General features: G+C 64.1%; 55 protein-coding genes and 1 pseudogene (1 of these 56 cut by a window edge). 30 read left to right on the top strand and 26 right to left on the bottom strand.

Annotation, left to right across the window (positions count from 1 at the left end; genetic code table 11):
* The 3 genes in view from mksF to mksB are tightly spaced (each overlapping or abutting the next) and all read right to left on the bottom strand, a layout consistent with a single transcriptional unit that may run on beyond the window.
* Positions 1–2300, bottom strand: partial view of an Mks condensin complex protein MksF gene (gene mksF / locus CRO75_RS29045; protein ID WP_007930131.1) — the 5' portion only. It extends 544 nt beyond the left edge of the window; the window shows 2300 of its 2844 coding nt (coding positions 1–2300); its start codon is at positions 2298–2300; its stop codon lies beyond the left edge, outside the window.
* Positions 2297–3001, bottom strand: a complete 705-nt coding sequence (gene mksE, locus CRO75_RS29040) for an Mks condensin complex protein MksE (RefSeq protein ID WP_007930132.1) — start codon at positions 2999–3001, stop codon at positions 2297–2299. Before mksE ends, mksF begins: the two co-directional genes overlap by 4 nt.
* A complete protein-coding gene (mksB, locus tag CRO75_RS29035) occupies positions 2991–4271 on the bottom strand; it encodes an Mks condensin complex protein MksB (protein WP_177409802.1) in 1281 nt (426 codons plus the stop codon). The genes mksE and mksB overlap by 11 nt, the downstream gene beginning before the upstream one ends.
* 180 nt (positions 4272–4451) lie before the next feature.
* Between mksB and CRO75_RS29030 the strand changes: the two genes are divergently transcribed.
* Together CRO75_RS29030 and rimI are read left to right on the top strand one after the other, a co-directional pair.
* Positions 4452–5237, top strand: a complete 786-nt coding sequence (locus tag CRO75_RS29030) for an energy transducer TonB (RefSeq protein WP_097139874.1) — start codon at positions 4452–4454, stop codon at positions 5235–5237.
* Positions 5230–5682 (top strand): ribosomal protein S18-alanine N-acetyltransferase, encoded by a 453-nt coding sequence (rimI, locus tag CRO75_RS29025; RefSeq protein WP_009045633.1) that lies wholly within the window; start codon positions 5230–5232, stop codon positions 5680–5682. Before CRO75_RS29030 ends, rimI begins: the two co-directional genes overlap by 8 nt.
* Positions 5683–5719: 37 nt before the next feature.
* Here rimI and CRO75_RS29020 read toward each other — a convergent pair whose 3' ends face one another.
* The gene (locus CRO75_RS29020; RefSeq protein ID WP_097139872.1) at positions 5720–6115 is read right to left on the bottom strand and encodes a serine kinase/phosphatase; all 396 of its coding nucleotides are present in this window, start codon (positions 6113–6115) and stop codon (positions 5720–5722) included.
* Positions 6116–6265: 150 nt separating this feature from the next.
* Between CRO75_RS29020 and can the strand changes: the two genes are divergently transcribed.
* Complete coding sequence (gene can / locus CRO75_RS29015) at positions 6266–6910, top strand: carbonate dehydratase (RefSeq protein WP_007930139.1); 645 nt, start codon at positions 6266–6268, stop codon at positions 6908–6910.
* Positions 6911–7014: 104 nt separating this feature from the next.
* Here can and CRO75_RS29010 read toward each other — a convergent pair whose 3' ends face one another.
* From CRO75_RS29010 to CRO75_RS29000, 3 genes are all read right to left on the bottom strand, one after another.
* On the bottom strand, positions 7015–8217 hold the full coding sequence (locus CRO75_RS29010; RefSeq protein ID WP_097139870.1) for a hypothetical protein: 1203 nt from the start codon (positions 8215–8217) through the stop codon (positions 7015–7017).
* Positions 8218–8350: 133 nt separating this feature from the next.
* Positions 8351–10051, bottom strand: a complete 1701-nt coding sequence (locus CRO75_RS29005) for an acid phosphatase (protein ID WP_097139868.1) — start codon at positions 10049–10051, stop codon at positions 8351–8353.
* A gap of 269 nt (positions 10052–10320) precedes the next feature.
* Positions 10321–11739 (bottom strand): TIGR00366 family protein, encoded by a 1419-nt coding sequence (locus tag CRO75_RS29000; RefSeq protein WP_007930148.1) that lies wholly within the window; start codon positions 11737–11739, stop codon positions 10321–10323.
* Positions 11740–11854: 115 nt separating this feature from the next.
* Between CRO75_RS29000 and CRO75_RS28995 the strand changes: the two genes are divergently transcribed.
* Together CRO75_RS28995 and CRO75_RS28990 are read left to right on the top strand one after the other, a co-directional pair.
* Positions 11855–12088 carry a Pathogenicity locus gene (locus CRO75_RS28995; protein WP_097139866.1) on the top strand — a complete coding sequence of 78 codons (234 nt, stop codon included), beginning with the start codon at positions 11855–11857 and terminating at the stop codon, positions 12086–12088.
* Positions 12089–12092: 4 nt separating this feature from the next.
* Positions 12093–13475, top strand: a complete 1383-nt coding sequence (locus CRO75_RS28990) for a PLP-dependent aminotransferase family protein (protein ID WP_097139864.1) — start codon at positions 12093–12095, stop codon at positions 13473–13475.
* On the opposite strand, the gene panB is transcribed toward CRO75_RS28990, so the two are convergent.
* Positions 13463–14278, bottom strand: coding sequence for a 3-methyl-2-oxobutanoate hydroxymethyltransferase (panB, locus tag CRO75_RS28985; protein ID WP_097139862.1), 816 nt, complete (start codon positions 14276–14278; stop codon positions 13463–13465). The genes CRO75_RS28990 and panB overlap by 13 nt on opposite strands.
* Positions 14279–14448: 170 nt before the next feature.
* Here panB and CRO75_RS28980 point away from each other — a divergent pair, with 170 nt between their 5' ends.
* The 4 genes from CRO75_RS28980 to CRO75_RS28965 all read left to right on the top strand — a co-directional run bounded on the left by CRO75_RS28980 (position 14449) and on the right by CRO75_RS28965 (position 18122).
* Positions 14449–15771 carry an MFS transporter gene (locus tag CRO75_RS28980; protein WP_009045625.1) on the top strand — a complete coding sequence of 441 codons (1323 nt, stop codon included), beginning with the start codon at positions 14449–14451 and terminating at the stop codon, positions 15769–15771.
* Between the two features lie 195 nt (positions 15772–15966).
* Positions 15967–16488, top strand: coding sequence for a hypothetical protein (locus CRO75_RS28975; RefSeq protein WP_239990671.1), 522 nt, complete (start codon positions 15967–15969; stop codon positions 16486–16488).
* A gap of 62 nt (positions 16489–16550) precedes the next feature.
* Positions 16551–17099 (top strand): UDP-4-amino-4,6-dideoxy-N-acetyl-beta-L-altrosamine N-acetyltransferase, encoded by a 549-nt coding sequence (gene pseH / locus CRO75_RS28970; RefSeq protein WP_007930162.1) that lies wholly within the window; start codon positions 16551–16553, stop codon positions 17097–17099.
* Between the two features lie 117 nt (positions 17100–17216).
* On the top strand, positions 17217–18122 hold the full coding sequence (locus tag CRO75_RS28965; protein WP_097139860.1) for a cation diffusion facilitator family transporter: 906 nt from the start codon (positions 17217–17219) through the stop codon (positions 18120–18122).
* Positions 18123–18560: 438 nt separating this feature from the next.
* Here CRO75_RS28965 and CRO75_RS28960 read toward each other — a convergent pair whose 3' ends face one another.
* Positions 18561–19235, bottom strand: coding sequence for a heavy metal response regulator transcription factor (locus tag CRO75_RS28960; RefSeq protein ID WP_007930804.1), 675 nt, complete (start codon positions 19233–19235; stop codon positions 18561–18563).
* 400 nt (positions 19236–19635) lie between these two features.
* Between CRO75_RS28960 and CRO75_RS28955 the strand changes: the two genes are divergently transcribed.
* The 5 genes from CRO75_RS28955 (at position 19636) to CRO75_RS28940 (ending at position 26626) form a co-directional block, all read left to right on the top strand.
* The gene (locus CRO75_RS28955) at positions 19636–20901 is read left to right on the top strand and encodes a TolC family protein (RefSeq protein WP_097139858.1); all 1266 of its coding nucleotides are present in this window, start codon (positions 19636–19638) and stop codon (positions 20899–20901) included.
* 8 nt (positions 20902–20909) lie between these two features.
* The gene (locus CRO75_RS33075) at positions 20910–21056 is read left to right on the top strand and encodes a hypothetical protein (RefSeq protein ID WP_177409801.1); all 147 of its coding nucleotides are present in this window, start codon (positions 20910–20912) and stop codon (positions 21054–21056) included.
* 51 nt (positions 21057–21107) lie between these two features.
* Positions 21108–22340, top strand: coding sequence for an efflux RND transporter periplasmic adaptor subunit (locus CRO75_RS28950; protein WP_097139856.1), 1233 nt, complete (start codon positions 21108–21110; stop codon positions 22338–22340).
* Between the two features lie 35 nt (positions 22341–22375).
* Positions 22376–25540 (top strand): CusA/CzcA family heavy metal efflux RND transporter, encoded by a 3165-nt coding sequence (locus CRO75_RS28945; protein WP_092417729.1) that lies wholly within the window; start codon positions 22376–22378, stop codon positions 25538–25540.
* Positions 25541–26167: 627 nt separating this feature from the next.
* Positions 26168–26626, top strand: coding sequence for a transposase (locus tag CRO75_RS28940; RefSeq protein ID WP_097139854.1), 459 nt, complete (start codon positions 26168–26170; stop codon positions 26624–26626).
* A 1184-nt stretch (positions 26627–27810) separates the two neighbouring features.
* Here the strand turns inward: CRO75_RS28940 and CRO75_RS28930 are convergent.
* Positions 27811–29139, bottom strand: coding sequence for an OprD family porin (locus tag CRO75_RS28930; protein WP_097139851.1), 1329 nt, complete (start codon positions 29137–29139; stop codon positions 27811–27813).
* 333 nt (positions 29140–29472) lie between these two features.
* On the opposite strand from CRO75_RS28930, the gene CRO75_RS28925 reads away from it, so the two are divergent.
* Positions 29473–29805: a DUF2790 domain-containing protein gene (locus tag CRO75_RS28925; RefSeq protein ID WP_097139849.1), complete on the top strand. Its 333-nt coding sequence runs from the start codon at positions 29473–29475 to the stop codon at positions 29803–29805.
* On the opposite strand, the gene CRO75_RS28920 is transcribed toward CRO75_RS28925, so the two are convergent.
* The gene (locus tag CRO75_RS28920) at positions 29802–30311 is read right to left on the bottom strand and encodes a RidA family protein (RefSeq protein WP_097139847.1); all 510 of its coding nucleotides are present in this window, start codon (positions 30309–30311) and stop codon (positions 29802–29804) included. The genes CRO75_RS28925 and CRO75_RS28920 overlap by 4 nt on opposite strands.
* A 214-nt stretch (positions 30312–30525) precedes the next feature.
* Between CRO75_RS28920 and CRO75_RS33580 the strand changes: the two genes are divergently transcribed.
* The gene (locus CRO75_RS33580; protein ID WP_097139846.1) at positions 30526–31842 is read left to right on the top strand and encodes a PAS domain-containing methyl-accepting chemotaxis protein; all 1317 of its coding nucleotides are present in this window, start codon (positions 30526–30528) and stop codon (positions 31840–31842) included.
* Between the two features lie 236 nt (positions 31843–32078).
* On the top strand, positions 32079–33395 hold the full coding sequence (locus tag CRO75_RS28910; RefSeq protein ID WP_097139844.1) for a PAS domain-containing methyl-accepting chemotaxis protein: 1317 nt from the start codon (positions 32079–32081) through the stop codon (positions 33393–33395).
* Positions 33396–33420: 25 nt separating this feature from the next.
* Here the strand turns inward: CRO75_RS28910 and CRO75_RS28905 are convergent, their stop codons facing one another.
* Both CRO75_RS28905 and CRO75_RS28900 read right to left on the bottom strand, forming a co-directional pair.
* Entirely contained in the window at positions 33421–34338 is a 918-nt protein-coding gene (locus CRO75_RS28905; RefSeq protein WP_097139843.1) for a LysR family transcriptional regulator, read from the bottom strand.
* A 178-nt stretch (positions 34339–34516) separates the two neighbouring features.
* The gene (locus tag CRO75_RS28900) at positions 34517–35290 is read right to left on the bottom strand and encodes an SDR family oxidoreductase (protein ID WP_009045612.1); all 774 of its coding nucleotides are present in this window, start codon (positions 35288–35290) and stop codon (positions 34517–34519) included.
* A 168-nt stretch (positions 35291–35458) separates the two neighbouring features.
* On the opposite strand from CRO75_RS28900, the gene CRO75_RS28895 reads away from it, so the two are divergent.
* Positions 35459–36058 (top strand): flavin reductase family protein, encoded by a 600-nt coding sequence (locus CRO75_RS28895; RefSeq protein ID WP_097139841.1) that lies wholly within the window; start codon positions 35459–35461, stop codon positions 36056–36058.
* Between the two features lie 6 nt (positions 36059–36064).
* Here CRO75_RS28895 and CRO75_RS28890 read toward each other — a convergent pair whose 3' ends face one another.
* On the bottom strand, positions 36065–37147 hold the full coding sequence (locus CRO75_RS28890) for an SDR family oxidoreductase (RefSeq protein WP_177409800.1): 1083 nt from the start codon (positions 37145–37147) through the stop codon (positions 36065–36067).
* Positions 37148–37244: 97 nt separating this feature from the next.
* Between CRO75_RS28890 and CRO75_RS28885 the strand changes: the two genes are divergently transcribed.
* On the top strand, positions 37245–38147 hold the full coding sequence (locus CRO75_RS28885) for a LysR family transcriptional regulator (protein WP_097139839.1): 903 nt from the start codon (positions 37245–37247) through the stop codon (positions 38145–38147).
* Positions 38148–38154: 7 nt separating this feature from the next.
* Here CRO75_RS28885 and CRO75_RS28880 read toward each other — a convergent pair whose 3' ends face one another.
* Entirely contained in the window at positions 38155–39039 is an 885-nt protein-coding gene (locus CRO75_RS28880; RefSeq protein WP_062824610.1) for a LysR family transcriptional regulator, read from the bottom strand.
* 113 nt (positions 39040–39152) lie between these two features.
* Here CRO75_RS28880 and CRO75_RS28875 point away from each other — a divergent pair, with 113 nt between their 5' ends.
* Positions 39153–40556, top strand: coding sequence for an MFS transporter (locus tag CRO75_RS28875; protein ID WP_097139837.1), 1404 nt, complete (start codon positions 39153–39155; stop codon positions 40554–40556).
* Between the two features lie 191 nt (positions 40557–40747).
* On the opposite strand, the gene CRO75_RS28870 is transcribed toward CRO75_RS28875, so the two are convergent.
* From CRO75_RS28870 to CRO75_RS28860, 3 genes are all read right to left on the bottom strand, one after another.
* Positions 40748–41137, bottom strand: coding sequence for a cupin domain-containing protein (locus CRO75_RS28870; protein WP_009045608.1), 390 nt, complete (start codon positions 41135–41137; stop codon positions 40748–40750).
* 88 nt (positions 41138–41225) lie between these two features.
* Complete coding sequence (locus CRO75_RS28865) at positions 41226–42035, bottom strand: AraC family transcriptional regulator (protein WP_097139835.1); 810 nt, start codon at positions 42033–42035, stop codon at positions 41226–41228.
* 67 nt (positions 42036–42102) lie between these two features.
* On the bottom strand, positions 42103–42444 hold the full coding sequence (locus CRO75_RS28860) for a DUF190 domain-containing protein (protein WP_062824613.1): 342 nt from the start codon (positions 42442–42444) through the stop codon (positions 42103–42105).
* Between the two features lie 154 nt (positions 42445–42598).
* On the opposite strand from CRO75_RS28860, the gene CRO75_RS28855 reads away from it, so the two are divergent.
* The 6 genes from CRO75_RS28855 to CRO75_RS28830 are packed head-to-tail and all read left to right on the top strand — an operon-like array spanning position 42599 to position 46098.
* Complete coding sequence (locus tag CRO75_RS28855; protein WP_053262637.1) at positions 42599–43156, top strand: DUF2975 domain-containing protein; 558 nt, start codon at positions 42599–42601, stop codon at positions 43154–43156.
* A 7-nt stretch (positions 43157–43163) separates the two neighbouring features.
* Positions 43164–43376 (top strand): helix-turn-helix transcriptional regulator, encoded by a 213-nt coding sequence (locus CRO75_RS28850; RefSeq protein ID WP_009050838.1) that lies wholly within the window; start codon positions 43164–43166, stop codon positions 43374–43376.
* Between the two features lie 41 nt (positions 43377–43417).
* A complete protein-coding gene (locus CRO75_RS28845; protein ID WP_097139833.1) occupies positions 43418–44059 on the top strand; it encodes a LysE family transporter in 642 nt (213 codons plus the stop codon).
* Between the two features lie 49 nt (positions 44060–44108).
* The gene (locus tag CRO75_RS28840) at positions 44109–44588 is read left to right on the top strand and encodes a GNAT family N-acetyltransferase (protein WP_097139831.1); all 480 of its coding nucleotides are present in this window, start codon (positions 44109–44111) and stop codon (positions 44586–44588) included.
* Between the two features lie 46 nt (positions 44589–44634).
* The gene (ddlA, locus tag CRO75_RS28835; RefSeq protein WP_097139829.1) at positions 44635–45729 is read left to right on the top strand and encodes a D-alanine--D-alanine ligase; all 1095 of its coding nucleotides are present in this window, start codon (positions 44635–44637) and stop codon (positions 45727–45729) included.
* Between the two features lie 15 nt (positions 45730–45744).
* A complete protein-coding gene (locus CRO75_RS28830; protein WP_097139827.1) occupies positions 45745–46098 on the top strand; it encodes a gamma-glutamylcyclotransferase family protein in 354 nt (117 codons plus the stop codon).
* 90 nt (positions 46099–46188) lie between these two features.
* On the opposite strand, the gene CRO75_RS28825 is transcribed toward CRO75_RS28830, so the two are convergent.
* The gene (locus tag CRO75_RS28825) at positions 46189–46905 is read right to left on the bottom strand and encodes a polyphenol oxidase family protein (protein WP_097139825.1); all 717 of its coding nucleotides are present in this window, start codon (positions 46903–46905) and stop codon (positions 46189–46191) included.
* A gap of 107 nt (positions 46906–47012) precedes the next feature.
* Positions 47013–47825 (bottom strand): GyrI-like domain-containing protein, encoded by an 813-nt coding sequence (locus CRO75_RS28820; RefSeq protein ID WP_097139823.1) that lies wholly within the window; start codon positions 47823–47825, stop codon positions 47013–47015.
* A 214-nt stretch (positions 47826–48039) separates the two neighbouring features.
* Between CRO75_RS28820 and CRO75_RS28815 the strand changes: the two genes are divergently transcribed.
* Positions 48040–48477 carry a hypothetical protein gene (locus CRO75_RS28815; RefSeq protein ID WP_097139821.1) on the top strand — a complete coding sequence of 146 codons (438 nt, stop codon included), beginning with the start codon at positions 48040–48042 and terminating at the stop codon, positions 48475–48477.
* Between the two features lie 52 nt (positions 48478–48529).
* On the opposite strand, the gene CRO75_RS28810 is transcribed toward CRO75_RS28815, so the two are convergent.
* Positions 48530–48901 carry a helix-turn-helix domain-containing protein gene (locus CRO75_RS28810; RefSeq protein ID WP_097139819.1) on the bottom strand — a complete coding sequence of 124 codons (372 nt, stop codon included), beginning with the start codon at positions 48899–48901 and terminating at the stop codon, positions 48530–48532.
* 5 nt (positions 48902–48906) lie between these two features.
* Entirely contained in the window at positions 48907–49209 is a 303-nt protein-coding gene (locus CRO75_RS28805; RefSeq protein WP_097139817.1) for a type II toxin-antitoxin system HigB family toxin, read from the bottom strand.
* Between the two features lie 619 nt (positions 49210–49828).
* On the opposite strand from CRO75_RS28805, the gene CRO75_RS28800 reads away from it, so the two are divergent.
* Positions 49829–50119 (top strand): DUF3077 domain-containing protein, encoded by a 291-nt coding sequence (locus CRO75_RS28800; RefSeq protein ID WP_009045596.1) that lies wholly within the window; start codon positions 49829–49831, stop codon positions 50117–50119.
* 1 nt (position 50120) lies between these two features.
* On the opposite strand, the pseudogene CRO75_RS28795 reads toward CRO75_RS28800, so the two are convergent.
* The 3 genes and pseudogenes from CRO75_RS28795 to CRO75_RS28785 all read right to left on the bottom strand — a co-directional run.
* Positions 50121–50567: pseudogene (locus CRO75_RS28795) on the bottom strand (GNAT family N-acetyltransferase); the annotation flags it as partial.
* 175 nt (positions 50568–50742) lie between these two features.
* Positions 50743–52581 carry a gamma-glutamyltransferase gene (ggt, locus tag CRO75_RS28790; RefSeq protein WP_097139815.1) on the bottom strand — a complete coding sequence of 613 codons (1839 nt, stop codon included), beginning with the start codon at positions 52579–52581 and terminating at the stop codon, positions 50743–50745.
* 213 nt (positions 52582–52794) lie between these two features.
* Complete coding sequence (locus tag CRO75_RS28785; protein WP_097139813.1) at positions 52795–53073, bottom strand: LysR substrate-binding domain-containing protein; 279 nt, start codon at positions 53071–53073, stop codon at positions 52795–52797.
* Positions 53074–53120: 47 nt separating this feature from the next.
* Here CRO75_RS28785 and CRO75_RS28780 point away from each other — a divergent pair, with 47 nt between their 5' ends.
* Together CRO75_RS28780 and CRO75_RS32720 are read left to right on the top strand one after the other, a co-directional pair.
* The gene (locus tag CRO75_RS28780; RefSeq protein ID WP_097139811.1) at positions 53121–53699 is read left to right on the top strand and encodes a hypothetical protein; all 579 of its coding nucleotides are present in this window, start codon (positions 53121–53123) and stop codon (positions 53697–53699) included.
* A gap of 269 nt (positions 53700–53968) precedes the next feature.
* Entirely contained in the window at positions 53969–54451 is a 483-nt protein-coding gene (locus tag CRO75_RS32720) for a hypothetical protein (RefSeq protein WP_146224978.1), read from the top strand.
* Positions 54452–55086: 635 nt separating this feature from the next.
* Here the strand turns inward: CRO75_RS32720 and CRO75_RS28770 are convergent.
* Positions 55087–55360 (bottom strand): transposase (locus CRO75_RS28770; protein WP_143504161.1); only part of this gene is annotated, 274 nt, incomplete at its 5' end.

The following is a 55360-nucleotide window of genomic DNA, read 5'->3' as shown; positions in this document are numbered from 1 at the left end:
GACAGGGTCTCGCCTTCTTCGTATTGGCCGGCGCTGTGGATGATCTGGTCGATGTGCTTGAGGGCTTCCTTGTTCGGCGCGAGCACGATACGGAAGCTCTGCAGGTTGGACACCTGGCGTTTGTTGATCTCGCGGTTGAACAGCGCCAACTGGTGCTCGAGGCTGTCGTAGTCGCTGCGGATATTGCGCAGGGTCCGGGCGATATCGGTGACGGCCGCGCGACGCGCCTTGCCCAGGGTCAGGGCTTCGTCGGTGCGGTGCGCATAGGCGTTGATCAGCAGTTGCAGGCGACGCTCCATGTCGTCTTCGCTGTCGAACTTGGCCACGCCCTTGAGGCGCACCTGGGCGTACAGCGCCTCGATCTGGCCATCGACCCGCTGCAGGCCCTGCCAGCTGTCCTGATAGTCGTTGAGCAGGGGCAGCAGGTTGTCCATGGAGTCGTCCACCGGCTCCATGAACGGCGTGCCGAACGGCAGGTCCGCCGGCAACAGCTGGCGACGGCGCAGGGCATCGTCGAGGGTGCGTTGCTTGGCTTCCATGTCGCCGATCTGCCGGCCCACCAGTTGCAGCTTGGCCGACAGCTGCTGGACGCGTTCGGTGAAGGCGTCGCTGGAGCGCTTGAGTTCGTCCTGGGCGGCCTCCATCTGCGCCAGCTGTTCCAGCTTTTCGCCTTCCTCGGCGCTCAGGGTCTGCGCGCGGCGGAAATCTTCCAGGGCTTTCTGCGCATCCAGCACCTGCTGGTACAGCGCTTCGGTCTGGGTCTTGCTCGCGGCGCGGTCAGCGGCTACCGCGGCCTGGGTTTTCAGCTGTTTGAGTTCTTTGTCCAGGCGCTCTTTCTGGTCGCGCAATGCCGCGCGGTCCGCCAGGGCCTGTAAGGCCGGTGGCTCGATGTGGGAAATGTCGATGGACAGCCCCGGCACTTCGAAGCGCTCGCCCTTGAAGCCATCGAGGATCAGCTCCACGGATTTGACCCAGTCGCCGTTCTCGTCCAGGGCGATGCCGTGCTCGCCCAGCGGCAGGCTGAACAACTGGCTGTTGAACAGGCGCATCAGGCGCTCGACGTCCTGTTGCGAGAATTCCTCGCGCAGGCGCGCATAGCTGTTGTTGTCGGCGTTATCGAGCTGCTGCTTGACCGACTTCAGGCGTTTTTCCAGGTCCCGCAGGCGCTCTTCCAGGTCCTCGGCGGAGAACTGCCGGGACTGGGCCAGGGCGCCGGCCAGTTCGTCGTGGGCATCCTTGGCCGCCAGCAGTTGCTGCTCCAGGACCTTGACGTCGTCCACCAGGGCGAAACGATGCTTGAGCACCGAGAGCTCGCCGAGCCAGCGCTGGGTGCCGGTGATTTCCCGCTCCAGGCGCATCATTTCCTGGGTGCTGCTGCGCTGGTCGTTCTGCAGTGCATCCTGCTCGTTGCGGTAGTGCTCGGCCTGGATGGTCAGCTCTTCCTTGCGCGCGCTGGCGTAGTCGGACCAGGTGCCCAGCAGCGAGTCGAGCAGCGGCGACAGGCGATGCAGTTTGCCGCGCAGGATGTCGCGCTGTGTCACGCCGTTGGCCAGGGCTTCCACCAGGGGACCCGCGGCCACCAGCGAGTTGTAGTCCTGCTCCATGCGGCGCACGTCGCGGAAGGCGTCTTCGCAGGCGGCGATGTAGTCGACGCTGCCGGAACGCAGGCTGTGCTCGAAGGCATCGAGGAACAGCTGCTTGAGCTTGGCCGCGGTGATTTCGCGCATGTGCAGCAGGTTGATGAACAGCGCGCGGAAGGTCTTCAGGCTCTGCTCGCTGGTGGAGCGCAGCGGGATCAGGGTCAGGTCCAGCGGAATCGAGGTATGTCCGCCCACCAGCAGGCGGCGCAGTTCATCCGGCTTGAGTTCATAGGCCTTCAGGCCCTGGCGCTCGAGGTTGGTGAACAGCTCTTTCTGCCGCAGGCAGGTGTCGTCTTTCTGGTAGTGCGCCAGGTCCAGCGAGCCGGCATAGGCGAAGAACTGGTGACCGAAACTGCCGCCCGGACCGCGCCCGGCCACGCCGATCACATGCGGGCCATGGGGCAGGGACACTTCCACCAGGATGTAGCTGGTATCGGTGGCGAAGTAGAAACGCCGCGACTGTTCCAGGCTGTACTTGCCGAAGCTCATGTCCGACATGCGTGCCAGGATCGGGAATTGCAGAGCGTTGATCGAGGCGGACTTGCCCAGGTTGTTCGCGCCGTAGACCGACAGCGGCTCTTCCAGCGGGAACAGGCCCAGGCTGTAGCCGGCGGTGTTCAAAAGGGCAAAGCGGCGGATGCCGTAGCGTTCCTTGCTCATGCGTCGAGCTCCTGTTCTTCGGCAATGGCGCGGGCCAGTGCGTCCTCTTCACTTTCCGATTCGACGAATTCGCTGAGGTCCAGCGGGTCGTCGGTCTGCAGCAGTTTTTCGTCGCTGTCTTCGTCGATCAGCACCGGCGTCGGCAACGGCAGCACGCTGTGCAGGCTGGCGGCCAGGTCACGGTCCTGCTGCACCGACAGGCACACATCGAGGAAGCGGTGCATCGGCGGCAGGAAGCGGTAGATGCCCGGCTCCTCGCCGGCAAAACCCAGTTGGGTCATGCGCCGCATTATTTTTTCTTCCAGTTCTTCATGGGTCTGCACTTCGGCCTGGATGAACAGGTCGCGGTACTTCTCCAGCAAGGACGGCAGTTCGTCGCGGCCGAGGCTGCCGCCGTCGAGCACGGCGACCGGGTCGCGGCCCTGGTCGGCCAGGTGCTCCACCAGGATGAAGGTGAACAGCGCCAGGCGCTGGGCGGTCTTGTTCACCTGGGCGGCGGCGTTCTCCGGCACGAAGTAGTAGAAGCCACGGGTATCGCACACCAGTTCGAAGCCCAGGGCCTTGAACAGGGTGCGGTACTGGTCCTGGAAGTTCGACAGCTGGGAGTACAGCTCCGGGTCGCGGCGGCTGACGTGATAACCCTTGAACAGCTCGCGAAAGATCGGCGCCAGCTGGGACAGTTCGGAAAGATCAAGATGCATGGGGAGTGCTCGCAGAATTCTCAGCGGCGTCATCGCGGGCCGAGAGCAGGGCGAAGGAGCGCAGGCTGACCTGGTGCTCGTGGGTGTGGTAGTCGCGGCGTTCCAGACGCTCGCGTTTGAAGCGTTTTTCCCGCGACAGGCGGGAGAACCAGTACAGCAACTCGTCGGTGGCACCGTCCGGTTCCTGTTCCAGCAGCCAGGTCATCAGGTCCGGCATCGGCAGGGCGTCTTCGCAGCGGTCGAGCATCTCGCGGACCGTACGTGGCGCCCGTGGCGCATTGTCGCCCTTGTGGGTCTTGTGCGCCTTGGGGAAGCGCGTCGGCTTCGGTTCGAAGCTGGCCAGGGCATAGACATAGGCCTCGACCTGGCCGGAGCTGCCGAGGAAGGTGCTTTGCGGACGGGTGAACAGTGGCATGGCCGCTTGCGGCACGGCGTCGATGCCCTTGCGCCGGATGGCCGACAGGGCCAGGGCCGCGCCGCGGGTCACGGCGTTGTGCCGGCGGGCTTCTTCACGCAGCGGCAGCAGCAGTTCCCGGGCGTGACGCAGGGTCAGCTGGGCGCTGGTCTGCATTTCCAGGATCCGCGCGTGGGTGCGCAGCAGCATGTCGTCGTCCACCAGATGGCCCAGGCGCTGCTGTTCGGTGAGCATGCGCAGCAGGACGTTCTCGACCTTGCGCACGCCTTGCTCGAAGGCGCCGTCGGCATTCACCAGTTGGATCATCGGCTCGACGTATTCGTCCCAGGTGGCCAGTACCTCGGCGTACCGCTGGCGCAGGGGAATCTGCCGGTCGCTGGTCTTGGCCCGCTCGGCGACGGCCACCAGGGCCTGTTCGTCGTTGGCGAGCTTTTTCAATACATCGCGCACGCGCATGTCCAGCAACCGCAGCTGGCGGGCCAGGTCATGGCCGTCGCGGATGTCGAAGGCGTCTTGGATGTAACCGGCCAGGCGTTCGAGGTGGCGCAGGTAGGCTTCGATTTCCAGGCACAGGCCCAGGCGGTGCTCGCGCCGCAGGTAGGCGAGGAAGTCGTGGATCTGTGCGTTGAGCTCGAAACGGTTCGGGCTTTTCGCCACCGGAACCAGGATGTCCAGGCGGATCCACACGTCCAGCAGGCTGGTAATGTCCTGTGGCGTACTGTCAATTTGCTGTGTGGCCAGCTGTGAACGCAGTTCGGCGAGGCTCAGGGTGCCTTGGTCGAAGTGCTCGCACAGTGGCTCCAGAAGTGCCCAGTGTTCGGCGAGGGCGCGCAACACGCGCTTGGGTTCGATCATCGGAATGGCCGGCTGGTTGGCAATGAAAAGCAGCGATTGTACTGCATCGGAAGGCCGACGATTCACCCCTCGGTCTTGTCATGGGCTGGACCGGTGTTTTTGTGACGAATCAACTGCGGGCGATCTTCGGCGAAGGACGGTAGAATCCCCCCACTTCAGTTATCCACAAGTGGCCGACCTTTGCTTATCGAGTCCCGCCGTCGCGCTTATCTGTCCGCCATGCAGGTGGTCAGCTGGCTGCCGCGCACCGAATTGCCCTTTGCGGCGCCGTCCCGTCCCGAGTTGCTGGTGATTGCCGAGCCCGTGGTCGAGGCCCCGGCAGCCCCTGCACCTGTGGCCAAAACGGTTGCCGAGCCTGCGGCCAAGCCTGCCGAGCGGCCGAAAATCGAAGTGCCGCGTCCCGCCGGTGCTGCCGTTCGTCCGGTCAGCAAGCCCGTGGTCGATGCCGAGGAGGCCCCGGCGCCGGTCAAGGCCCCGCCCGTGCCGCCACCGCGTTTCGCCCTGCAATTGCTGCGCGCAGGTCGTTGCCTGCTGCTGGTGGAGTTACCCACAGGCGAAGCCTTCCAGAGCCGCGACCCGGCCTATCTGCTGCTCAAGGACATGCTGCGCGCCGCCGGCCTGCCGGACAGCCCGCAGATCCTCGCCGAGCCGGTGCGCTGGCCGATGCTGACCCGCGGCAATCTCGACCAGGGGCCGGACGCGGCGCGGGATTTCGTCCAGGCCTTTGTCGGGGCGCGGGTCGAAGAAGAACCTTGTGTCTGCCTGTGGCTGATCGGCCTGCCGGCGGTGCGTTTCGCGGGCGAGGCTGATGCGCAGTCCTACAACCGTGAACTCCAGGTCGAAGGCCTGGGCTCGGCCTGGGCGCTGCCTGGGCTGGAACTATTAATGGAAGAGCCACAGCGTAAGGCTGATGTCTGGCAAGCCATGCGTCGGCTGATGGCGCGTTGGAAAAGTAGCAATGAGTGACGCTTTATCGTTCCGCCAGGCCACCGAGGCGGATCTGGATGCCATCCTGAAAATCGAATACGCGGCGTTCAGCCATCCCTGGACCCGCGGCATTTTCACCGATGCCCTGAAATCCTATGAAGTCTGGCTGATGTTCGAAGGCAGCCAGCAGGTCGGCCACGGCGTGATCCAGGTGATCATCGACGAAGCCCACCTGCTCAATATCACCGTCAAGCCGGAAAGCCAGGGCCGTGGCCTGGGCCTGCGGCTGCTGGAAGAGTTGATGAAGCGCGCTTACCAGAAAGACGCGCGCGAGTGCTTCCTCGAAGTGCGCTCCAGCAACCAGACCGCCTATCGGCTGTACGAGCGCTACGGTTTCAACGAAGTGGGCCGCCGCCGCGATTACTATCCGGCGACAGGCGGGCGCGAAGATGCGCTGGTGATGGCCTGCACCCTGGTCGATTGACGGCGTATCGAGCCACTATCGTTGTTAAAGGCAGGTATCAGCGTTTGCCATCCAGCGGATCGCGCTGGGCCAGTTCGGCTTCGTCCAGGCCATTACCGCCGCCGATATCGTCTTCATCGACAATGCTCAGGTCCCAGTCGGCCGGCCGGTCTTCACCGGCTTCATGGGCGGAGCGGGCGCCGTCTTCGCGGATCAGGTTTTCCGGGGTCAGCTCATCGTCGTTGGGCTCATCCTCGGCGTTGCCGGTCAGGCCGGAGCCATGGATGTGCCGGTGGGGAGTACGATGCTCCACAGGGCTGGAAGCAGGGTCGCCGACCCGGGCGCCGGGTTCTTCTTCATCGAAGTCCAGCTCTTCCAGGGAACCCATGCGGTCTTCGTTGTCGTCGATGGGCTCGGGCTGAGGCGCGCCATAGGGACGTCGTGATTCAGTCATGACGGTTGCTCATACTTTTGGGCTTAAAGAGTGGACCCACCAGACCCGGCAAGATTCAAAGGGGGGGATAAGCGGTATCTGCATAGACGCGCGTGACCCCGACAGACAGTCGTCTGTCATAGCAACGCATCAATCCTGAGGCTTCATAGCATGAACGAACTACAAGACCTGATTGATAACAACGAGCGTTGGGCCGAAGCGATCAAGCAGGAAGATCCTGAATTCTTCTCCAAGCTGGCCCGCCAACAGACGCCGGAATACCTGTGGATCGGTTGTTCGGACGCCCGTGTACCGGCCAACGAGATCGTCGGCATGCTTCCCGGGGATCTGTTCGTACACCGCAACGTGGCCAACGTGGTGCTGCACACCGACCTCAATTGCCTGTCGGTGATCCAGTACGCGGTGGACGTGCTCAAGGTCAAACACATCCTGGTCACCGGTCACTATGGCTGTGGCGGCGTGCGCGCCTCGATGCAGGATCGCCAGCTGGGCCTGATCGACGGCTGGCTGCGCTCGATTCGCGACCTGTACTACGAACATCGCGAAGTCCTGGGACAACTGGCCACCGAGGAAGAACGGGTCGACCGCCTCTGCGAGCTGAACGTGATCCAGCAAGTGGCCAACGTCGGCCACACCAGCATTGTGCAAAACGCCTGGCATCGCGGGCAGAGCCTGTCGATCCACGGTTGCATCTATGGCATCAAGGACGGTCGCTGGAAGAGCCTGAACGCCACCATCAGTGGCTTCGAGCAACTGCCGCCGCAGTACCGTCTGCGGCCGGTCGGGGCGCTCTGAGGCGCTGAAAACCCATCGCGAGCAAGCTCGTTCCTACGGGCGATGTGCCGTTCTGTAGGAGCGAGCTTGTTCGCGATGGGGATGTAGCCGTTACCGCTTGTTCGTCAGATATGCGGCGGTGCTTCGGTACTCATCGACGGTGCCGGCGCCTTCAGCTGCTTCAGCTGGGTCTGCACCGGCGTGGTGGCGCACTTGGCCTGGGCCTGCTCCGGCGTCAGCTTGCGGATCGAGGTGTAGAACAGGGTGCAGGTCTGCTCTTTGTTGGTCACCTGCCAGTTCTGCGTGCAGCTTTGGAGCTGCACTGTCGGGTCGCTGCCCGGCTTGCTGCCCATCCCGGCCTGCCAGCAGGCCGCGCTCAGATCCTGCCCCATTACCTTCAAACCGGCCGCGTCGGCCTTGGCCTCGTCGCCGTCATAGTTCTCCGGATCCGCCGCGTACCAGATGTAACTCGGGTGGTTGGAGCCCAGCACCGGCACTTTCAGGCCCGCACTCGGGCTGATCTGCGCCAGGCCCAGCACGTTCACGGTCGGGCCGTACTGCTGCTTGATCCAGTTACGCACCGGCGCGCCGAAGGCCACCATTGGCAGGGCGGCGCCGCTGGCACTCTGGCTGATCTGTTTGACCATGGTGGTCTGGTAGTCCTGGAAGTAGCCGTAGACGCCTTCCAGGTCCTTGCCGGCAGTGGCCGGGGCGGCGATCGGCGCAATGTCGATGATGGTCTGGTAGCCCGGTGTCTGCTCGGTTGGAATGCCATTGGTGGTGAGCAGGGTGGCCCAGCGGTCGGTGGTGGCCGATTTCAGGTAGTCCTGGGCCTGAGTCAGCGAGTAGTCCGGCGGGAAGTGCAGCAGCTCGACGCTCTTGCGGTTTTCCAGGGCCATGCCCAGGGGCAGGAACAGGTACCAGCTGTAGGTCCATTTGCCGTCGCTGTTGAGCTTGCTGGCGCCCTGGTAGGCCAGGTCGCCGGCATCCAGCAGGGCGGTCAGCGGCTTGCCGTACCCCTTCGGAACACCGCTGATGTTGGCGTACAGCTGGTTGTTATCGGTCTTCACCTTGACCTTGGCGGTGCTGTAGCCATCGCGCTTCACGCTTTGGGTCAGGTAATGCTCGACGGTCTGTTCCAGCGTCCAGTTGCGAAAGCAGATCACGTTGCAGTTGTTGGGGTAGGAGAAGAGTTGGGTGACGCGCTGGGTGTTGCCCAGCTTCAGATCGACATTGGCCTGGGCTGCGGTGCTCAGGGTCAGGCTACTCAGGGTCAGGCCGCCCAGGGTCAGGGCGGCGAGGGGGAGGGACAGTCTTGCGAGTTTCATGCTTGGCTCCTTGTCAGCGTTGGCCTCGTCTGTGCGAGGTAAGTTCCGTACTGAAACAGTAGCGGGTGACAAGGAAAAGGGTGGATTTCTTTTGCACCCGCAGACGGCCGCCCGGGCGGCCGCTGCCGTCGGTTCAGGCCGGGAAGTGCAGGGCATTGCTCAGGTCGCCCATGGGCGCCTGCCCCCGGGCGGTCATCGCCGCGTCCCGTTGCTTGAGGCCGTCGAGCGGTTCCAGCTGGAACACCCGGGTGATCAACCGCAGGATCGACGCGGTGTCGTACACCGTATGGTCCACCGTGCCCTTGCGGGCGAACGGTGACACCACCAGCGCCGGGATGCGTGTCCCCGGCCCCCAGCGGTCGCCCTGGGGCGGGGCGACGTGGTCCCACCAGCCGCCGTTCTCATCGACCGTGACGATCACCACCATGTTCTGCCACTGCGGGCTTTCGCGCAGCACCTTCAGGGCACGCACGATATGCCGGTCGCCCGCGGCCACATCGGCATAACCGGCGTGCATGTTGAGGTTGCCCTGGGGCTTGTAGAACGCCACCGGTGGCAACTTGCCGGCCTCGGCATCGGCGAGGAAGCGGTTGCTGCTCGACTCATCGCCCAGGCCCGCATCGCGCAGGTGATGGTTGCGTTCGTTGGGATGCTCGGGACCGAACTGCGCGAAGTAGTTGAACGGCTGGTGGTGGTACTGGAAGTTGGGGATCTTCGGAATCCCCGCCGAATCCTTGTAGGCGTCCAGCGTGACCTGCCAGGCGCCGGCGTACCAGGCCCAGTCGATGTCCTTGCGCGAGAGCTTGTCGCCGATGGTGTCGTGGCGCTGCGGCACCAGCACATTGGGCAGGTCGGCCTTGGCATAGGCCGGGCGCTGCGGGTCGCGGATCCAGGTCGGCCAGTAGGGCGGGGCCATGGTATTGACCGCGTAGCCGTCCGGGGTCAGCAGGCTCGGGCCGAATTGCGGCGGGCCGCTCATGGCGCTGGCCGGGGATTGCTCCAGCGGCTTGAGGCGGGTGTCGAGCGGGTCGTCGCTTTGCAGGGTGGCGATCTGCGGCTTGGCCACCGAATTGGCCGCATCCGGATAGAACGGCACGGCGGCGCTGATCAGGTACTGGTGGTTGAGAAACGAGCCGCCGAAGGTGCCCTGGAAGAAGTTGTCGCACAGCACGAACTCCCGGGCCACATCCCACAGGCGCAATTCATACCGGCTCTGGGCGTAATGACCCATGGGCAGGCCGCCGGCGTCGGCCCAGGCGACGAAACCATCGTTCTTGCCGCCGTTGATCTGCATCTGGTTCTGGTAGAACACGTGCCACAGGTCGCGGGTGACCAGGCCCAGGGGCAGGTCTTCGCCATCGGGGCCCTTGAGGGCGAAGGGCGCGTTGGGCAGGCGTTCCTGGTACTGGGTGCCGACCGAATAGGTCACGCCATCCAGGGCCTGGGGCCCGACCTGGGCGACGCCACCCCAGACCGGCGGCAAGACCGACAACAGGCTGCCGTCGCGGTCGCGTTGCTGATAGTCGGCGGGCTTGAGGGCCGAGAGCGGTTTTTCCAGCCCCGGGAAGTCGGCGAACAGGTTGTTGAAGCTGCGGTTCTCGGCATAGATCACCACCACGTTCTTCACGTTATCGCGCAGCGCCCGGTCCAGCTCGGCCGGCGACAGCGGGCGCTCCACCGGCTTGCCCGGCGCCGGGTCGTTGTGGCCGCAGGCGCTGAGCGTCGCGCCGACACCCAACACCGCCACACCGCCGAGAAAACGCCGGCGGCTGGTGTCGGTGGGTGGCTCCGTGGCCTTGGAATGTCCTGGGTCTTTCGAGTGTTCGTCGCTCATGCGGGTCCCTGATTACCTTTCGACCAATTCGTAACAAAGTATTTCGGCTGCACGGTAGCAACCGAATATGACGGAAAGACTACAGAAAAGGCTCTGGGACGGGGCTTAGACGCTGGTAGGGGGAAGCTGGAAGGGGTGTAAGACTGCTTCTGCAGGAGCGGCCGGTCGACGCTCGATTGCCCGCGATGACGGTATGGCGGGCACCCTCGGCCTTGGGGCCCGTCGCGAGCAGACTCGCTCCCGCAGGGAAGCGAGTCGCTGGCAACAGATTACGGCGCCACGGGCGGCATGTAGCTCAAGGTGGTGCCCAGTGCCCACAGCAGCACCAGCACCAGGGGGGCGTGGACCAGCAACTGGACGAAGGAGAAGCCGATCAGGTCCCGCGCCTTGAGCCCCAGCACCCCCAGCAGCGGCAGCATGTAGAAGGGGTTGATCAGGTTCGGCAGTGCCTCGGCGGCGTTGTAGATCTGCACCGCCCAGCCCAGGTGGTATTGCAGGTCATTGGCCACCTGCATCACGTAGGGCGCCTCGATGATCCACTTGCCGCCACCCGACGGGATGAAGAAGCCCAGCACCGCCGAGTAGACCCCCATCAGCAGCGCGTAGGTGTCGTGGGAGGCGATCTGCACGAAGAAGGTCGAGATGTGGTGGGCCAGGGTCTGGCCGTCGACGCCTTTGACCACCGTCAGCAAGGCCGCGATGGAGCCGTACAACGGGAACTGGATCAGCACCCCGGTGGTGGTCGGCACGGCGCGGGCCACGGCTTCGAGGAAGCTGCGCGGGCGCCAGTGCAGCAGCGCGCCGAGCATCAGGAACAGAAAGTTATAGGTGTTGAGCCCGGAAATCGCGGTGATCGCCGGCTTGGTGGCGAACTCATGGTAGAGCCAGCCGGCCGCCAGCAGGGCCAGCAGGATGGTCAACAGCGGGCTGTATTCCAGCCACTCGCCGGGGCGGGTGCGCGGTTGTGGCTTGGGCATGCTGAAGCTCGGGTCGATGCCGCAGGCCTTGGCGTCGCGCGCCGAGTTCGGACCGGGGGCGGTGGCATAGGCGATGACCAGCGAGACGACGATCAAGGCCAGCAGCAACACGCCCGACTGCCAGAGAAAGATGGTCTGGGTGAACGGAATCACCCCGGTGATCGACAGGATCGACGGCGGCAGGCTGCCGGGGTTGGCCTGCAATTGCGCGGCGGACGACGACAGGCCCAGGGCCCAGACCGCGCCCAGGCCCAGGTAGGCCGCGGCCCCGGCGGCGCGGTAGTCCATGCGCAGTTCGGTACGCCGGGCCAGGGCCCGCACCAGCAAGCCGCCGAACACCAGGGACAGGCCCCAGTTGAGCAAGGACGCGACCATGGAAATCAGCGCCACCCAGGCCACGGCGGAACGGCCGTTCTTCGGAATGCGCGCCAGTTTGTCGATCAGCTTCACCGCCGGCGGCGAGCTGGCGACCACATAACCGCCGATGACCACGAAGGCCATCTGCATGGTGAAGGGGATCAGGCTCCAGAAACCGTCGCCGAAGGCCATGGCGGTGTCGGTGGGCTTGGCGCCCATGGCCATGGTGGCGAGGGCGACGATGATCACCGCCAGCGCGGCGAACACCCAGGAGTCGGGGAACCAGCGCTCGGCCCAGTTCGAGCAGCGCAGGGCAAAACGGGCGGAACGGCTGTCTTCAATGTCTGTGGACACGTCGATACCTCAAGTCTTTTTTATGTTTGTCAGGAGGTCGGTCGCCTCAGGCTGGGGCGGCCGAAAACTGTGCAAGAATGCGGCAATTGGTACCCACTGCAAAGGATTGAAGTACATGCCATTCCCGCTCGAAGAACGCCAGGCGCTGCTCAAGCTCAAGGGTGTCGGCGAAACCGTGGTCGCCCGTCTCGAACAACTGGGCATCGATTCCCTCGCCCAGCTGGCCCGGGCCGATGCCCTGGAGATCGTCACCCAGGCCTCGGTCCTGGTCGGCTCCAGCTGCTGGAAAAACAGCCCCCAGGCCCGTGCGGCGATCCAGGCGGCAATCGCCCTGGCCAAGGGCGCCTGAAGCGGTGAGCCGCGAAACGCCTTTCGCCTATCAGGCGGTCTACCGCTACCTGGTGGAGTGGCTGGACGGCGCCAGCGCGGCCGAGCAGCGCCTGCCGTCATTGCGCGCCCTGGCCCAGCGCCTCAAGGTCTCGGTTTCCACCACCAAGTACGCCTATGGCTTGCTCGAGGATGAAGGGCGGATCTACGCCCGGCCCAAGCAGGGCTACTTCAGCCGCCCCGTGCCGGCGCCAGGGCTGGCGCCGGATACGGAGCTGCTGGACAGGGTCTATGCCTACGCCCGCCAGCCCGGAATGCTGGCGCTGTGCAGCGACGCCCCGGCGATGTTGCTGTCGCTGGACAATCCCCTGTTGACCGCCGAGCGCGAGCTGGTGCGCCAGTACCCGCGCTCCCAGGCGCCGCTGTACCAGCCGTTTGGCGAGGCGGAGCTGCGCACGGCGCTGGCCGAGCGCTACACCCGCTCGACCACGGATTACTGGCAGGCCGAGCAGGTATTTCTCGGCACGGATTTGCGCGCGGTGCTGGCGTTGTCGCTGGATGCCCTGGAGCTGAATGGCAGCGTCGCCCTGGTGGAGTCGCCTTGTTCCTGGGCGATCCTGCGGCAATTGCAGGCGGCGAAGATCCGCGTGATCGAGCTGCCGCTGGACGCCGCAGGACGCTTCGATCGCCAGCGCCTGCAGGAGGTGCTGCAACGCGAACCGGTGCGCCTGGCGCTGCTGTCTTCGACCCTGAGCGCGCCCCACGGCAGCCTGATGCCCGCGGCGGACAAACGGCAGCTGTGCCGCTGGCTGGGGGAGCGCGGCATCTGGCTGTTGGAAAATGACAGCTATGGCGAGTTCTGCTTTACACCGGGGCCGGCGCGGTATCGCGATTACGCCGATCCCGAGCGGCTGCTGGTGTTTTCCACCTTCGACAAAGTCATAGGTTCCGAGGCGCCCTTTAGCTATGTGTTGTGCCGTGGCCAGGGCGCGCGCTTGCAGCGGCACTTTCTCGAGCGCGCGTTCCGCCTGTCACCGATCCGCCAGAAGGCCGTGGCCAAGCTGCTGGGCAGCGGCCGGGTCGATCAGCACCTGGTTCAGTTGCGCGGCCTGCTGCGCGAACGCATGGGCCAGTTGCAGGCGCTGCTGGCCGAACACGCCGCCGAGCAGTTGCGGGTGGTCACCCCGGCCGGGGGCGCGACCCTGTGGGCCGAGGCCACGCGCCCGGTGGAGATTCTCCAGGTGTATGAGCAATTGCTGGGGCAGGGCATTGTCATCGCCCCGGGGCAGATGTTTAGCCAGCAAGGCCTGTGGCGCCATCACCTGCGCCTGAGTTTCACCCTCGACTGGCGCCAGGACATTGCCGGCGCCGTGCAACGCCTGGCCCGGGCCATCGATCAGACGCCATAGCAGTGCCGCGCCTCGGGGAAGCGGCCGTCGCGCACCTCGGCGGCGAACTGCTCGCAGGCCTGGCTGATTAGCGCCCCGACATCGGCGTACTGTTTGACGAAGCGCGGCACCTGGGGCCCGCCCAGGCCCAGCAGGTCCTCGGTCACCAGCACCTGGCCGTCGCAGGCGGGGGAGGCGCCGATGCCGATGGTCGGCATCGCCGAGAAGTCGCTGATGCGCCGCGCGAGGTTTTCCGCCACCCCTTCCAGTAGCAGGCTGAACGCGCCGGCCTCGAGGTGGGCGCGGGCGTCGGCCTCGATGGCCTGGGCCGTGGCGTCGTTCAGGCCCTGGGCCTTGAAGCCGCCCATGACATTCACGTACTGGGGCATCAGGCCGATATGCGCCATAACCGGAATCCCGCGCTGCACCAGGAACTCCACGGTCGGCGCCAGGGCCAGCCCGCCTTCGAGCTTGAGCGCGTCACAACCGGTGCGCGCCAGCACCTCGGCGCAATTGCGGTAGGCCTGTTGCGGCGATTCCTGATAACTGCCGAACGGCATGTCGGCGATCACGCAGGCCAGTCGGGTGCTGGCGACCACGGCGCGGGTGTGGCCGATGATCTCTTCCAGGCTCATGTCCAGGGTCGAGGTGCGACCGTAGCCGACCATGGCCGTGGAGTCGCCGATCAGCACGAAATCGACGAACGGGTCCATCAGCCGCGCCATGTGGCTGGTGTAGGCGGTCAGGGAGACGATCTTCTGCTGGCCTTTCATGGCCACCAGTTGCGGCACGGTCAGGCGTTTGCTGCGGGTATGGATGCTCATGGCGGCTTTCCTGTTGCGGGTGGGAAAGTCGCCGATTATTGGCGTCCGCGGCGGCGATTCAATGCACAGGAAAAGCCTAAAAACCGACCCAGAAGGGGGTTGCGGTTGTCCCTCGCGGCGTTTGCGTAGACCATGGGCGCCTTGAATTTCGCCCAACACCGAGTGGCTTTATGTCCTTTTCCCCTGACGCGCGGCCGGCGCCGTTTTCCCGGTCCGACTACAAGACCCTGGGCCTGGCGGCACTGGGCGGCGCCCTGGAAATCTACGATTTCATCATCTTCGTATTTTTCGCCCTGACCCTGAGCCAGCTGTTCTTCCCGCCGGAAATGCCCGAGTGGCTGCGGTTGTTGCAGAGCTTCGGGATCTTCGTCACCGGCTACCTGGCGAGGCCGCTGGGCGGCATTCTCATGGCGCACTTCGCCGACCGCCTGGGGCGCAAGAAGGTGTTCAGCCTGAGCATCCTGATGATGGCCCTGCCGTGCCTGCTGATCGGCAGCATGCCGACCTACGCGCAGATCGGTTATTTCGCGCCGCTGTTGCTGCTGGCGCTGCGGGTGCTGCAAGGCGCGGCGGTGGGCGGTGAAGTGCCGAGCGCCTGGGTGTTCGTCGCCGAGCACGCACCGGCCGGCCACCGCGGTTACGCCCTGGGCTTTCTGCAGGCCGGGCTGACCTTCGGCTACCTGATCGGCGCGCTGACCGCGACCCTGCTGGCGCAACTCTTCACCCCTGCGGAGATCCTCGATCACGCCTGGCGTTACCCGTTCCTGCTCGGTGGAGTGTTCGGCGTGATCGGCGTCTGGCTGCGCCGCTGGCTCAGCGAAACCCCGGTGTTCATGGCCATGCAGGAACAGCGCGACAGCGCCGTCGAACTGCCGTTGCGCACCGTGCTGCGCGAGCATCGCCTGGCCCTGTTGCCGGCGGCGATTCTCACCTGCGTGTTGACCTCGGCGGTGGTGGTGTTCGTGGTCATCACCCCGACCATGATGCAGAAAACCTTCGGCATGAGCGCCAGCCATACCTTCGCCCTGAGCAGCCTGGGCATCGTGTTCCTGAATATCGGTTGCGTGCTGGCCGGGCTGATCGTCGACCGCATCGGCGCCTGGCGCACGGTGATGCTCTACAGCCTGCTGCTGCCGCTGGGCATCGGCCTGCTCTACGGTTGCCTGATCAGCGGCGGCGCCTGGGTCGGCCTGGCCTACGCCATCGCCGGCCTTGGCTGTGGCGTGGTGGGCGCGGTGCCGTCGGTGATGGTCGGCTTGTTCCCGGCGCGGATTCGCGTCTCCGGCATTTCCTTTACCTACAACATCGCCTACGCGCTGTGGGCGAGCACCACGCCTTTGCTGTTGATCGGCCTGATGCCCTGGAGCCCGTGGATCTGCGTGATCTATTGCGCGGTGATGGGCGCGGTCGGGGTGGTCAGCGCGGGGTACTTCGGTACGCGCATGCCGAGGCTGGCAGGCAGTGGGGCGCCTGGGGTCTGTGCCGGGTCCTGAGGCGCTTTCGCGCAGCAGAAAAATTCGCCCCCGCAAACGCCTGCAGGCGCCGGGGAACGCGGGCTAGAGCCTTCGCTGCCAGCCCGCATTTTAGCCCGACCCATACCGCTGAAAGTTGTGCTTAGCCAAGGCCCATTTACCCGCTAATCTCTCGAAAAAAACGCGCGGTCCACGCGCCAGTTTTCGGGAGCTGCCTTGATCCGGTCCGCCCTTCGTTCCCTGCGTGATTTCTCCACGCTGCCCCCGCTGCTGCAGGCGGGGTGGTTGTCCTTTGCCATTGGCCTGTTCATGGCCCTGCTTCATCTGTGGATCTTCAACCTTGTCGACTATGGGCTGGACGGTGCCAACGTCGAATCCCTCAGCGGCAAGGTGCTGTATGCCGACCGTGGCGGGATGCTGATAGAGGACGCGGAGAGTGGCGAATACACCCGGCTCAAGGTGGTTCGTGGCATCAGCTATCTGAACGTCGGCCATGACCAGATCCTGGGGCGCACGCTGAGCTTCACCCACCTGCGCGACGCGGTGCTGACCTGCACCCTCGATGGCCAGGAGCTGTGCATCGCGCAATGCGCCAACGCCATGGAATGCCTGGACAGCCGCCGCGAGCGCGAGACGCCGCAGGGCATGTTGATCGTCGCGTTCGGCACCAGCCTGGTGTGCCTGGGCCTGCATGGGCTGCGCCGGCGCAAGCCCGCGTCGGGTAGCGGGATCTTTTGAATTGCCGCCGGGCACCGTTGCCCCTAGGCTGTGCGGCATCCGTTTCAGACCAGGAGCCCCGCATGCAGGTCGTGCCGATACTCGAGACTTGTGCACAGGTGCAGGCGCGCGTGCGCGAGCTGCGCAACCAGCCGGACGTGCGCAAGTACATGTACACCTCCCATGAGATTTCCGAGGCCGAGCACCGTGCCTGGCTCGACTCGCTGGCGGGCAATCCGCGGCAGTCGGTGTTCGTGGTGCTGCAAGAGGGAATCGCCTGTGGCGTGGTGTCGCTGAACGCGATCAATGCCTTGCACAAGAGCGCCGACTGGGCCTTCTACCTGGACAGCGGCTTGCAGGGCAAGGGCCTGGGCAGCCAGCTGGAATTCTGGCTGCTCGACCATGCCTTCGGCGCGGCCGGCCTTGCGAAGCTCAACTGCGAGGTGCTGGCGCTGAACCAGGCGGTGATCCGCCTGCACCAGAAATTCGGTTTCACCCTCGAGGGCGTGCGCCGGCAGAACGTCGAGAAGGACGGCCAGCGCATCGACGTGGTGCTGCTCGGCATCACCCGCGAGGAATGGGCCGCCCGGCGCCCGGATATGCTCGCGGTGATGGCGCGCCTGGGGCGCTGAAAGCCGTCATCCATAACCGCCAGATGGCAAGCGTATGACCATTGCGTCATTTTGCCGGGGCCGGCTGCCCGGGCCGGCTATCATCAGCCACGACGATTTCCACAGGTGGGGGCTTTCATGGGCGCAGGGCACAGTCACGGACAGGTTCGGGCCGGACACGAACGCAAGTTATGGATGGCCCTGGGGCTGACGGGCAGTTTCATGATCGCCGAGGTGATCGGTGCCTTTATCACCGGCAGCCTGGCGCTGCTGTCCGATGCCGCCCATATGATGACCGACGCGCTGGCGCTGGCGATCTCCCTGGTGGCGATCCAGGTCGGCAAGCGCGCGGCCGATCGCAAGCGCACCTTCGGTTATGCGCGCTTCGAGATTCTCGCCGCGGCGTTCAACGCCCTCCTGTTGTTCTTGGTCGCCTTCTACATCCTGTTCGAGGCCTGGCAGCGCCTGTCCGCACCGGCGGAAATCCAGTCCACGGGCATGCTGGTGATCGCGGTGCTGGGGTTGGTCGTCAACCTGATTTCCATGCGCCTGCTGGCCTCGGCGAGCGCCGAAAGCCTTAACGTCAAGGGTGCCTACCTGGAGGTGTGGAGCGACATGCTCGGCTCCATCGGCGTGATCGTCGCGGCATTGGTGATCATGTACACCGGCTGGGGCTGGGTCGATTCGCTGGTGGCCGCGGCCATCGGTTTCTGGGTGCTGCCGCGCACCTGGACATTGCTCAGGGAGAGCATGAACGTGTTGCTGCAAGGCGTGCCGGACGGCATCGATATCGATCAGGTCGAGCAGGGCATCCGCGCCATCGACGGAGTGACCGAGGTGCACGACTTGCACCTGTGGGCCCTGACCAGCGGCAAGAACGTGATGAGCACGCATCTGGTGGCCGACCTGGGGCGGCGCAGCGAGCAGCAGATCCTGGCCGAGGTCACCGAGTTGATGCACGAGCGCTTCGATATCTCCCATGTGACGGTCCAGGTCGAACAGGCCGGCTTTCACGAACAGGGGCACGAAGAGCACGTACATTAATCACCTGTAGCCGCTGCATCTTGCGGCTACATCCGAACCTGTAGCCGCTGCCGAGCCCGCGAGGCTGCGATCGACCGCGCAGCGGGCGCCGCTCTTGAAATCGCAAAAGGTCCTTCGGACCCATCGCAGCCTTCGGCAGCGGCTACACCGATCGCATGTACCGAACTATCGGGTTGCACCCCGTAGCCGCTGCCGAGCCCGCGAGGCTGCGATCGACCGCGCAGCGGGCGCTGCTCTTGAACTCACAGGAGGTCCTTCGGACCTATCGCAGCCTGCGGCAGCGGCTACACCGATCGCGTGTACCGAACTATCGGGTTGCACTCTGTAGCCGCTGCCGAGCACCGCGAGGCTGCGATCGACCGCGCAGCGGGCGCCGCTCTTGGGCGCGCCGGAGGTCCTTCGGACCTATCGCAGCCTGCGGCAGCGGTTACAGCGCTGTCAGTCGCGCTCTTCGAGCACGTAGCCGACGCCGCGCAGGGTGTGGATCAGTTTGCTCTCGAACGGGTCGTCGATCTTGGCCCGCAGGCGGCGGATCGAGACTTCCACCACATTGGTGTCGCAATCGAAGTTCATGTCCCACACGAACGAGATGATCTGAGTCCGCGACAGCACCACGCCGCTCTGGCGCATCAGCAGGTGCAGCAGGGCGAACTCCTTGGTGGTCAGGTCGATGCGCTGTTTGCCGCGAAACGCCCGGTGGCGGCCCTGGTCCAGCTCCAGGTCGGCCACCCGCAGCACGTCGGGGGTGGGCGACTGCTCGCTGCGCCGCAACAGGCTGCGCACCCGCGCCAGCAACTCGGGGAATTCGAACGGCTTGACCAGGTAATCGTCGGCGCCCAGGTCCAGGCCCTTGATCCGGTCCACCAGCCGTCCCTGGGCGGTGAGCATCATGATCCGCGTATTGCTGTTCTGGCGAATGCGCTGCAGCACTCCCCAACCGTCCAGCTCCGGCAGATTGACGTCGAGAATCACCAGGTCGTAGGCGTGCTGGCGGGTCAGGTGCAGGCCGTCGGCGCCGTTATTGGCGCAATCGACGACGTAGCCGCTTTCGCTCAATCCCTGATGCAAGTAGTCGGCGGTTTTCGGTTCATCCTCGATCACCAGAATGCGCATGCTGAATTAGCCTCGGTGTTTAATGCAGTGGGGCAGTCCCATAACTTCGTTGGAAGTAACGGACTGGATGATTCAACTTTAAAAGTTCTTGATTTAAACTTTCGAAGTAGCGTGCGGGGAGAAGTTGTTTCTCTATATTTCAAGTTGTTGGTTATTGCTCTTGCCTTCGGGTCGATGGCCCGGATGTTAATACACAAGCCCGTGGCAGAGCGTTTGCTAACGGATTTGTAATCTTTGCGCCACCCTGTCGATACGTACCGAAGGCTACATTTGGCCGGCACTAAATACTCACCTGTTAGTTGTTTTATGGGTGGAGTGTGAATGCGTCGTGCCGGTTCAACTTCCTCGCGCCGCAGAGCTTCCGCCGTCACTCTGTACCGGTAAGGGGCCAGAACGCGTTATGCCAACCCTCATTAAAAAACTTGCCTGGATAGTCGGGGTATTGTCCGGCGTCCTGTTGTTGGCCAGTGCCGCGCTGCAGGACGCCGCGGCGGCCGAGAGCCGGGTGCTGAACCTCGACAACGCCTTGGCCAGTGCCTTTGCCAACAACCCCGAACTGGCGGCGGCGCGCTGGGAAATCGACATCGCCCAGGGTGGTCGCCAGCAGGCCGGGTTGATCCCCAATCCGGTGTTGTCCTGGGACGCCGAAGACACCCGCCGCAGCTCGCGCACCACCACCGTCAAGCTCAGCCAGACCCTGGAACTGGGCGGCAAGCGCGGCGCGCGCATCGATGTCGCCAGCCGTGCCCAGGACGCCGCGGCGCTGGAGCTGGAACGCCAGCGCAACCAGCTGCGCGCCGATGTAATCGCCGCCTTCTACGGCGCCTTGCGTGCCCAGGAGCGCAGCGATCTGGCCGGCCGCTCCCTGGCCCTGGCCGAGCGCGGGCTGACGGTGGCCAAGGGCCGGGTGAGCGCCGGCAAGGCCTCGCCCGTGGAGGCCACCCGCGCTCAGGTCCAGCTCTCGGAAGTGCGCCTGGAGCTGAGCCGCGCCGAGATGGACCGGGCCAACGCCTATCGCCAGTTGGCGACCGTGACCGGCGCCGCCACCACCGACTTCAGCGCCGTCGCGGAGCCGGCCAGCGGGCTGCCGTCGCTGCCGCCTTCGGCGCAATTGCTGGCGCGCCTGCAACAGACCACCGAACTGCGCCTGGCCGAAATGCAGGTGGTGCAGCGCGAAGCGTCCTTGGGGCTGGAAAAGGCCCAGCGTATTCCCGACCTCGATATCAGCGTGGGCAGCCAGTACGACGCCAGCGTGCGCGAGCGGGTCAACCTGGTCGGGGTGTCGATGCCGATTCCGCTGTTCAACCGCAACCAGGGCAACGTGCTGTCGGCCGCGCGGCGCGCCGATCAGGCCCGGGATTTGCGCAACGCCGCGGAGCTGCGCCTGCGCACTGAAACCCGCCAGGCCCTGGATCAGTGGAGCACCGCCAGCAACGAAGTGCAGTCGTTCAACCAGGTGATCCTGCCGGCCGCGCAAAACGCCGTGGACACCGCGACCCGTGGCTTCGAGATGGGCAAGTTCAACTTCATCGAGGTGCTCGACGCCCAGCGCACGCTGATCAGCGCCCGCACCCAGTACATCGCCGCCGTGGCCCAGTCCACCGACGCCTGGGTGCGCATCGAGCGCATCTACGGCGATCTCGCCGGCCCCGATCGCACGCTGTGAGAACAGCGTTGTTCGTCCTGTTGGGCCTGGGCGCGCTGCTGGTCACCGATTGCAGCGTGCCGCTGCCGAGCCGGGTCGAGGAGGACTCGGCCCATTGGTGCCTGCATGAGTTGCATCGGGCGCTTGGCGATTTCTTTTTTCCACAGACCTCATGACGCGTCGCTGTTGCCGGTTGGCGCGTTGAGTCGATTTTTTCAGGAGCATGCATGGACAAGAAACGAAGCACAGCCTTGGCGTTGGCCGTGGCGGTCGCGCTCGGCGTGGCCGGGTTGATGTGGCAGGAGCTGTTCCAGGCGGCGTCGGTGGCCGCGCAGGCGAAACCCGCGGCCAAGGCGGACACGCACAAGGACGGCGAGGCGCATCAGGAAGGCGAAGAGGGGCAGTCGGAAGGTGAGGCCCATGCCGAGGAAGAGGGCAAGGTCGAACTCAGCGCCGAGCAGATCCAGGCCGCCGACATCCAGCTGGCCGAGGCCGCGCCACGGGATCTCAGCAGCTTGCTGACGCTGCCGGGGGAGATCCGCTTCGACGAGGACCGCACCTCGCACATCGTGCCGCGCGCGGCCGGGGTGGTGGAGTCGGTGGCGGTCAATCTCGGCCAGACGGTGAAGAAGGGCGAGCTGCTGGCGGTGATCGCCAGCCAGCAGATCTCCGACCAGCGCAGCGAACTGGCCGCCGCCGAGCGCCGGGTCGAGCTGGCGCGCACCACCTTCCAGCGCGAGCGCCAGTTGTGGGTCGACCAGATCTCCGCCGAGCAGGATTACCTGCTGGCGCGCCAGACCCTGCAGGAAGCCGAAATCGCCCTGAACAATGCCCGGCAAAAGATGAACGCCCTGAGTGGCAGCGCGGTGCTGGCGGGCGGCAACCGCTATGAGATGCGTGCGCCGTTCGACGGCGTGGTGGTGGAAAAACACCTGAGCGTCGGCGAGGTGGTGGGCGAGACCAGCGCCGCCTTCACCCTGTCCGACCTGTCCCGGGTCTGGGTCACCTTCGGCGTGTTTCCCAAGGACTTGAACAAGGTCCGGGTCGGCAAGCCGGTCCGGGTGCAATCCACGGAACTGGGCACCCAGGTGCAGGGCACGGTGGCCTATGTCGGCAGCCTGCTGGGCGAGCAGACCCGGACCGCCACGGTGCGGGTCACGGTGCCCAACCCGGACGATATCTGGCGGCCGGGGCTGTTCGTCTCGGTGCAGGTGGCGACCGACACCTACCAGGCCGGGGTAACCGTGCCGCAGAGCGCGGTCCAGACCGTGGAAGACAAGCCAGCGGTGTTCGTGCGCATCGCCGACGGTTTCCAGGCCACCCCCGTGGTGCTGGGCGGCAGCGAAGGCGGCTTCGTCGAGATCCGCGAAGGCTTGCGCGCCGGGGCCCAGGTGGCGACCACCGGCAGCTTCATCCTCAAGTCCGAACTGGGCAAGGGCTCGGCCGAGCACGGCCATTGATCCGCACTGAGTGTTTCCCTGGAGAGTGACTTCCCATGTTTGAACGCATCATTCAATTCGCCATCGAGCAGCGCATCATCGTGCTGCTGGCGGTGCTGCTGATGGCCGCCGTGGGCATCGGCAGCTACCAGAAACTGCCGATCGACGCGGTGCCGGACATCACCAACGTGCAGGTCCAGGTCAACGCCAGCATGCCCGGCTACTCGCCGCTGGAAACCGAGCAGCGCATCACCTACCCCGTGGAAGTGGCCATGGCCGGCCTGCCTGGCCTGGAGCAGACCCGTTCGACTTCGCGCTCGGGCCTGTCCCAGGTGACGGTGATCTTCAAGGAAGGCACCGACCTGTACTTCGCCCGGCAACTGGTCAACGAGCGCCTGCAGGTGGCCCGCGAACAGCTGCCCGAAGGCGTGGAGGCGAGCATGGGGCCGATCTCCACCGGCCTTGGCGAGATCTTCTTCTGGACGGTGGAAGCCGAGCCCGGCGCGCTCAAGGAAGACGGCACGGCCTATACGCCGACCGACCTGCGGGTGATCCAGGACTGGGTCATTGCCCCGCAGCTGCGCAACGTGCCGGGGGTGGCCGAGATCAACACCATCGGCGGCTTCGCCAAGCTCTATCAGATCGCCCCGGACCCCAGGCGCCTGGCGGCCTACAACCTGACCCTGAGCGACCTGATGACCGCCCTGGAGCGCAACAACGCCAACGTCGGCGCCGGCTACATCGAGCGCAACGGCCAGCAGTTGCTGATCCGCGCGCCGGGGCAGGTGAAGTCCATCGAGGACATCGCCAACATCGTGATCAATACCGTGGACGGCACGCCGATTCGCGTCAGCAACGTGGCCACCGTGGACATCGGTCGTGAGCTGCGCACCGGCGCGGCCACCGAGAACGGCCGCGAAGTGGTGCTCGGCACGGTGTTCATGCTGGTGGGGGAAAACAGTCGCACAGTGTCCCGGGTGGTGGCGGAAAAACTCGCCGAGATCAATCGCTCGCTGCCCAAGGGCGTGACCGCAGTCACTGTGTACGACCGCACCAACCTGGTGGACAAGGCCGTGGCCACGGTGAAGAAAAACCTCATCGAAGGCGCGCTGCTGGTCATCGCCATTCTGTTCCTGTTCCTGGGCAATATCCGCGCCGCGCTGATCACCGCCATGGTGATCCCGCTGGCCATGCTGTTCACCTTCACCGGCATGTTCACCAACAAGGTCAGCGCCAACCTGATGAGCCTCGGCGCGCTGGACTTCGGCATCATCGTCGACGGCGCGGTGGTCATCGTCGAGAACGCCATCCGCCGCCTGGCCCATGCCCAGCAGCATCACGGGCGCATGCTCACTCGCTCCGAGCGCCTGCACGAAGTCTTCGCCGCGGCCAGGGAAGCGCGCCGGGCGCTGATCTACGGGCAACTGATCATCATGGTGGTGTACCTGCCGATCTTTGCCCTGTCCGGGGTGGCCGGGAAGATGTTCCACCCGATGGCCTTCACCGTGGTGATAGCCCTTCTGGGGGCGATGATCCTCTCGGTGACGTTCGTCCCGGCGGCGATCGCGCTGTTCGTCACTGGCAAGGTCAAGGAGGAAGAAAACTTCGTCATGCGCGGCGCCCGCCGCGGCTACGAGCCGGTGCTGCGCTGGGTGATGAGCCATCGCTCCCTGGCCTTTGCCCTGGCCGTTCTCAGCGTGCTGGTCTCGGGCCTGGTGGCCAGTCGCATGGGCAGTGAATTCATCCCCAGCCTCAGCGAAGGCGACTTCGCCCAGCAGGCGATGCGCGTGCCCGACGCCAGCCTCACTCAGTCGGTGGAGATGCAGAAGACCCTGGAGAAAACCCTGCTGGCGCAGATCCCGGAAATCGAGCGGGTGTTCGCCCGTACCGGTACCGCCGAGATCGCCTCGGACGTGATGCCGCCGAACATTTCCGATGCCTACCTGATGCTCAAGCCCAAGGCGCAATGGCCGGACCCGGGCAAGTCGCGCGAGGCGATCATTGCCGACATCGAACGGGTCAGCAACAGCCTGCCGGGCAACGTCTACGAGCTGTCGCAACCGATCCAGCTGCGCTTCAACGAACTGATTTCTGGGGTGCGCAGCGATGTCGCGGTGAAGGTCTTCGGCGATGACATGGCGGTGCTGAACAAGACCGCCGAAGAGATTTCGCAGACCTTGCAGAAGATCGACGGCGCCGCCGAAGTGAAGGTGCAGCAGACCACCGGCCTGCCGGTGCTGACGGTGAATGTCGACCGCGACAAGGCCGCGCGTTTCGGCCTCAACGTCGGCGATGTGCAGGACGCCGTGGCGATTGCCGTGGGCGGGCGCAAGGCGGGCATTTTGTATGAGGGCGACCGGCGCTTCGACATGCTGGTGCGCATGTCCGATGCCCAGCGCACCGATATCGACGGGCTGTCGCGCCTGCTGATTCCGGTGGCCGCCGCCGCGGGCAGCGTCAACGGGCAACTGGGTTTCATCGCCCTCTCGGAAGTCGCCAGCGTCGACCTGGTACTCGGCCCGGCGCAGGTCAGCCGCGAGAACGGCAAGCGCCTGGTGATCGTCAGCGCCAACGTGCGTGGGCGCGACATGGGTTCCTTCGTCGAAGAGGCGACCCGGGCCATTGGCGACCAGGTGAAGATCCCGACCGGCTACTGGATCACCTGGGGCGGCCAGTTCGAACAGTTGCAGGAAGCCTCCAAGCGCCTGGAGATCGTGGTGCCGGTGGCGCTGCTGCTGGTGTTCGGCCTGCTGTTCATGATGTTCAACAACCTCAAGGACGGGCTGCTGGTGTTCACCGGGATTCCCTTCGCCCTGACCGGCGGGATCATGGCCCTGTGGCTGCGCGACATCCCGCTGTCGATCTCGGCGGGGGTGGGCTTCATCGCGCTGTCGGGGGTGGCGGTGCTCAACGGCCTGGTGATGATCGCCTTTATCCGCAACCTGCGCGAAGACGGGCGGATGCTCGCCGCGGCGGTCAACGAAGGCGCGCTGACCCGCCTGCGCCCGGTGCTGATGACCGCGCTGGTGGCGTCGCTGGGGTTCATCCCCATGGCCCTGGCCACCGGCACCGGCGCCGAAGTGCAACGGCCGCTGGCCACCGTGGTCATCGGCGGCATCATCTCCTCCACCGCCCTGACCCTGCTGGTGCTGCCGGCGCTGTACCACTGGGCGCACCGCAAGGAAGAAGAACAGGAACTGCAGGACCTGCTGAACGACTGACCCGCGACTGGCGTCAACCAACCCCGACTGCGTCATACGCAGGCGGGGTTTTGTTTATCCAGAGAGCACACCCTGTAGCCGCTGCCGCAGGCTGCGAAAGGTCCGTAGGACCTCCTGCGATTTCAGAAGCGGCGCCCGCTTCGCGGTCGATCGCAGCCTCGCGGGCTCGGCAGCGGCTACAGGCCGATGTGTAGCCGCTGCCGAAGGCTGCGAAAGGTCCGCAGGACCTCCTGCGATTTCAAGAGCGGCGCCTGCTTCGCAGTCGATCGCAGCCTCGCGGGCTCGGCAGCGGCTACAGGGGGCAGATGTGTAGCCGCTGCCGCAGGCTGCGAAAGGTCCGCAGGACCTCCTGCGATTTCAGAAGCGGCGCCTGCTTCACGGTCGATCGCAGCCTCGCGGGCTCGGCAGCGGCTACAGGGGGCAGATGTGTAGCCGCTGCCGCAGGCTGCGAAAGGTCCGCAGGACCTCCTGCGATTTCAGAAGCGGCGCCTGCTTCACGGTCGATCGCAGCCTCGCGGGCTCGGCAGCGGCTACAGGGATCTGGAAACATCTGCTGAAAGAGTGCTCCCGCATGCGAAAGCATGAGCAGCTAGGTTGAGGTAAATGACCTGTATGGAGAGCAAAGGAATGCTTGTCCACTCCAATGGCTACCGCCTACTCAAAGGACGGGTATCGGAAGCCGGCCGTATCTATTCGATTACCGTCGTGACCCACCAACGGCGACCCTTGTTTCGCGACTTTTGTGTTGGCCGCCTGGTGGTTGATCAGCTCAAGCAAGTCGACGAAGCCGATCACGTACGTTCACTGGCTTGGGTTGTCATGCCTGACCATCTTCACTGGCTATTTGAACTGCGAGACAGATCTTTGGGAAAGGTGATGTGCCGTTTCAAATCCAGAAGCAGCCTGCAGATCAATCAACACTTCGGCTGTCAGGGCCGTCTCTGGCAAAAGGGCTATCACGACTGTGCCCTGCGCAAGGAAGAAGACCTGAAGGCCATCGCCCGCTACATCATTCTCAATCCGGTGCGAGCAGGGCTCGTTCAACGTCCCGGCGACTATCCCCTCTGGGACGCCATCTGGCTTTGATGTAGCCGCTGCCGCAGGCTGCGATGGTCCGGGCCACGCTGGTCGCAGGACCTCCTGCGATTTCAAGTGCTGCGCCCGCTTCGCGGTCGATCGCAGCCTCGCGGGCTCGGCAGCGGCTACGGGGGCAGATGTAGCCGCTGCCGAAGGCTGCGAAAGGTCCGCAGGACCTCCTGCGATTTCAAGAGCTGCGCCCGCTTCGCAGTCGATCGCAGCCTCGCGGGCTCGGCAGCGGCTACGGGGGCAGATGTAGCCGCTGCCGCAGGCTGCGATAGGTCCGCAGGACCTCCTGCGATTTCAAGAGCTGCGCCCGCTTCGCAGTCGATCGCAGCCTCGCGGGCTCGGCAGCGGCTACGGGGGCAGATGTAGCCGCTGCCGCAGGCTGCGATAGGTCCGCAGGACCTCCTGCGATTTCAAGAGCTGCGCCCGCTTCGCAGTCGATCGCAGCCTCGCGGGCTCGGCAGCGGCTACGGGGGCAGATGTAGCCGCTGCCGCAGGCTGCGATAGGTCCGCAGGACCTCCTGCGATTTCAAGAGCTGCGCCCGCTTCGCGGTCGATCGCAGCCTCGCGGGCTCGGCAGCGGCTACAGGGGGCGTGGGGGCAAAAAAAAAGCGTCCCATGCGGGACGCTAAAAATTCATCTCTTTCCAAAGGAGCATTCGAAAAAACGCTTCAGAGATGAATGTGCTCGGGGTGGGCCGGCGTCAGCGGGAGGCTGTGCATGCCTGGGGCCCTGCGGTTCTGTGAGGGGCGCCGCCGGTTGCGCCGTTGTGGTTGTTTTCGCCGTTGTGCTGTTGCTGGCCGAGCCAGAATTGTTCCAGGGCATGCCGGGCGCGTTCGCTGCTGTTATCGCTGGGAAGCGCGCTGGGCTGGCCAGGCGGAGTCAGGTGGGCAGGCTTCAAGACATGATCTCCCGCAAGTGGCTGGCCGCCAGCGAAGCGCTGTCGGCTCGGGCATGCGGGCAAGTATACGAAGGCCAACCTGACGAGAAGGTGAGGGCGATATTACAGTTCTGAAAGACAGGCGTCTGTGAAGAAGTTTTAACGTCGGGCGGGCTTAGGCTCTGTCCGAAAAGTGGCTGCACGTTGGGCGCCTTCGGCGCTATGCAGGTCATGCTGCGTTAAAAACAGCCTGACCTTCGCTCGCCGATTTTTCGGACAGACCCTTGCACCCGCCCGGCGCAAGGGCTCAGAGAATGGCCAGCGGGTATTCGACGATCAGGCGGAATTCCTCCAGGTCGGATTCGAAGCTGCTGGAGCGCACGGTGGCCTGGCGGATGCGCAGCGACAGGTCCTTGAGGGTGCCGCCCTGCACCACATACTTGGCTTCGATATCGCGTTCCCAGCGGCGCTGGTCGGTCAGCGGATTGCCGTCCGCGTCGCGGCGCATGTACACCGCGTTGGCATTGCTGTAGTCGGCGTCGCTGCCTTTGCCATAGCGGGTCATGAACGACAGGCCGGGGATACCCAGGGGTTGCATGTCGAGGTCGTAGCGGACCATCCACGAGCGTTCCTTCGGCGAGTTGAAGTCGCTGTACTGGATCGAGTTGTCGAGGAAGATCGAGTCCGACTGGCGCAGGTAGTCGAAGTCGTCGTCGCCGTTGTTGCGCTGGTGCGACAGGGACAGGGTGTGGGCGCCATAGGTGGCGCCGACCTTGGCGCTCCAGATGTCGTTGTCGAACTTGCCGAGCAGCTTCTTGCCCTCGTCCACCGCCTTGTAATAGTTGAACCCGGCGAACAGCGAGAACTGGTCCGAGATCGGCCAGGTCGCCGCGGTGCCGAAGTAGTACTGGTCCCAGGCGTCCTTCAGGCGGCTGCTGTAGAGGCTGAAACTGAGGTGCTTGTTCAGGCTGTAGTCGCCGCCGAAGTAGGCGACCCAGGGCGAGTCGACCTTGCCGGCATAGAAGGTGGCGAAACCGTCGCGCAGGCTGCTGCTGTCGGGCTGGCTCATGCTGTGCAGGCGCCCGCCCTGGAGGCTCAGGCCGTCGATGCTGGTGTTCTCGAAGGTGGCCCCGCGAAAGCTTTCCGGCAGCAGGCGCGAGTCGCCGTAGTGCACCACCGGGGGTTTCGGGAAGACGTCGCCAACCTTGATCACGGTGTCGAGCAGGCGCATTTTCGCCGCGCCGCCGACCTTGCTGTAGTTGTCAGCCGGGTGGTTGTCGCTGTCCACCGGCAGCATGCCGAACGACCCGCGACCGCCACTGCGGCCGGCGCCGGAGTCGAGCTTGAGGCCATACATGGCAAAGGCATCGAGGCCGAAACCGACGGTGCCCTGGGTAAAGCCGGATTCGAACTTGCCGATCAGCCCCTGGGCCCAGGCCTGCGAATAACCGTTGCCGGTGGGGCTGGACTGGCCCTTGCGATCGTCGCGATTGAAGTAGTAGTTGCGGGCCAGTACGTTGAGGCTGCTGCCTTCGATAAAGCCTTCGGGCTGGTCGTCTGCCGCGTTCACGGCCAACGGGCTGAGCCCCAGTACCGCGCAAAACACGGACAGGGACCAGCGGGTTTGAGTGCGCATGTTGTTTGCTCCTGGATATGGGCAGCTATCAGCTGTTATGTCGCCTGGGGCGTTCTTGTTAGTTGTACTCGCGAACCGTCTGGTTAACGGCTGGAGTCAGCGTCGATAGTTGCAAACAACAGATAACGCGGAGGTGACCCGGTTATTACAATTCTGCAAGGATAAAAGTTGTAAGTTGTATTTGGTTTTAGTTGGAGGCCTTGTTTTATATGGGGTTTTCTCAAGGGCAAGAAGCGGTCTCGGGTTTATTACATATAAGTAATCTATCCGTGATCTTCCCGACAGGGGCCGCTGGTTATCCTCGTTGCAACTAACCAGAACGAGGAAACAGTCATGAAGTTATTTAAATTGAGTATCGCCGCCCTGGTACTTTCCTTGTCGTCCCTGGCCATGGCCGAAGGCGGCGGCGACCGCACCTTCGACCGCGCCATGCAGGCGAACGAGCGGGCCATGGCGGCCTACGCGGCGAAACAGGGCAAGGAGGCGCCGGTGGTGGAAAACTATCGCTACGGCATGCCCCTGGACATCCAGAAGGTGGTCAGCGTGACGCCACCGGCCAAGGCCTGCAACCCGGTGCCGTCACGCATGACCTATGAGGATTCGGCCGGGCAGCTCAAGACCCTGGAGTATCAGGTGATGGGCCAGTGCCGCACCAATGGCAGTTAATCCTCAGTGTCCTCATGGGGCGCGGGAAGCGGTTCGAGGGCCACGATCATGTCGATTTCCACCGCGGCATTCTTCGGCAGCTGATAGACCCCGAGGGACGTGCGGGTGTGCACCCCGGCCTCGGCAAAGATCGAATAGAGCACTTCGGAGGCCGCGTCGGCGACTTCGCTCTGCTGGGTGAAGTCGGCGGCGCTTTGCACATAGACGTTGAGCCGCAGGACTTTTTTCACCCGCTGCAGATCGCCCAGCAACTGGGCGAGGATCGCCAGGGCACGCATGGTGCAAATACGTGCGGCATACCGGCCGTCTTCCAGCGAAACATCACCACCGACCCGCCCGACCACCTTCACGGTGTTGTCGATGCGTGGGATCTGCCCGCTGACGTACACCTCGTCGCCGTTCTGCACCGCGGGCACGTAGTTGCCGCCGATGCGCATTTCACCGTCGAAAGCGTGTCCCAGACGCGTCGCCACCTGGTCGAACAGGGCCTTGCGTGAAGCCTCCATAGATTGCACTCCGTCGATTGCCGTTGATTTTCCAGAGCACGACTATAGCCCTTCTTCCGGGCTCCGGATCATGGCTCGTAGCCCCGCAGGGCCGGGGCCTGAGGCGTTTCAAAGTTTTTTGGTCGGATATGTCTTATGGGGTCTTCAGAAAAATACTCAAGCGCCGATGGCTAGAGACAATGCTGCCCACTATTACTGCCCATCGGTGCATCCCATGTTCAACAAAAGCTTGAAGCAAGAGCTGTTGGCTCTACGCGAAGAACTCTCGAGCCTCCAGCAAGTGAAGGACAGTCTCGACAGCGAAATGCTGGTGCTGATTCTCGATCCCGATGGACGCATTTTGTCGGCCAACGACAACTTCAACCAGGAAATGCTCTACAGGGGCAGCGAACTGGTCGGTCGTCACATCGAGGACATCGTGCCGGCCCACGTCAAGACCGATGAATTCCACCACCGTTTCAAGGCGACGCTGACCCGTGGCGAGCATTTTGCCGGCGCGGTACGCCTGCTGCGCGGTAATGGCCAGGAAGCCTGGCTGCGCTCGATCTCCCAGCCGGTTCGCGATTCCCAGGGGCGGATCAAACAGTTCTCGATCTACTCCAGCGACCTGACCCGCACCATCGAAGCCTCTCGCGAGCACGAGAACCTGATCGGCGCGCTGGTCCGCTCCACGGCGGTGATCGAGTTCGACCTCGACGGCAACGTGCTGGCGGCCAACGAGCGCTTCCTCAGCGCCATGGGCTACAGCCTGGCGCAAATCCAGGGCAAGCATCACCGTACCTTTTGCGAGCCCGAGGAATACAACAGCGCCGAGTACCAGGCGTTCTGGAAGCGCCTGAACGCCGGCGAGTTCGTCGCCGGGCGGTTCAAGCGTATCGACAGCTACGGCCGCGTGGTCTGGCTCGAGGCTTCCTACAACCCGGTGGTCGATGCCAACAACCGGCTGTACAAGGTGGTGAAGTTCGCCACCGTGATCACCGACCAGGTGAACCAGGAGCAGGCAGTCGCCGAGGCGGCGAACATCGCCTACAGCACCTCCTTGCAAACCGACAACAGCGCCCAGCGCGGCACCACCGTGGTGACCGAGGCGGTGAGCGTGATGCGCGACCTGGCCAAGCACATGCAGCAGGCCGGCGAAGGCATCGAGGCGCTGAACGAGCAGTCGCTGGTGATCGGCACCATCGTCAAGACCATCAGCGGCATCGCCGAGCAGACCAACCTGCTGGCGCTCAACGCGGCGATCGAAGCGGCGCGCGCCGGTGAACAGGGACGCGGCTTTGCCGTGGTGGCCGACGAAGTCCGGCAACTGGCCTCGCGCACCAGCAAGGCCACCGACGAAATCGTCGGCGTGGTGCGGCAGAACCAGGACATGGCGCGCGAGGCCGTGGCGCTGATGACCGATGGCAAGGCCCAGGCCGAGCAGGGCCTGGCCCTGGCCGCCGAAGCCGGCACGGTGATCGTCGAGATCCAGGACGGCGCGCAGAAGGTGGTGAACGCCGTCGGCCAGTTCGCCAGCCAATTGTCCAACTGAGTCCTGTCCCGGACCCGGCGTCAGGCCTTTTCCAGGCCATGACGTCGGGTGCCGAGTGGCCGCCAGGTCGACGGCCACGATCTGCTCCAACGCCAGCGCGCCCTGCGCGGGCGGTTAGGAAGTTTCCTGTCTCTATGGAAGATAAATCCTAAAGAGCCTTGAGCGCGTCAAGAACGCGTTCCCAACGCCGATGGTGAGGCTGCTGCAGTCTCCAATCACAGGCTATCGGTGTATCCATGTTCAATAAACGTTTGAATCAGAAGCTCCTCGCGTTGGGTGAGGAGTTTCGTGCGCTCGAGCAGGTCAAGGAAGGTTTCGAGCGCACCCTGCTCAGTGTCCATCTCGATCCGCAGCGCCGGATCCTGGTGGCGAACCGCAACTTCACCCAGTGCCTGCAGTATTCCCAGGAAGCGCTATTGGGCTGGCCCATCGACAATCTGCTGCCGGACGATGCCCGGCCCGAAGAGGCGCACTCGCGTTTCATGACGGCGCTGGCACGCAGCGAGCCTTTCGACGACACCCTGCGCCTGCGTCGTGGCGACGGTCATGACGCCTGGCTGAGGGTGATCCTGCAGCCGATCTTCAGCACCGAGCGGCAACTCAGGTCCTTTTCCCTGATCGCCAATGACCTGACCGAAACCGTGGAGACCGCCTGCGAGCACGACAACCTGATCGCGGCCCTGCTGCGTTCGACCGCGGTGATCGAGTTCGACCTCAAGGGCCGGGTACTGACCGCCAACGAGCGGTTCCTGAGCTGCATGGGCTACAGCCTCGAGCAGATCCTGGGCCAGAACCACAGCCTGTTCTGCGAGCCGCAGGAGTACAACAGTCCGGCCTACAAGGTGTTCTGGGAGCGACTGAATGCCGGCGAGTACGTCGCCGACCGCTTCAAGCGCATCGACAGTCTCGGCCGCGTGGTCTGGCTCGATGCCTCGTACAACCCGGTGGTCGATGCCAACGGCAAGCTCTACAAAGTGGTGAAATTCGCCACGGTGATCACCGAGCAGGTCAAGCAGGAGCAGTCCGTCGCCGACGCCGCGGAGATCGCCTACACCATCTCGCAGCAGACCGACAGCAGCGCCCAGCGCGGCTCTTCGGTGGTGACCGAAGCGGTGCAGGTGATGCGCGACCTGGCGACCCACATGCAGCAGGCCAGTGACAGCATCGAGGCGCTGAACGAGCAGTCGCGGGTGATCGGCAGCATCGTCAAGACCATCAGCGACATTGCCGAACAGACCAACCTGCTGGCGCTCAACGCGGCCATCGAAGCGGCCCGCGCGGGTGACCAGGGGCGCGGCTTCGCGGTGGTGGCGGACGAGGTCCGGCAACTGGCCTCGCGCACCAGCAAGGCCACCGACGAGATCGTCGGCGTGGTCCGGCGCAACCAGGACATGGCCCGCGACGCGGTGGTGCTGATGGCCGACGGCAAGACCCAGGCCGAGCAGGGCCTGGGCCTGGCCGCCGAAGCCGGCACGGTGATCGTCGAGATCCAGGACGGCGCGCAGAAGGTGGTGAGCGCCGTCGGCCAGTTCGCCCATCAGTTGTCCGGCTGATGGGTTGGCATGGAGGGGCCCGCTGTCAGTCCTGCCGGTTGTTTTCCAGATGGGGCGCGATCAGGGTTTCGAACCATTCGATAAAGGCGTTCAGCCGGCGCGAGCGATGGTTGCGATTGGGATAGAGCGCGGAGATCGCCATGGACGCGGGGCGAAAACCGGGCAGGACTTCCACCAGTTCGCCCCGCTCGAGCAGGTACTGCACGTCGAAGCGCGGGATCTGGATCAGGCCCAGCCCGGCCCGGCAGCAGGCGATGTAGTTTTCGGCGTTGTTGACGATCACCCGGCTGGGCAAATTCAGTTCCAGCTCGTGACCTTCGGCCAGGTATTCCCAGGGCTGTTCGCGGCCCGTGCTGGGGGAGCCGTAGCCGACCATCCAGTGACCGTCGGCCAGGTCGCCCGGCGTTTGTGGCTGGCCGTGCCGGGCCAGGTAGGCGGGGCTGGCGCAATTGATCAGGGCCAGGTGGCCCAGGCGCCGGACGATCAGGCTGCTGTCGCCCAGGGCGCCGACGCGGATCGCGCAATCCACGCCTTCCTGCACCAGGTCGATGGAACGGTCGGTGGAACCCAGCGCCAGCTTCAGGCTGGGGTAGCGGGCGAAAAGTTCGGGCAGGGCGGGGGCGATGAGGCGCCGGGCAATGCGGCTGGGCACGTCGACATTGAGCCGGCCACAGACGTCCAGTTGACGGGTGTGAAACAGCTGCTCGAGTTCCACCGCATCGCTCAGCAACAGGCGCGCGCGCTCCAGCAGGACCGCGCCGTCGGCGGTCAGCTGAACCTGGCGCGTGGTGCGGTGCAACAGGCGCGTGGCGAGGGCGGTTTCCAGTTGCTGCACCGCCGCCGAGACGGTAGCCCGGGGCAGTTCAAGGGCGTGCGCGGCCTTGATGAAACTACCCATGTCAGCCACCTGGATGAATACACGGTACTGCTCGAGCTTATCCATGGATGGGGCATTGTTCCGGAGCTTGTGGGTGGTGCGCTGGGTACTGTTGTAGGTGCGAGCAAGCTCGCTCCTACGGGATCATGTCGCACCTGATGGCGATCTTTTGCAAACGCCAATCTACCTCGCCCCTTGGCGGATTACTCGGGTCGATGACAACCGTCGATCAGAAGGACGGGCCTCACTTGGTGGTGTAGCCACCGTTGATCAGCAGGGTCTGGCCGGTGATCCACCAGCCGTCGGTGACCAGATGACGGATGAAGGGCACCACGTCCTTGATGTCGGTCAGGCCGGTCTTGCTGAAGCCGGACAGCGCCGCGGCGGTCTTGTGGTAAGCCACGGCGTCCGCGCCCTCGGCCGGGTAGAAGAATGGCGTGTCCATCGGCCCAGGACCTACGGCTGTCACCGAGATACCGCGGGCACCGAATTCCTTGGAGGCGGCGCGGGTAAAGTGTTCCACCGGAGCCTTGGCCCCGCCGTAGGCGGCATAGAAGGGCGTGTAGGCGCCGAGCAGCGAGGTCACCAGCGACACCAGCTTGCCGTGGTCCTCCAGGTGCTTGCCGGCTTCCTTGATAAAGAAGAACGCGCTCTTGGAGTTGACCGCGAACATGTCGTCGTACTCGGCTTCGCTGATCTCGACTATGGGTTTTTTCAGGACCTTGCCCACGGTGTTGATGGCGATGTCGATCTTGCCGAAACGCGCCTTGGCGTCGCTGAAGAGTTGCTCCACGGCCGCGGCGGCGGTCAGGTCGGCCTGCCAGGCATGGGCATCGACATCCAGGTTCTTGATCGCCGCCACGGTCCGGTCGGCGTCGGCCTTGCTGGCGGCGCTGTTGTAATGCACGGCGATGGCCTTCACGCCATGGGCGGCCAGGTCCCGGGCGATCAGGCCGCCCAGGTTCTTCGCGCCACCGGCGATCAACGCCACTTTATTGTTCAAGGAATGGTCTGCCATGGAAAAGCTCCTTCAGCCTGTGAGGTGAAGGCCCAGTCTAAGCAGCCGCGAGTCAGGGATAAGCCCAGTCAATCTGGATGGATTGTCCAGGGAAATTGGCCAATCCCGACTGCGGTGCCGGACCGGGATGCCGCTACAATCGACGTTTTTTCTCCTGGAGCCTTACCCATGAGCCCATCCCATCGTCGTCCGGTTCCGCTGGCCAAGGCCTACCGTCTGCTCAACCACGGGCCGACCGTGCTGGTCAGCGCCACCCATGGCGGCCAGCGCAACATCATGGCCGCGGCCTGGGCCATGCCGCTGGATTTCGAGCCGCCGAAAGTCGCCGTGGTGCTCGACAAATCCACCTGGACCCGGCAACTGCTGGAAGCCTCCGGTACCTTCGTGCTCAACGTGCCGTGCGCCGCCCAGGTCGATATCGTGCAGACCGTGGGTTCCACTTCCGGCCTGGAACTGAACCGCGACCAGGGCCGCGACAAGTTCGAGCGCTATGGCTTGCCGACCTTCGCCGGCGAGCTGATCGACGCGCCGCTGCTCGAGGGCTGCGTGGCCTGGCTCGAATGCCGGCTGCTGCCGGAACCGCACAACCATGAACGCTACGACCTGTTCCTCGGCGAAGTCATCGCCGCCCAGGCCGATGAGCGAGTGTTCAGCGACGGCCGCTGGCATTTCACCGGGCACGATGCCTTGCGCACCCTGCACCATGTGGCGGGCGGGCATTTCCTGACGATTGGCGATGCGCTGGACGGCAAGACCCTGGCGTCGTGAACCGGTTCAGGGAATCAGCCGCCGCTCGCGCAGGTCCTGCAGGTGCTCGCGGATGCTCTGGTGGGTGTCGATGCAGCCGTGGAAACCGGCCTGGCGGATCTTGATGGTGCTCTGCACCATGTCGTAGCCGGTATTCAGCCAGCCGTCGACGAACGGCCAGGCGGCGAGCTGCTCCCAGGGCGTCGGTTGCAGGCCGTGCCTGGCCACGATGCGTTGCCACAGCGCGGCCTTGTCGGCCATTTGCACCTGCAGGTTCATCGGCTGCGGCGCGGCGGCCGGCAGGTCGAAGAACTCGGCGATCTCCGGCCACACCTGCTGCCAGCGGAAGTGGTCGCCATTGGTGATATTGAAGATTTCATTGCGTGCGCCGCTGGCGCTCAGCGCCCAGAGCACGGCCTGCGCCAGCAGGCGGGCATCGGTGCTTTGATGCAGTGCATTCCAGGCCGGCAGGCTGCCGGGGAAACGCAGGGGCACGCCCAGCTCCTGGCTGATCGCGGCAAAGGCCGCCACCCCGGTGAGGATGTTCATCGGCGAGCCCAGGCTGGTGCCCATTACTCCGTCCGGGCGCAGCACGGTCCAGCCGAATCCGTCCTGCTCGGCACGCTTCCACAGCAGGTCCTCCTGATCGTTGTAGAAGATCGGTCCCATCATCCGGCCGTCGCTCTCCTTGGCCGGGGTCTTGTAGTGGCCCAGGTGCTCGCCGTAAGACTTGCCGCCACCGATCAGCACCACATGCCGCAGCTTCGCCCCGGCCTGTTTCAGGGCCAGTAGGCTGTGCTTGAGCATGGCCACGTTGGGCGCCACGCTGGCGGCCATGGTTTCGCGTTCGCTGTAGGCGCAGAACACCAGGTCGGTGACCTCGCGCAGATCGCCGAAGGCACGGATCACCGTGTTGGCGTCCAGCAGGTCGACGCTGACGTGGGCCGGCGCCGGGCTGCCGTCGGCCAGTTGCGCGGGGGCGCCGCGGCGGGCGGCGGTGGTCAGTCGCCAGTCGGGTTGGCGAACCATGTGTTCGACGATGGCGCTGCCGGTGACGCCGTAGCCGCCGACCACCAGCAAGTGGCGCGCGGGGGAGGTTGGAGTGTTCATGCCTGAGGTCCTTGAGTGGGTGTGCGGACCATCATAGAGTTGGCCTCTACCGTGAAATAGACGGCTATCCGGCACATCATCTGTGAGTTGAATTCATATGGCTGGCAGCGACATCAACCGCTTCGCCGAGATGGAAACCTTCGTCAGGGTCGTGGAATCCGGCGGCATGTCCGCCGCCGCGCGGCTCAAGCGCACCACGCCGTCCTCGGTGAGCAAGCTGCTGGGCCGCCTGGAGTCGCGCCTCGGCGTGCGCTTGCTCAACCGCTCGACCCGCCAGTTGCAACTGACCCCGGAAGGCCGGGCGTTCTATGACAACTGCGTGCGGGTCCTGGCCGATGTCCGCGAGGTGGAGCGCGAGGCCACCAACGGTCGCGAGCCGGTGGGGCGCATTCGGGTCAACACCAGTGCGTCGTTCGGCCTGCATGTGTTGGCGCCGTTGGTGACGGAGTTTCTCGGACGTTATCCGGCGGTGTCCCTGGATATCGTGCACACCGATTCGCTGGTCGACCTGCTGGGTGAGCAGACCGATGTCGCGGTGCGCGCCGGGCCGCTGGAGAACTCGCGGCTGGTGGCGCGCAAACTCGGCGAGAGCCGTTCGATCATTGTCGCGGCGCCTGCTTATCTGGCACGCCACGGGGCGCCCCAGACACCTTCGCAACTGGAGCGGCACAACCTGATCGGCTTCGACTATGCGCGGGCGGTGAAGGGCTGGCGCCTGATGGAGAACGGCGCTCCCGTGCCGGTCCAGCCCAACGGCCGGGTGCAGGCCAGCGACGGCGAGGCCCTGCGGCATCTGGCCCTGAACGGGGTCGGCATCGCCCAGCTGGCGGCCTTCACCATTGTCGACGACCTGGCCCGGGGGCGGCTGATTCCGTTGCTGGAAACCTTCGACGACAGCCGGCCGGAAAGTTTCTACGCGGTGTACCTGGGGCAGGGCGGGCACCTGCCGTCCCGGGTCAGGGCCTTTATCGATTTCCTCGCCGAGCGGGTACGCCTGTAGGCGCGGGTTACCAGCTGACAGTGCTCAGGGCGTCGGCGAAGACCTTGAGTTTGGGCGAGTACTGGCGCGACGGCGGGTAGACCAGCGACAGTGCCCGGCTGCGCCCGGAAAAGGCCTGCAGGATCGGCACCAGGCGGCCGTCGGCGAGGGCGTCCTCGACGGCGAAGTTCATCAACTGGGCGATGCCGAAGCCTCCCAGCACACCGTCCACCAGCGCGTCGCCGATATCGAAGATCAGCCGGCTGGGCACGCTGACATCGCGCACCTTGCCGTCGCGCATGAACTGCCAGTCCACCAGGCGCCCGCTGCGCAGGTTACGCACGGTCAGGCAGTTGTGCTGTTGCAGCTCTTCCACCGTCTGCGGTGTGCCATGGCGCGCCAGGTAGGCCGGGGATGCCACGGTGACCCAGCGCAGTGGCGCCAGGGGCCGGGCGATCAGGCGCTGGTCCTGGATCTCGCCGGTGCGCAGGATGGCGTCGAAGCCTTCGTCGACGATGTCCACCAGGCGATCGGTCATCACCGCCTCGATGCTCAGGTCTGGGTATTGCTCGGTCAGGCGGCCGATCAACGGCATCACCACCTTGCGTCCGAACAGCGACGGCGTGCTGATCTTCAGCAGCCCGGTGGGCGAGTCGCGACGGTCCAGCAGCAGGCTTTCGGTCTGCGCCAGTTCGGCCAGCAGCGGCGCGGCGCGCTCCACCAGCAGTTGGCCGTCCGGGGTCAGGCTGACGCTGCGGGTGTTGCGTTGCAGCAGGCGCACGCCCAGTTGCTGCTCCAGGCGCGAAATGGCCCGCGACAGGCCGGACTGGGTCAGCCGTAGATCGCCGGCGGCGCGGGTAAAGCTGCGGGTCTCGGCGACCCGGACCAGCAAACGAACGGCATTCAGATCCATGATTAAAGTCATCACTGAAAGAGCAATGACGGTATTTATCATCTAATCGGCATCAAAGAAACTGAGGGTCCTTGATTCATCCCCCTTTATTTTCCACACAAGGACTCGACGTGATGCCCGCCACCTCTTCAGCCAGGCCGTCAGGCTGGATGCTGCTCCTGCTGGCCAGCGCGCAGCTGATCATCGCCCTGGACGCGACCATCGTCTTCGTTGCCTTGCCGGAGATCGGCAGCCACCTGGGGTTTTCCGCGCAACAGCTGCAATGGGTGGTCAGTGCCTACAGCGTGGCCTTCGGCGGCTTCCTGCTGCTGGGCGGTCGGGCGGCCGACCTGTTGGGCAAGCGGCGTTTCTACATCGTCGGGCAAAGCCTGTACGCCCTGGCTTCGCTGGCCGGTGGCCTGGGCGGCAGCGCACTGCTGCTGGTGCTGGCGCGGGCGGTGCAGGGTGTCGGCGGGGCCATGCTGTTCCCGGCGACGCTGGCGCTGATCAACAGCCATTACCCCGAAGGGCCGGCGCGCAACCGGGCGTTCGCGGTGTGGAGCGCGGCCTCGGCGGCGGGCCTGGCCCTGGGCGCGTTGCTCGGTGGCGTGCTAACCCAGTGGTGGGGCTGGGAGGCGGTGTTTCTGGTCAACGTTCCGCTGGCTGGGGCCTGCGCCTTGCTGGCCCGGCGCTGGATTCCGGCCGATGGCCAGCGCGAGCGTGGCCGGCGTTTCGACCTCAGCGGCGCCTTGACCGTGACGGTGGGCGGCACGCTGTTGGTGTTCGCCATCGTCCAGGGCCCGGAATGGGGCTGGAGCGCCCCGGCGACCCTGGGCTGCGGGGCGCTGGCGCTGTTGCTGCTCGGGGTGTTCGTGTGGATCGAACAGCATGGCCACGACCCGCTGATGCCGCTGCGCCTGCTGGCCCATCGCGAGCTGCGCCTGGCGATGTTCCTTACGGCCTTGTTCATGAGCAGCTTCGGCGTGCAGTACTACTTCCTCGCCCTGTATTTCCAGCAGGTCTACGGCTACAGCGTGCTGCAAAGCGGCGTGGCGTTTTTGCCGGCGACGCTGCTGTGCACCGTGGGCATCTGGCTGGCCGAACGTTCGTTACTGCGCTTCGGGCTGCGGGCGACCCTGGTCAACGGCTTGCTCCTGGGCGCACTGGGCATTGGCGGGGTGTATGTGGCGTTGCCCGACGGGGCGGGGTTCTGGAGCCTGATGCCGGGCATCGTGGTGCTGAGCATCGGTCAGGGCATGACCTGGACCGCCATGTGGGTTTCGGCCGGGCAGGGCATCGCGCCGGGCGAACAGGGCGTGGCGGCGGGCATTGCCTCCACCAGCCAGCAGATCGGCGGCGCGCTGGGGCTGGCGCTGCTGGTGTCCCTGGCCAACGCCGGGCTGGGCGGCTCACAGGCGGCCGGCATCGAGCAGGCGGTAGGCGCCAGCGCCTTGCTCGCCCTGCTGGGGGCGCTGTTGGCCCTGCGTTTGCGAGTGCCGACAGGCCAAGGCCTGGCGGCAGCCGCCGAACGCGGTTGAGTGGCAGCAGATGACGGTGCTGTAGCCGCTGCCGAGCACCGCGAGGCTGCGAACGAGGACGCAGTCCTCGCCAAACCTGCGCATGCGGTTTGCCTTAGAGGAACGCATCGCCCGCCTTTACGGCCGCTGCGCTGCCGATCGCAGCCTCGCTTCGCTCGGCAGCGGCTACAGAGGCTCAACCCCGGGTGGCCTCAAATCCACACATCATTGGCCGCCGTGCGTTCGCCGCCTTCTTCACCGGTGTTGCGCACGCCCTTGGGTTCGATCAGCAGCAGCTTGACCTCCTGCTCGGCGTACGGCTTGTGCTTCATGCCCTTGGGCACGACAAACATCTCGCCCTGGTTGATGGTCACCTGGCCGTCGGCAAAGTCGATGCGCAATTGGCCTTCGAGGACGATAAAGGTCTCGTCGGTGTGCGGGTGGTCGTGCCAGATGAAGTCCCCTTGCAGCTTCACCAGCTTGAACTGGTAGTCGTTCATTTCGGCGATGACGCGGGCTTGCCAGTGGTCGTCGAACAGGCTGAGTTTGTAGGCGAAATTCAGGCTCTGGTAAGTGATGGGCGTGGTGTTGGCCGGGTTCATGCTGCGGCTCCGTAAAAAGGGGATCGGGCCTCTACGGTAATCAGCGCGCTGCTGCGGTTCTTGTACGATTGTGCGTGCCGGGCGGCGTTCAGCGGCCGTGCATTTTCAGCCAGCGCGCCGGCGGCAGGCCGTAGGTCTTGCTGAATTGCCGGGTCATGTGGCTCTGGTCGGTGAAGCCGGCCAACAGCGCCGCGCTGACCAGCGACTGGCCTTGCAGCAACAGCGCCCGCACCAGGTCCAGGCGGCGCATGGTCAGGTAGCGATAGGGGCTGGTGCCGAACAACAGGCGAAAGTCCCGCGACAAGCTCCAGCGGTCGCGGCCGCTGTGGGTGGCCAGTTCGTCGAGGGTGATGCTCTGGTCCAGAGCGCTGTGCATGTATTCCCGCGCTCGCTCCGCGGCCTGATAGTCGAAGCGCTGCGCCGGCCGGGAAACGCCGGATACGGCATTCAGCGCATGGGCCAGATCGAACACCGCGTCTTCCTGTTCCAGCGGGTCCAGCGGGCTTTCCATGCTGCGCAGCAAGGTGTCGGTGGCGGCGAACAAGCGTGGGTCGGTGGACAGGCCGTTCTTGATGAAGGGCAGCGGCTGGCCGCCGAGGATCTGCTGGATCAGCGCCGGCTCGATATACAGCATGCGGTAATGGAAACCGTCCTGGGTGCCGGCTTCGCCGTCATGCACTTCATCCGGATGCAGCACCATGGTCCCGCCCGGCAGGTTGTGGCGCCAGCCACCGCGGTACTGGAAGCTCTGCACGCCGAACAGCGTGCGGCCAATGGCGTAGGTGTCGTGACGGTGCAGGTCGTAGCCATGCCCGGCGAAAAACGCCTCGATACGCTCCAGCCCCCGGGCGGGAGGCGCGCGGTGGACCCAGTCTTTGCGGGGGGCGGGCTTGCCCATGAAACTGTCCTCGACACAACGTCAGGCCCGTACGGTAACCCAGGCGCGTGTGACTGTCTTCAGCGCGTCATCCGCCCGCGTCGGCTTTCCTGGCCTCTTTGCCGAGGGTGCCGAACTCGATCGGCGTCTTGATGTAGAACAGCGCAATGTCCTCGTCCTCCAGGCGTTCGAACAGCCGGGCCGACTCCTCTTCGGAGAGTGCCAGGCGCACCTCGATGGGCTGGTCGGCCAGTTCGAAAAAGTGTGCGGAGTGCAGCCGGCCGGTGTGGCCGAAGCCTTCGATGGCGGTGCTCATGGTCGCACCGCGCAGGCCCAGTTCGTTGGCCAGGTCGACGAGCCAGTCACCCAGCATTTTGCCGTGGTAGCGGCGGTTTTGCTGGGTGAAGAAAATCACCAGGAAACCGTTCATGAGCGTTCTCCAATGGCCTCCATTACTTTCAGCATAGCCCCGGGGGTATCGCTGGGCTTATGAATTGAATGATCGAAAAACAGAAATTAATTATTGTTTTACGATAATTAATTCTTTATGGTTTCTCCCACATTCCTTCCTCTGGAGCCTTCCCATGACGTCCCAAGGCCTTGCCCGGTTCAGCCAGCGCATGTCGGCTGTCACCCTGTTACTGATCATTGCCATGCTGCTGCTCAACGCGGCGTTGTGGCTGTTTCCGCAGTTGAGCGCGGAAAATGGCTATGGGTTCGGGTTTGGCCTGAGCAATGGCCTGTCGAGCCATCTGGCTGCCGGTGCCGCTTTTCCCTGGTGGCAAACCCTGGGCGGTATTTTGCTGTCGAGCATCCCCCTGCTGGCGCTGGCCTATGGCTTGAGCCATCTGCGCCGGCTGTTCCAGAGCTATGCCCGGGGCGAGTATTTTTCCTGTGCCGCGGCGGTGCACCTGGGCAAGGTCGGCCGGGGCGTGGGGCTGTGGGTGTTGCTGGATTTTCTCTGCGAGCCGTTGCTCAGTGTCTGGGTCACCCTGAACGCGCCAGTGGGCGAACGCCTGATCAGTCTCAGCATCACTGCCCCGACCTTTGTCGCGCTGTTTTTGGCTGCGTGCATTTCCATCATCGCGCGTATCCTCTGGCAGGCCAGTGAAGTGGATTCGGAAAACCGCGCCTTCGTGTGAGATCAGTATGTCAATTGTCATTCAGCTGGACGTGATGCTGGCCCGGCGCAAGGTCAAATCCAAGGACCTCGCCGCGGCGATCGGCATCACCGAGGCCAACCTGTCCCTGCTCAAGCAGGGCAAGGTCAAGGGCCTGCGGCTCGCGACCCTGGACGCGATCTGCCAATACCTGGAGTGTCAGCCGGGCGACCTGTTGATCCATGAGCCCGAGGTGGAGTAGCGTCAGCGTCCCCCCCCATGTGACAAAAGGCGGTCTGTGTCATGGCGCTTGAACATTGGCTGTATGCCGGCCCGCTGCTGTCGCTGGCGTTGCTCTGGACCGTGGCCGTGGTCACGCCGGGGCCGAATTTCTTTACCACGGCGCAATTGGCCGCCAGCTGTTCGCGCCGGCATGGCATGACCGCGGCGCTGGGCGTCGCCACTGGCACGGTGCTTTGGGGCTTGGCCGGCGGCCTGGGGATCAAGTCGCTGTTCAGCGCGGCCCCGGCCCTGTACCTGGCCTTCAAGATCGCCGGCGGCTGCTACCTGATTTACCTTGGCCTCAAGCAGTTCAGGCGCAAGCCGGCGCCGACCGGGGCTGGCAATGGCTTGCATGGCGAGTCGGGCCGTAGCCTGTTCTCGGCCTATCGCCTGGGCTTTCTCGGCAACATGACCAACCCCAAGTCGGCGCTGTTCGTCGCCACCATTTTCGCCACCTCGATGCCGGCGTCACCGCCGCCGTTGCTGCTGGCCCTGGCCGTGCTCACCATGGCTTCGCTGTCGTTCACCTGGTACTGCTGCGTCGCGCTGTTCTTCGCCAGCAGTCGCATGGCTGCCGTCTATAGTCGTTCACGCAAATGGCTGGACCGTTTTGCCGGCAGTTGCTACCTGCTGTTCGGCGCCCATCTGGTGGCCAATCGCTGAAGCCGGGGCTGGGCGCACACCATGGATTTTCAGGGTCAGGAGACAGGACATGAGCTGTGCTTTTCGCCCCGTGCAGGATCGGGATATTCCACGGATCTGCGGTTTTGCCCGGGATCCCGGCGAGTTGTTTTTCTTTTTCCCGGCGGCCACCTGGCCGCTGACCCACGAGCAACTGCGCGACTCCATTGCCCAGCGTTCCGATTCGACAGTGATCGAGCGAGACGGCCAGGTGCTGGGTTTCGCCAACTTCTACCAATGGGGCACCCACGGCACCTGCACCATCGGCAATCTCATCGTCGATCCCGAGGCCCGCGGCGCCGGTGTCGCCGGGCAACTGATCGGCGAGATGCTGCGCATCGCCCGGGACAAGCACCAGGCCGCACAGGTGACCCTGTCCTGCTTCAATGACAACGTGGCGGGCCTGCTGCTGTATCCCAAGCTCGGTTTCGTGCCGTTCGCCATCGAAGAGCGCCGGAACAAACAAAATGATCGGGTGGCGCTGATCCACCTGCGACATCAGCCGGCTTGAGCGGTCCGATACAAGCGCTGAACCACTTTTTTAACGGGAACAAACCATGAGCAAGCTGCGGGTCGGGATTATTTTTGGTGGCCGTTCGGCCGAACACGAAGTGTCGCTGCAATCGGCGCGCAACATCGTCGATGCGCTGGATCGCGAGCGCTTCGAACCGGTGCTGATCGGCATCGACAAGAACGGCCACTGGCACCTCAACGACACCTCGAACTTCCTGATCAACCAGGAAAATCCGGCGCTGATCGCCCTCAACCGGTCCAACCGCGAACTGGCGGTGGTGCCGGGCAAGGCCAGCCAGCAACTGGTGGAAACCTCCAGCCAGGAACTGCTGGGCCACGTCGATGTGATTTTCCCCATCGTCCACGGCACCCTCGGCGAAGACGGCTGCCTGCAGGGCCTGCTACGCATGGCCGACCTGCCGTTCGTGGGCTCCGACGTGCTGGGTTCGGCGGTGTGCATGGACAAGGACATCAGCAAGCGCCTGCTGCGCGATGCCGGCCTGGCGGTGACGCCCTTTATCACCCTGAACCGGGCCACCGCGGCACGCACCGACTTTGCCCTGGCGCAGGGCAAGCTGGGCCTGCCGATGTTCGTCAAACCGGCGAACCAGGGCTCGTCCGTGGGCGTGAGCAAGGTCACCAGCGCAGCGGAGTACCACGCGGCGATCGAGCTGGCGCTGAGTTTCGATGAAAAGGTCTTGGTGGAGTCGGCGGTCAGTGGTCGCGAGATCGAATGCGCGGTGCTGGGCAACGACCGGCCGATTGCCAGCGGTTGTGGGGAAATCGTGGTCGGCAGCGGTTTTTATTCCTACGACAGCAAATACATCGACGACCAGGCGGCCCAGGTGGTGGTGCCGGCGGACCTCAGCGAAGAGGTCAGCGAGCGCATTCGCACCCTGGCTGTCGAGGCGTTCCAGGTGCTGGGCTGTTCGGGGCTGGCGCGGGTCGATGTGTTCCTGACCCAGGGCGGCGAAGTGCTGATCAACGAGATCAATTCGCTGCCCGGCTTCACCCGCATCAGCATGTATCCGAAGTTGTGGCAGGCCGCGGGCATGACCTATAGCGAACTGGTCAGCCGCTTGATCGAGCTGGCGCTGGAACGCCACGCGGCGCGCCAGGCGTTGAAAATCAGCCGCTGAATTCCGGAGTGAACAATGAGCGTTGCCACTGAAGCGTCGCAGTACCTGTTTTCCTACGGCACCTTGCAGGACAAGGCCGTGCAACTGGCCAACTTCGGTCGCGAGCTGGAGGGCAGCGCGGACGCGCTGCTGGGGTATGAACAGGCGTGGGTGGAGATCACCGACCCCCAGGTGCTGGCCACCAGCGGCAAGACCCATCACCCGATCCTGCGCCCGGGCAGCGCAGCCAGCGCGCCGATCCCGGGGACGGTGTTTCGCATTACTGCCCAGGAGCTGGCCGCGGCGGACAGCTACGAGGTGGCGGACTACAAACGCGTGAGCGTGGTGCTGCAGTCCGGGATCGAGGCGTGGGTGTATGTGAGCGTTTGAGGCCCGGGGTCAGTTCAGCGTCCTGGCCATGGAGTAGAGCATTGTGCTCCACAGCGTTGCCCCGGTGACCCTTGAAGGTCATCTACCGGCTCAGGCGCGCCCGATCCAGGAATACTGGAAGGACTTCTCCTCGCCCCGGTGGCCGCGGCGGCGATAGCTGGCCAGGGTCGCGCTGGAGCAGTAGGTGCAGTGCTCGCAGTGTTCGATCTGTTCCTCATCGATGCCTGCCGCGCGCAACAGGTTCAGGGCATAGAGGCTCAGGTCGAACCACAGCGAGTCCGGCCGGGTTGGCGCTGGCGGGGCAATCTCCGGGGGCAGTCGTGGCGCGGGGCGCTCCTGGCTCCAGGGTGTCTGCTCCTGCGACCACAGGTGGCCTTGGGTGGCCGACAGGGTGTTAATGAAATCCGGGCTGACTTCGTAGCAGCAAGGCTTGATCGACGGGCCGAACGCCACGCGCAGCTGATGGGCGGCGATGCCCTTGGCGGCGAAGTGCTGCAGCACATTGTCGATGATGCCGCCGTGCAAGCCTTTCCAGCCGGCATGGACCGCGGCGACCCACGAGGCGTCTTCACTGCTGATCAGCAGCGGCAGGCAGTCGGCGGTGATCACCGCAATGGGGCGACCGGTGCGGGTGAACACCGCGTCGCCGCGGATGATGCCGCTCGGCAGGGTGGTGCTGGCCTCCACCACCTCGCCGGTGTGGGCCTGGGAGCAGAAGAACAGGTTGGCGGGCTTTGTCGCCCCGATACGCGAAAACTCGTGACGGATGCCCGGTATCTGCTTCAACACTGGCGCCTGGAAACTCATCGGACCTTCGCTCTGTTGCCTTGGACTGCTACAGAGCATAGCGGGATCATGAGTCCTTTTGCTGACAGAGGCCTGTCAACTGGTCGGCAGCTCGTCCGATCGCGGCATCAGTTTTTCAGCGGAATATAAAGTTCGACCACGCTGTCCGGGTGCATCGGCCCGAAAAAGCGCTCCCCGGTGTACTCGAACTCCACCCCTTCATCGGCCCGCATCCCGGCGGCCGGCAGCCATTCGCTGTAGGCGGCGCGGAAGGTCTCCGGCAGGGTCTGTACCGTGCCCCGATGCTCGACCCGGGCGTACTGGCGGGCGGGGATTTCCAGTTCCACCATGCCTTCCACCAAGGGCGCCTCGGCGCTGACCGGCAGCCCGGCGACGTAGCGCCATTGGCCGTCGCCCAAGGGCTGGCAAATACCATAAGTGCCGACCGGTTCGGCCAGGCGCTGGATCTCCTGCTCCCGTGGCTCGAAGCGCTGCCACAGCTCGGCAATCGAGCCCTGGTCATCCTGCTGCCAGGCCATGCCGATGATGCGCTGCGCCGCCAGCGTCACCCGCACCGGCGTCTGCGGCGCCGGCAGGCTGCGTTCGGGCTGCGCCAGATAACGCTGCAACTGGCCGAGCACGTTCTGGCTGCGGGCGATTTGGGTTTCCAGCTCACCGGCATGGGCCTGCAACGCCTGGCGCAGCCTCAACACACTGTGCAACGCACCGCTGTCCGCCAGCCCACGAATCTCCTCCAGCCCCATGCCCAGCTGCCGCAACCAGACAATGCGCCCGAGGACGCCGATCTGCTCCGGCTTGTAGTAGCGATAACCGTTGTCCTGCCCGGTCAGCGCCGGGGTGAACAGACCGATGCTGTCGTAGTGGCGCAAGGTCTTGGTGGTGAGGCCATGGCAGCGGGCCATTTGACCGATGGTGAGCATGCAAACGTCCTTTTTTGTGGTGAGGGTCGAGCGGCACTTTAGGGGTTTACCCAAGGGCAAGCTCAAGGCTGTTCCACGGTATTTTTTAAGTGTCCGAGAGTCTTTCAGAGAAGTCTGGAGGGTAAATAGGCGCGGGATGACAGCCAGGTTGGATGGGTAAATCTATAAGGCAGAGCTGCTGAGAAGAAGGCTCGGCGCCAAGTAAGGAGCGGTAATGTTTTTTTTCAGGAAGCTGAGCCGGACCCGGATCTGGCAGTTTTGGGGCGGGCTCGATGCGCTCTATTTGTTGTGGTACGTCACGAGCAGTGTACGGCTGGGCAAGACTCCGTTCTGGGATGACCTGACTGTGGCGACTGAAGTGCTCAAGGATCATGGAACCGCTGCTGTGGTTATGGTGATGATCAATTGGGGTTTGCAGCTATCGATAGTCGTCAGCGCTTTCCTGTTTCTGTTTCAGCGTAAAGAAGCCAAGTGGCTGGGACTTGCGCAAATCCCTTTGCGTTTGGTGTTTGTCGTGCCGTCTTTTTCCGTGCTTCTGATCGGCGCGTATTTTTTTCCGAACTACAACCCGTTGCTGATGCTGGGGGCGATAGTGCTTTCTGAAATCATCAAAGGCTGGAGTTTATGCGTGTTCAGGAATGCCCCCCGCTAAGGGCGAGGGTGCAAGGCCTGAGTCATTGGAGCCTGATCGAGGATAGAACCGCTCAGACCGATTTCACCGGCTTGATCAGGCTCTCGGCGGGGATGCCGAACAGTTGGTGCAGTTTCCAGATCATTGGCAGGGTCAGGGCGCGTTTGCCGTTGAGTACTTCGTAGACCCGGTTGGTTCGGCCGATGGCGGGAGCCAGGTCGGCGGCTGACAGGCCCGATTGCTCCATGCGGAACTTGATGGCGTCGATCGGGTTGGGCAGGTCGACCGGGAAGTGCTTGGCTTCATAGGCTTCGATCAGGGTGATCATTACGTCGAAGTAGTCGCCTTGCTCGGTGCCGGATTCGGGCTCGTTATCGAACAGTACGGACACCTGCTTGAGCGCCGCACGGTAGTCCTGGTCAGTGTGGATAGGGCGAATCTGCATGGTCGTTACTCCATTTCAACGCGGTCGGCGTCGATGGCATCGTACTGCTGGTGAGTGCCAACGAACTTGATGTAGAGGGCGCCAAAGCGGTAAGCCACGGCGACTACCAAGCGGTAGTCATTGCCTTTGATGTTGAACACCACACGACGGCTTTTAAGAATGCTGGCGCTGCAAAACTGCTCCTTGATCTGCGCCGGGGTGGACCAGTTGGTGTTGCGCGCTTCATCGATCCAGGCCAGAAGCGGTTGTTCAACATCCGGGTGTTGTTCCCAGAACGTCTTCAAATGACTGACGGCGATAATCCTCATGGCTCGAAATCCTAGTCCCGCCCTGGGACTTAAGCAATGAGGTGAGAGAGGAAGGCGATGGACGGACAGCAATCGATGTTGCCCGTCCCGCAGGGGTTGCTCGGTTTGGGCTGGGCGGCCACCGCGGAAATGGCCAAGGTGCTGAACACAGGCCTGTAGCCGCTGGCGAGCCCGCGAGGCTGCGAACGACCCCGCCGGGGGCGCAGGAATCGTGAGACCGCTGGAGGACCTTCGGTCCTATCGCAGCCTTCGGCAGCGGCTACAGGGGCCAATGAGCTTTCGACTGATGCGCCACGCCATCTGCGCGGTCTGATTGTCGTCACAGAATGTCGCAGCAATGCCGTTGCGACGCTCTTCCCTCCCCGCTATCCTTCGCCCCGTCGCTGTCAGATCAGCGAACGGGCTTGGCGGCCCGAATCACGAAAGGCGCAATAGCGCCCAAACACGAATGCAGGCGCTTTTTTTGTGCCCGCATTTTTGTGTAATGGCGGATTGCGCAGGGACCCCTCCGGGGGTGCCGGTTCCTTTCGTGCCGGTCCGCCAACCTTGTGCAATTCGCCACCCTAATCTGCTTGGCGGCAGACGGTGGTGATCCCCTCAAACGAAAGGATTCGTCACCATGAAACACACCCTCAATCCGTCCCCTTCCTCCCTGCACACCCTCGGCGAAATAACCTTTGCCAATTGTGGCGAAGGCCAACGCCCGCTGCTGCGGGTCAACGCCGACGTCCCTCTGGCCGACGCCCTGGAACACGCCTCGTTGCTGTTACATCTGGCAAAACAGTTGACCCTGGACGCGGCCATGGAACCACAGGCGGACCGCTATGCTTGGGCGGCACATTACCTGGGTGAGATGGGTAAAGCGGTGATGGATGATGTGCACACCGCGATGACGGCAGGCGCTGGTTGAATCCGGCATACACCGGCTTGCCCACCTCGGTCGCATGCAACACGGCGAAGCTCAGCCCGCGCTGGATGAATTCGGCTTCCGCCAGCTTCATCAGTGCCGAGGCCAGCCCTCGGCGCCGGTAGGCGGGTTCGACGTACAGGTTGAGCGCATAACCGCGCTGGTCCTGGGTCGGATGGGCCGGGTGGGGCGGCCAGTCGATGCTCATCAAGCCAATGGCCGCCACCGGCTGCTGGCCGTCCAGCAGGGCAAAGCCGTAGTAGCGACCATCGGGCAAACGCTCGCGCAACCAGGGGCGGAAGTGTTCGCTCATCACTTGCAGGGCCGCGGGTTCGCCTCCCGCTTCGAGGAACATCGCCTCGCGGTGCCGGCAGACCAGTTCGAGGTCGTCGGCCGCCAGTCGGCGCACGGTCAAGCCTGAAAAATCGATACCGCCGGGAATCGGGTTCATCGCCTGCACTTCGGCCAAAAAAACTGATGCTAGGAGCGATCAAAAGACGGCGTCAGACACAGAACGCAGGAAAAATCGGCATACAGCATTCACCCCCCATGCCTGTACTTGCGCGGCGTGAAAAATAAAAAGGGCCCACCTCGCGGCAAGCCCTTTGGGTTCTCCTGCGTTGGCCTCAATCCCCCAGCGCTGCCCCTTCACGGCGTGGATCGGCGCCACCGGCCCATGAAGTTTTACCCTGGGCATCGCGCACCCGCACGATCGCCTGGGTGCCGCTGGTCATGTCGATGTCGGTCACCTCATGCCCCTTGGCTTTCAGCGCCGCTTTCAATCCTGGGGTGAACTGGCCTTGTTCCAGTTCGGTCGGGCCGTTGCGGCTGCCGAAGTTGGGCAGGCTGATGGCGGCTTGCGGGTCGAGGTTCCAGTCGAGCATGCCGATCACTGACTTGGCCACGTACTCGATGATCTGCGAGCCGCCCGGCGAGCCGACGGTGGCCAGCAGTTCACCGCTGTCGCGGTCGAAGACCAGGGTCGGTGCCATGGACGAGCGTGGGCGCTTGCCCGGCTGCACGCGGTTGGCCACCGGCTGGCCGTTCTCTTCGGGGATGAAGGAGAAGTCGGTCATCTGGTTGTTGAGCATGAAGCCCTGGACCATCAGGTGCGAGCCGAAGGCGGCTTCCACGGTGGTGGTCATGGACACCGCGCCACCCTGGTCATCCACCGCCACCACTTGCGAGGTGGAGATGCGCATCGGCGAGCGGTCCGGGGCGTAGGCCACCTGGACGCCCTGGGGCTTGCCGGGCTCGGCCTTGGCCATGCTGCGCTCGCCGATCAAGGCGGCGCGCTGGGCCAGGTATCGCGGGGCGACCAGGCCGGCGATCGGCACCGGGGCGAAGTCCGAGTCCGCCACGTACAACGCGCGGTCGGCGTAGGCCAGGCGTTCGGCTTCGGCGATCAGATGCACGGCTTCAGGCGCCGGTTCGAGGCCGGCCGGCAGATGGGTCTTGGCCGGCTTCAACGGTGGCAGCGCATAACGCGGGTCGCGGGCTTCCAGCGCCTGCAGGGTGCCGAGGATCTGCGCCAGGGCGATACCGCCCGACGAAGGCGGCGGCATGCCGCAGACCTGCCAGCGCTTGTAGTCGGTGCACAGCGGTTCGCGCTCCTTGGCGCGGTAGCCTTGCAGGTCGTTGAGCGACAGGCTGCCCGGGTTGGCGTGGCCCTGCACCTTGGCGACGATTTCCCGGGCGACCGGCCCTTGGTACAGAGCGTTCGGGCCTTCCTTGGCGATGCGTTCGAGCACAGCGGCCAGCTGTGGGTTTTTCAGCAGGGTGCCGACGGCTTTCGGCGTGCCATCGGCCTGCAGGAAGTAGGCGGCCATGTCCGGCGATTTCGCCAGGTACGGATCGGCGACGATCATGCTGTGCAGGCGCGGGGAGATCGGGAAACCCTGGTCCGCCAGGCGAATCGCCGGCTCGAACAGCTGCGCCCACGGCAGGCGGCCGTGTTTTTCATGGGCCAGTTCCAGGGCGCGCAGCACGCCTGGCGTACCCACCGAGCGGCCGCCGATCTGTGCCTGGGGGAACGGCATGGGCTTGCCGTCGGCTTGCAGGAACAACTTCTCGGTGGCCCCGGCCGGCGCGGTTTCGCGACCGTCGTACGTGCGCACCGCCTTGCCGTCCCAGAGCACGATCAAGGCGCCGCCGCCGATCCCCGACGACTGCGGCTCCACCAGGGTCAGCACCGCTTGCATGGCAATCGCCGCATCGATGGCCGAACCGCCCTTGCGCAACATTTCGCGCCCGGCTTCGGCCGCCAACGGGTTGGCCGCGGCCGCCATATGCCGGTCGGCGTGCTGCACTTGCAGGTCGGTGCGATAACCCGAAGCGATTTCCGGGGCGGGGGGCAGGGCGGTGTGGGAAGGGGCGGAAGCGTTGCAGGCGGCGAGGCTTAAGGCCACGGCTAGCAACGAGAAACTGGCAAGCCGGCGGTGACGCGGATTGAGGGTCGAGAACACGCGTTGAACTCCGTTCACTGGGTAAATGATGTGTCGTCCGTGGGGAGGAATGTACAACAGTGAGCGGGGCAAAGGGACCTGCTCGGTCGCGGGGTGACTACTGGGCCGCAGAGGCGGCGAGCTGAAAGGCGGAGGTTTGTGGCGCTTCGTTATGGGATCGCACCGGGTAGCGGCGTCGAAGAATGGTGCAGCTTTTTAACTTCAGCAGGACGCTTAATCGTCCTGCAACTCGTCTTGCAACCATTGGACCAGGGCCCGGGTTTCGCGCCTGTTGGCATCGCCGTTATGGATGTAGATCGATAGGACATCGGGCAGCGGTAGGCTTTCCTGGTTGGGCCTTATCAAGGCGCCGCTTGCAACGAGTCGATCCGCGGTCCGACGCCAGCCCATGGCGATTCCATGCCCTTCGACCGCGGCTTGCAGCATCATCGGGTAGTTGTCGAACCCCCGGCTTTTCGTGCGATCCGACAGGGTGTGGCCAAACCTGCGCAGCCAGCTGGCTGGCCACTATGAGCTTCGGTTAACCCTGGAGCTATCTCATGACCTCCCGAACCTCTCTTGCCGCGGGCGTGGCCCTGGCCGTCTTTGCGACCTTGAGCTGGTCGCTCAATTTTATTGCCCCCTATGTGGCGGGGGCCTACAGTATCCATGACCTGATGGCGCTGCGGTTTCTGCTGGCCGGTGCAATAGGCGGGATACTGCTTATCATCCACAGGGCACAACTCGGGTTTATCCAGCCCGGTTGGAGGCTGGTTTCCGTGGGGCTGGGCATCGCGGGTTACCTGGGGTACAGCATCAGCATCGCCGTCGGCGTGGTGTTCGGCCGGCCCATGCTGAGCCCTTCGTTGATCGCCACGGTGCCGATATTGCTGGCGCTGCTGGGCAATGCCCGATGCAAGACGCTGGCCTGGAGGCAGCTGGTGGTGCCGCTGGGGGTTCTGGGGACAGGGCTCGGGCTGATTCATCTCAGTGCATCGAGCCAGGGCATGGTGTCGCCGCGCAGCCTGACGATAGGGCTGATCGCTTCATTCATTGCCGTTCTGCTATGGCTGTTGTTCAGCATCCTGTCTGCCGAGACGCCGATGTTACTGCCGGTGGAAGGTGGGCGATGGGGATAGCAGGCCCGGCAGACTGCCGGGCTTTTTCGCGGGCATAAAAAACGGCTTACCTTGCGGTAAGCCGTTTTTAGTACTTGGTTACACAGTCATTTGAACCAGATCTATAGATCCCAGTTTTTATTGGGCTATTTTGGTTTCGATTTTGTTAGGCATACACTTGGGCATACACGCCTTAGAATCCTGTGGCATTCCTGTGCCCCTCAGGCGTTGCTTGTTGAACCCATCGCGATTAGCTTTGATGCCAATTTGATCGCAGAGACGGGGGCGTTATGGGTTACAGGGATGTGGATGATTATTTGTTCAGCGGAGGCGCCGCCTCAGATGCGATGACGGCTCAAGCCAACTCTGTTTGCGTTGAGATCAGCAAGCTTCCTGAAAGGCGAATTTTAGAAACGGATCCTGATGCGCTCGCGGACGTTGAGATTCCAGCTCTGGTCCACGAGGGGATCGTCGCCACTCATCACGAAAGAGAGGTTCAGGTTTACTTTAGCTGGGATCGAGAGATGAGGAGTGTTCCCGGAGAGGCTTACGATTTTGAAGTGCCATTTGAAGGAGAGGCCGGCATATTCAAGCTGCGTCCGAACCCATATGATCTGTCTCCACCTCGGGCTGTGGTGCGTTCGCAACTACTGACCTTTACCATTTCTGACCGCTCTATTTCCCCCCGAGACTGTCAAATCCGAGCTGGACTCTCGCCTCGCTTCAATAGAGAAATATTTAGACGCTCACCGACGGCAATGGGCTGGATTTAGACAGCAGTTATCTAATGCTGTTGTGGCTGCGATAGCATCGCGACGAACCAAGCTGTTGGAGCAGAAGGACACCGCCTCAAAACTGTCAGGTATGGGCATTCGCCTCAAAGAGAAGCCAGGTGATGCTCGCAGTTATATTCCACCGACGGTCAAGCAGAGGGTCATACCCCAATTACCTCCAATGACGCCCGCACGCGCCCTGGATCCGACTCTCGATCTTAAACAGTACGAGACGATCCTTGGTCTTGTTCGAGGTGCAGGCCATAGCATCGAGCAGAGCTCATCGCGTACCAGAAAGCTCGACGAAGAAACTCTGCGGGATCTTTTTTTGGTTCCCCTCAATGCTCATTTTGGAACCGCTTCTGGGGAAGCGTTCAACTATCAGGGCAAAACAGACGTGCTGATACGTCATGAAGGCGGGAACTTATTCGTTGCGGAATTCAAGATTTGGGGTGGAGACAAACGATTTTTAGCAACCATATATCAGTTGCTGAGCTATCTGACGTGGCGAGACACGAAGGCTGCAATTGTGATGTTCAATCGTAATGCCGCCTTTACCGCTGTTGTTGAAAAAATGCGAACTTTGATTAAAGACCATCCGCGTTATGTGAGTGGTCCTGTGAACCTTGACGAAACTAGGCAGTGTACGAAAAGTAATGTCGCAAACACCGCATGGTGCAAGCCAGTGAGACCATCGCCGCAAAACTTTTCGCCAGCTTGTCGTAGCGCGTACCGATCCGTCGATTCTCTTTCAGCCAACCGAACATGCGCTCAATGATGTTGCGCTGCCGGTACTTGGGCCTATCGAACAGCCTGGGCAGGCCGGGCTTTGGCTTGCGCTTCATGGTGCGCAAGGGAATCACCGGCTGCATCCGGTAGCGGTCGCAATAGCGCCGAAGGTGTTCAGCA

The sequence above is a fragment of the Pseudomonas sp. LAMO17WK12:I10 genome (assembly GCF_900215185.1).
GTDB classification, from domain to species: Bacteria; Pseudomonadota; Gammaproteobacteria; order Pseudomonadales; family Pseudomonadaceae; genus Aquipseudomonas; species Aquipseudomonas chlororaphis.
This window is presented reverse-complemented; position numbering and strand designations above follow the sequence as displayed.

Coding starts and splice junctions, on each gene's coding strand:
- CRO75_RS28895 (WP_097139841.1), top strand. CDS start 35,459: ATGAGCCCATCCCATCGTCGTCCGGTTCCGCTGGCCAAGGCCTACCGT.
- can (WP_007930139.1), top strand. CDS start 6,266: ATGAACGAACTACAAGACCTGATTGATAACAACGAGCGTTGGGCCGAA.
- rimI (WP_009045633.1), top strand. CDS start 5,230: ATGAGTGACGCTTTATCGTTCCGCCAGGCCACCGAGGCGGATCTGGAT.
- CRO75_RS29005 (WP_097139868.1), bottom strand. CDS start 10,051: ATGAGCGACGAACACTCGAAAGACCCAGGACATTCCAAGGCCACGGAG.
- CRO75_RS28930 (WP_097139851.1), bottom strand. CDS start 29,139: ATGCGCACTCAAACCCGCTGGTCCCTGTCCGTGTTTTGCGCGGTACTG.
- CRO75_RS28870 (WP_009045608.1), bottom strand. CDS start 41,137: ATGAACCCGGCCAACACCACGCCCATCACTTACCAGAGCCTGAATTTC.
- CRO75_RS29020 (WP_097139872.1), bottom strand. CDS start 6,115: ATGACTGAATCACGACGTCCCTATGGCGCGCCTCAGCCCGAGCCCATC.
- CRO75_RS28820 (WP_097139823.1), bottom strand. CDS start 47,825: ATGCTCACCATCGGTCAAATGGCCCGCTGCCATGGCCTCACCACCAAG.
- pseH (WP_007930162.1), top strand. CDS start 16,551: ATGCAGGTCGTGCCGATACTCGAGACTTGTGCACAGGTGCAGGCGCGC.
- CRO75_RS28945 (WP_092417729.1), top strand. CDS start 22,376: ATGTTTGAACGCATCATTCAATTCGCCATCGAGCAGCGCATCATCGTG.
- CRO75_RS28800 (WP_009045596.1), top strand. CDS start 49,829: ATGAAACACACCCTCAATCCGTCCCCTTCCTCCCTGCACACCCTCGGC.
- CRO75_RS28880 (WP_062824610.1), bottom strand. CDS start 39,039: ATGGATCTGAATGCCGTTCGTTTGCTGGTCCGGGTCGCCGAGACCCGC.
- CRO75_RS28920 (WP_097139847.1), bottom strand. CDS start 30,311: ATGGAGGCTTCACGCAAGGCCCTGTTCGACCAGGTGGCGACGCGTCTG.
- CRO75_RS28840 (WP_097139831.1), top strand. CDS start 44,109: ATGAGCTGTGCTTTTCGCCCCGTGCAGGATCGGGATATTCCACGGATC.
- CRO75_RS28875 (WP_097139837.1), top strand. CDS start 39,153: ATGCCCGCCACCTCTTCAGCCAGGCCGTCAGGCTGGATGCTGCTCCTG.
- CRO75_RS28830 (WP_097139827.1), top strand. CDS start 45,745: ATGAGCGTTGCCACTGAAGCGTCGCAGTACCTGTTTTCCTACGGCACC.
- CRO75_RS28965 (WP_097139860.1), top strand. CDS start 17,217: ATGGGCGCAGGGCACAGTCACGGACAGGTTCGGGCCGGACACGAACGC.
- CRO75_RS28845 (WP_097139833.1), top strand. CDS start 43,418: ATGGCGCTTGAACATTGGCTGTATGCCGGCCCGCTGCTGTCGCTGGCG.
- CRO75_RS28815 (WP_097139821.1), top strand. CDS start 48,040: ATGTTTTTTTTCAGGAAGCTGAGCCGGACCCGGATCTGGCAGTTTTGG.
- CRO75_RS28890 (WP_177409800.1), bottom strand. CDS start 37,147: ATGAACACTCCAACCTCCCCCGCGCGCCACTTGCTGGTGGTCGGCGGC.
- CRO75_RS28925 (WP_097139849.1), top strand. CDS start 29,473: ATGAAGTTATTTAAATTGAGTATCGCCGCCCTGGTACTTTCCTTGTCG.
- CRO75_RS28825 (WP_097139825.1), bottom strand. CDS start 46,905: ATGAGTTTCCAGGCGCCAGTGTTGAAGCAGATACCGGGCATCCGTCAC.
- mksE (WP_007930132.1), bottom strand. CDS start 3,001: ATGCATCTTGATCTTTCCGAACTGTCCCAGCTGGCGCCGATCTTTCGC.
- CRO75_RS28955 (WP_097139858.1), top strand. CDS start 19,636: ATGCCAACCCTCATTAAAAAACTTGCCTGGATAGTCGGGGTATTGTCC.
- CRO75_RS28780 (WP_097139811.1), top strand. CDS start 53,121: ATGACCTCCCGAACCTCTCTTGCCGCGGGCGTGGCCCTGGCCGTCTTT.
- ddlA (WP_097139829.1), top strand. CDS start 44,635: ATGAGCAAGCTGCGGGTCGGGATTATTTTTGGTGGCCGTTCGGCCGAA.
- CRO75_RS28850 (WP_009050838.1), top strand. CDS start 43,164: ATGTCAATTGTCATTCAGCTGGACGTGATGCTGGCCCGGCGCAAGGTC.
- CRO75_RS28865 (WP_097139835.1), bottom strand. CDS start 42,035: ATGGGCAAGCCCGCCCCCCGCAAAGACTGGGTCCACCGCGCGCCTCCC.
- CRO75_RS28940 (WP_097139854.1), top strand. CDS start 26,168: ATGCTTGTCCACTCCAATGGCTACCGCCTACTCAAAGGACGGGTATCG.
- CRO75_RS28810 (WP_097139819.1), bottom strand. CDS start 48,901: ATGCAGATTCGCCCTATCCACACTGACCAGGACTACCGTGCGGCGCTC.
- CRO75_RS28905 (WP_097139843.1), bottom strand. CDS start 34,338: ATGGATAAGCTCGAGCAGTACCGTGTATTCATCCAGGTGGCTGACATG.
- mksB (WP_177409802.1), bottom strand. CDS start 4,271: ATGATCGAACCCAAGCGCGTGTTGCGCGCCCTCGCCGAACACTGGGCA.
- CRO75_RS28960 (WP_007930804.1), bottom strand. CDS start 19,235: ATGCGCATTCTGGTGATCGAGGATGAACCGAAAACCGCCGACTACTTG.
- CRO75_RS28855 (WP_053262637.1), top strand. CDS start 42,599: ATGACGTCCCAAGGCCTTGCCCGGTTCAGCCAGCGCATGTCGGCTGTC.
- CRO75_RS28860 (WP_062824613.1), bottom strand. CDS start 42,444: ATGAACGGTTTCCTGGTGATTTTCTTCACCCAGCAAAACCGCCGCTAC.
- CRO75_RS28950 (WP_097139856.1), top strand. CDS start 21,108: ATGGACAAGAAACGAAGCACAGCCTTGGCGTTGGCCGTGGCGGTCGCG.
- CRO75_RS28805 (WP_097139817.1), bottom strand. CDS start 49,209: ATGAGGATTATCGCCGTCAGTCATTTGAAGACGTTCTGGGAACAACAC.
- CRO75_RS28885 (WP_097139839.1), top strand. CDS start 37,245: ATGGCTGGCAGCGACATCAACCGCTTCGCCGAGATGGAAACCTTCGTC.
- CRO75_RS33580 (WP_097139846.1), top strand. CDS start 30,526: ATGTTCAACAAAAGCTTGAAGCAAGAGCTGTTGGCTCTACGCGAAGAA.
- CRO75_RS28995 (WP_097139866.1), top strand. CDS start 11,855: ATGCCATTCCCGCTCGAAGAACGCCAGGCGCTGCTCAAGCTCAAGGGT.
- CRO75_RS29010 (WP_097139870.1), bottom strand. CDS start 8,217: ATGAAACTCGCAAGACTGTCCCTCCCCCTCGCCGCCCTGACCCTGGGC.
- CRO75_RS32720 (WP_146224978.1), top strand. CDS start 53,969: ATGGGTTACAGGGATGTGGATGATTATTTGTTCAGCGGAGGCGCCGCC.
- CRO75_RS28900 (WP_009045612.1), bottom strand. CDS start 35,290: ATGGCAGACCATTCCTTGAACAATAAAGTGGCGTTGATCGCCGGTGGC.
- panB (WP_097139862.1), bottom strand. CDS start 14,278: ATGAGCATCCATACCCGCAGCAAACGCCTGACCGTGCCGCAACTGGTG.
- CRO75_RS28910 (WP_097139844.1), top strand. CDS start 32,079: ATGTTCAATAAACGTTTGAATCAGAAGCTCCTCGCGTTGGGTGAGGAG.
- CRO75_RS28980 (WP_009045625.1), top strand. CDS start 14,449: ATGTCCTTTTCCCCTGACGCGCGGCCGGCGCCGTTTTCCCGGTCCGAC.